This window comes from Pseudomonas sp. TZ252 (assembly GCF_056110345.1).
The window spans coordinates 3,846,333-3,901,782 of record NZ_CM148566.1; the positions used below are offsets into that span (position 1 = coordinate 3,846,333).

At 66.6% G+C, this 55,450-nt stretch carries 53 protein-coding genes (2 of these 53 only partly in view); 35 read left to right on the top strand and 18 right to left on the bottom strand.

The window, feature by feature from the left end:
• Nucleotides 1-53, top strand: partial view of an O-acetyl-ADP-ribose deacetylase gene (locus ACYAF3_RS17805; protein WP_105579088.1) — the 3' end only. 469 nt of this gene lie to the left of the window's left edge; 53 of the gene's 522 nt are visible here — the last part of the coding sequence; its start codon lies off the left edge, out of view; its stop codon occupies nucleotides 51-53.
• Nucleotides 54-128: 75 nt separating this feature from the next.
• Here ACYAF3_RS17805 and lptF read toward each other — a convergent pair whose 3' ends face one another.
• The 3 genes from lptF to ACYAF3_RS17820 all read right to left on the bottom strand — a co-directional run bounded on the left by lptF (nucleotide 129) and on the right by ACYAF3_RS17820 (nucleotide 3,987).
• On the bottom strand, nucleotides 129-914 hold the full coding sequence (gene lptF, locus ACYAF3_RS17810; protein ID WP_003092499.1) for a lipotoxin F family OmpA-related lipoprotein LptF: 786 nt from the start codon (nucleotides 912-914) through the stop codon (nucleotides 129-131).
• Between the two features lie 48 nt (nucleotides 915-962).
• Nucleotides 963-1,367, bottom strand: coding sequence for a DUF4398 domain-containing protein (locus ACYAF3_RS17815; RefSeq protein ID WP_003092495.1), 405 nt, complete (start codon nucleotides 1,365-1,367; stop codon nucleotides 963-965).
• A 379-nt stretch (nucleotides 1,368-1,746) separates the two neighbouring features.
• Nucleotides 1,747-3,987 (bottom strand): heavy metal translocating P-type ATPase, encoded by a 2,241-nt coding sequence (locus tag ACYAF3_RS17820; protein WP_023100861.1) that lies wholly within the window; start codon nucleotides 3,985-3,987, stop codon nucleotides 1,747-1,749.
• Nucleotides 3,988-4,100: 113 nt separating this feature from the next.
• On the opposite strand from ACYAF3_RS17820, the gene cadR reads away from it, so the two are divergent.
• Entirely contained in the window at nucleotides 4,101-4,571 is a 471-nt protein-coding gene (gene cadR / locus ACYAF3_RS17825) for a Cd(II)/Pb(II)-responsive transcriptional regulator (RefSeq protein ID WP_003103716.1), read from the top strand.
• A gap of 8 nt (nucleotides 4,572-4,579) precedes the next feature.
• On the opposite strand, the gene ACYAF3_RS17830 is transcribed toward cadR, so the two are convergent.
• Complete coding sequence (locus ACYAF3_RS17830) at nucleotides 4,580-4,924, bottom strand: hypothetical protein (RefSeq protein ID WP_003092488.1); 345 nt, start codon at nucleotides 4,922-4,924, stop codon at nucleotides 4,580-4,582.
• Nucleotides 4,925-5,130: 206 nt separating this feature from the next.
• On the opposite strand from ACYAF3_RS17830, the gene ppc reads away from it, so the two are divergent.
• From ppc to ACYAF3_RS17875, 9 genes are all read left to right on the top strand, one after another.
• Complete coding sequence (gene ppc, locus ACYAF3_RS17835; RefSeq protein ID WP_016263164.1) at nucleotides 5,131-7,767, top strand: phosphoenolpyruvate carboxylase; 2,637 nt, start codon at nucleotides 5,131-5,133, stop codon at nucleotides 7,765-7,767.
• Between the two features lie 160 nt (nucleotides 7,768-7,927).
• The gene (gene adk, locus ACYAF3_RS17840; RefSeq protein ID WP_003092485.1) at nucleotides 7,928-8,575 is read left to right on the top strand and encodes an adenylate kinase; all 648 of its coding nucleotides are present in this window, start codon (nucleotides 7,928-7,930) and stop codon (nucleotides 8,573-8,575) included.
• A gap of 103 nt (nucleotides 8,576-8,678) precedes the next feature.
• A complete protein-coding gene (gene tsaB, locus ACYAF3_RS17845) occupies nucleotides 8,679-9,359 on the top strand; it encodes a tRNA (adenosine(37)-N6)-threonylcarbamoyltransferase complex dimerization subunit type 1 TsaB (protein ID WP_003092483.1) in 681 nt (226 codons plus the stop codon).
• A 73-nt stretch (nucleotides 9,360-9,432) separates the two neighbouring features.
• A complete protein-coding gene (locus ACYAF3_RS17850; protein WP_003098661.1) occupies nucleotides 9,433-9,780 on the top strand; it encodes a hypothetical protein in 348 nt (115 codons plus the stop codon).
• Between the two features lie 18 nt (nucleotides 9,781-9,798).
• Nucleotides 9,799-10,665 carry a DUF72 domain-containing protein gene (locus ACYAF3_RS17855; RefSeq protein WP_003098658.1) on the top strand — a complete coding sequence of 289 codons (867 nt, stop codon included), beginning with the start codon at nucleotides 9,799-9,801 and terminating at the stop codon, nucleotides 10,663-10,665.
• 72 nt (nucleotides 10,666-10,737) lie between these two features.
• Nucleotides 10,738-11,562, top strand: a complete 825-nt coding sequence (locus ACYAF3_RS17860; protein WP_003098657.1) for an isocitrate lyase/PEP mutase family protein — start codon at nucleotides 10,738-10,740, stop codon at nucleotides 11,560-11,562.
• 4 nt (nucleotides 11,563-11,566) lie between these two features.
• Entirely contained in the window at nucleotides 11,567-12,262 is a 696-nt protein-coding gene (locus ACYAF3_RS17865) for an extensin-like domain-containing protein (protein WP_033936812.1), read from the top strand.
• 55 nt (nucleotides 12,263-12,317) lie between these two features.
• The gene (locus ACYAF3_RS17870; RefSeq protein WP_105579089.1) at nucleotides 12,318-13,103 is read left to right on the top strand and encodes a class I SAM-dependent methyltransferase; all 786 of its coding nucleotides are present in this window, start codon (nucleotides 12,318-12,320) and stop codon (nucleotides 13,101-13,103) included.
• 28 nt (nucleotides 13,104-13,131) lie between these two features.
• The gene (locus tag ACYAF3_RS17875; RefSeq protein ID WP_003113854.1) at nucleotides 13,132-14,409 is read left to right on the top strand and encodes a cytochrome P450; all 1,278 of its coding nucleotides are present in this window, start codon (nucleotides 13,132-13,134) and stop codon (nucleotides 14,407-14,409) included.
• A gap of 6 nt (nucleotides 14,410-14,415) precedes the next feature.
• Here the strand turns inward: ACYAF3_RS17875 and mexL are convergent, their stop codons facing one another.
• Entirely contained in the window at nucleotides 14,416-15,054 is a 639-nt protein-coding gene (gene mexL, locus ACYAF3_RS17880) for an efflux system transcriptional repressor MexL (protein WP_003098648.1), read from the bottom strand.
• 95 nt (nucleotides 15,055-15,149) lie between these two features.
• Here mexL and mexJ point away from each other — a divergent pair, with 95 nt between their 5' ends.
• Nucleotides 15,150-16,253: a multidrug efflux RND transporter periplasmic adaptor subunit MexJ gene (gene mexJ / locus ACYAF3_RS17885; protein WP_003098646.1), complete on the top strand. Its 1,104-nt coding sequence runs from the start codon at nucleotides 15,150-15,152 to the stop codon at nucleotides 16,251-16,253.
• A gap of 4 nt (nucleotides 16,254-16,257) precedes the next feature.
• Nucleotides 16,258-19,335, top strand: a complete 3,078-nt coding sequence (gene mexK / locus ACYAF3_RS17890; protein ID WP_105579090.1) for a multidrug efflux RND transporter permease subunit MexK — start codon at nucleotides 16,258-16,260, stop codon at nucleotides 19,333-19,335.
• Between the two features lie 40 nt (nucleotides 19,336-19,375).
• Here mexK and ACYAF3_RS17895 read toward each other — a convergent pair whose 3' ends face one another.
• The 3 genes from ACYAF3_RS17895 to plsB form a co-directional block, all read right to left on the bottom strand.
• Nucleotides 19,376-20,056 (bottom strand): DUF4197 domain-containing protein, encoded by a 681-nt coding sequence (locus tag ACYAF3_RS17895; protein WP_105579091.1) that lies wholly within the window; start codon nucleotides 20,054-20,056, stop codon nucleotides 19,376-19,378.
• Between the two features lie 136 nt (nucleotides 20,057-20,192).
• Entirely contained in the window at nucleotides 20,193-20,591 is a 399-nt protein-coding gene (locus ACYAF3_RS17900; protein WP_003119337.1) for a YbaY family lipoprotein, read from the bottom strand.
• 142 nt (nucleotides 20,592-20,733) lie between these two features.
• Nucleotides 20,734-23,238 (bottom strand): glycerol-3-phosphate 1-O-acyltransferase PlsB, encoded by a 2,505-nt coding sequence (gene plsB / locus ACYAF3_RS17905; RefSeq protein ID WP_105579092.1) that lies wholly within the window; start codon nucleotides 23,236-23,238, stop codon nucleotides 20,734-20,736.
• A gap of 283 nt (nucleotides 23,239-23,521) precedes the next feature.
• Here plsB and ACYAF3_RS17910 point away from each other — a divergent pair, with 283 nt between their 5' ends.
• Genes ACYAF3_RS17910 through ACYAF3_RS17925 form a run of 4 tightly spaced genes read left to right on the top strand, consistent with a single transcriptional unit; the run spans nucleotide 23,522 to nucleotide 28,018 of the window.
• A complete protein-coding gene (locus ACYAF3_RS17910) occupies nucleotides 23,522-24,445 on the top strand; it encodes an ABC transporter ATP-binding protein (RefSeq protein WP_003122138.1) in 924 nt (307 codons plus the stop codon).
• Entirely contained in the window at nucleotides 24,442-25,176 is a 735-nt protein-coding gene (locus ACYAF3_RS17915; RefSeq protein WP_003092451.1) for an ABC transporter permease, read from the top strand. The genes ACYAF3_RS17910 and ACYAF3_RS17915 overlap by 4 nt, the downstream gene beginning before the upstream one ends.
• A 10-nt stretch (nucleotides 25,177-25,186) precedes the next feature.
• Nucleotides 25,187-27,034: a GldG family protein gene (locus ACYAF3_RS17920; RefSeq protein WP_003119340.1), complete on the top strand. Its 1,848-nt coding sequence runs from the start codon at nucleotides 25,187-25,189 to the stop codon at nucleotides 27,032-27,034.
• 3 nt (nucleotides 27,035-27,037) lie between these two features.
• Nucleotides 27,038-28,018 carry a DUF4340 domain-containing protein gene (locus ACYAF3_RS17925; RefSeq protein ID WP_017148393.1) on the top strand — a complete coding sequence of 327 codons (981 nt, stop codon included), beginning with the start codon at nucleotides 27,038-27,040 and terminating at the stop codon, nucleotides 28,016-28,018.
• Nucleotides 28,019-28,024: 6 nt separating this feature from the next.
• Here the strand turns inward: ACYAF3_RS17925 and ACYAF3_RS17930 are convergent, their stop codons facing one another.
• From ACYAF3_RS17930 to ACYAF3_RS17950, 5 genes are all read right to left on the bottom strand, one after another.
• A complete protein-coding gene (locus ACYAF3_RS17930; protein ID WP_003092439.1) occupies nucleotides 28,025-28,447 on the bottom strand; it encodes a SufE family protein in 423 nt (140 codons plus the stop codon).
• Nucleotides 28,444-29,649 (bottom strand): cysteine desulfurase, encoded by a 1,206-nt coding sequence (locus tag ACYAF3_RS17935; RefSeq protein WP_003098634.1) that lies wholly within the window; start codon nucleotides 29,647-29,649, stop codon nucleotides 28,444-28,446. Before ACYAF3_RS17935 ends, ACYAF3_RS17930 begins: the two co-directional genes overlap by 4 nt.
• A gap of 94 nt (nucleotides 29,650-29,743) precedes the next feature.
• The gene (dapD, locus tag ACYAF3_RS17940) at nucleotides 29,744-30,778 is read right to left on the bottom strand and encodes a 2,3,4,5-tetrahydropyridine-2,6-dicarboxylate N-succinyltransferase (protein WP_003092431.1); all 1,035 of its coding nucleotides are present in this window, start codon (nucleotides 30,776-30,778) and stop codon (nucleotides 29,744-29,746) included.
• A gap of 29 nt (nucleotides 30,779-30,807) precedes the next feature.
• The gene (locus ACYAF3_RS17945) at nucleotides 30,808-31,431 is read right to left on the bottom strand and encodes a LysE family translocator (RefSeq protein ID WP_003098622.1); all 624 of its coding nucleotides are present in this window, start codon (nucleotides 31,429-31,431) and stop codon (nucleotides 30,808-30,810) included.
• 12 nt (nucleotides 31,432-31,443) lie between these two features.
• The gene (locus tag ACYAF3_RS17950; RefSeq protein WP_003098619.1) at nucleotides 31,444-31,791 is read right to left on the bottom strand and encodes an ArsC family reductase; all 348 of its coding nucleotides are present in this window, start codon (nucleotides 31,789-31,791) and stop codon (nucleotides 31,444-31,446) included.
• Between the two features lie 302 nt (nucleotides 31,792-32,093).
• Between ACYAF3_RS17950 and ACYAF3_RS17955 the strand changes: the two genes are divergently transcribed.
• Nucleotides 32,094-32,447 carry a YkgJ family cysteine cluster protein gene (locus ACYAF3_RS17955; protein WP_003098616.1) on the top strand — a complete coding sequence of 118 codons (354 nt, stop codon included), beginning with the start codon at nucleotides 32,094-32,096 and terminating at the stop codon, nucleotides 32,445-32,447.
• 14 nt (nucleotides 32,448-32,461) lie between these two features.
• Here the strand turns inward: ACYAF3_RS17955 and ACYAF3_RS17960 are convergent, their stop codons facing one another.
• Entirely contained in the window at nucleotides 32,462-32,755 is a 294-nt protein-coding gene (locus tag ACYAF3_RS17960; RefSeq protein ID WP_003098613.1) for a hypothetical protein, read from the bottom strand.
• A gap of 321 nt (nucleotides 32,756-33,076) precedes the next feature.
• Nucleotides 33,077-33,436: a hypothetical protein gene (locus ACYAF3_RS17965; RefSeq protein ID WP_003092416.1), complete on the bottom strand. Its 360-nt coding sequence runs from the start codon at nucleotides 33,434-33,436 to the stop codon at nucleotides 33,077-33,079.
• A gap of 237 nt (nucleotides 33,437-33,673) precedes the next feature.
• Between ACYAF3_RS17965 and ACYAF3_RS17970 the strand changes: the two genes are divergently transcribed.
• Entirely contained in the window at nucleotides 33,674-35,419 is a 1,746-nt protein-coding gene (locus ACYAF3_RS17970) for a Na+/H+ antiporter (protein ID WP_003119343.1), read from the top strand.
• 50 nt (nucleotides 35,420-35,469) lie between these two features.
• Here the strand turns inward: ACYAF3_RS17970 and dapC are convergent, their stop codons facing one another.
• The 3 genes from dapC to map form a co-directional block, all read right to left on the bottom strand.
• Nucleotides 35,470-36,678 carry a succinyldiaminopimelate transaminase gene (gene dapC, locus ACYAF3_RS17975; protein ID WP_003122142.1) on the bottom strand — a complete coding sequence of 403 codons (1,209 nt, stop codon included), beginning with the start codon at nucleotides 36,676-36,678 and terminating at the stop codon, nucleotides 35,470-35,472.
• A 17-nt stretch (nucleotides 36,679-36,695) separates the two neighbouring features.
• Nucleotides 36,696-39,398 (bottom strand): [protein-PII] uridylyltransferase, encoded by a 2,703-nt coding sequence (locus ACYAF3_RS17980; protein WP_003113862.1) that lies wholly within the window; start codon nucleotides 39,396-39,398, stop codon nucleotides 36,696-36,698.
• Nucleotides 39,399-39,564: 166 nt separating this feature from the next.
• Nucleotides 39,565-40,350 (bottom strand): type I methionyl aminopeptidase, encoded by a 786-nt coding sequence (map, locus tag ACYAF3_RS17985; RefSeq protein WP_003092395.1) that lies wholly within the window; start codon nucleotides 40,348-40,350, stop codon nucleotides 39,565-39,567.
• A 264-nt stretch (nucleotides 40,351-40,614) separates the two neighbouring features.
• Between map and rpsB the strand changes: the two genes are divergently transcribed.
• The 16 genes from rpsB to ACYAF3_RS18065 form a co-directional block, all read left to right on the top strand.
• Nucleotides 40,615-41,355, top strand: coding sequence for a 30S ribosomal protein S2 (gene rpsB / locus ACYAF3_RS17990; protein WP_003092394.1), 741 nt, complete (start codon nucleotides 40,615-40,617; stop codon nucleotides 41,353-41,355).
• A gap of 130 nt (nucleotides 41,356-41,485) precedes the next feature.
• Nucleotides 41,486-42,355 (top strand): translation elongation factor Ts, encoded by an 870-nt coding sequence (gene tsf / locus ACYAF3_RS17995; RefSeq protein WP_003092393.1) that lies wholly within the window; start codon nucleotides 41,486-41,488, stop codon nucleotides 42,353-42,355.
• A 198-nt stretch (nucleotides 42,356-42,553) separates the two neighbouring features.
• Entirely contained in the window at nucleotides 42,554-43,291 is a 738-nt protein-coding gene (gene pyrH / locus ACYAF3_RS18000) for a UMP kinase (protein ID WP_003092391.1), read from the top strand.
• 2 nt (nucleotides 43,292-43,293) lie between these two features.
• On the top strand, nucleotides 43,294-43,851 hold the full coding sequence (frr, locus tag ACYAF3_RS18005) for a ribosome recycling factor (protein WP_003092390.1): 558 nt from the start codon (nucleotides 43,294-43,296) through the stop codon (nucleotides 43,849-43,851).
• Nucleotides 43,852-43,866: 15 nt separating this feature from the next.
• Nucleotides 43,867-44,622, top strand: coding sequence for a polyprenyl diphosphate synthase (gene uppS / locus ACYAF3_RS18010; protein ID WP_003129937.1), 756 nt, complete (start codon nucleotides 43,867-43,869; stop codon nucleotides 44,620-44,622).
• Entirely contained in the window at nucleotides 44,616-45,431 is an 816-nt protein-coding gene (cdsA, locus tag ACYAF3_RS18015) for a phosphatidate cytidylyltransferase (protein ID WP_003092388.1), read from the top strand. The genes uppS and cdsA overlap by 7 nt, the downstream gene beginning before the upstream one ends.
• Nucleotides 45,428-46,618, top strand: a complete 1,191-nt coding sequence (gene ispC, locus ACYAF3_RS18020; protein ID WP_003113864.1) for a 1-deoxy-D-xylulose-5-phosphate reductoisomerase — start codon at nucleotides 45,428-45,430, stop codon at nucleotides 46,616-46,618. Before cdsA ends, ispC begins: the two co-directional genes overlap by 4 nt.
• A gap of 25 nt (nucleotides 46,619-46,643) precedes the next feature.
• Complete coding sequence (gene rseP, locus ACYAF3_RS18025) at nucleotides 46,644-47,996, top strand: sigma E protease regulator RseP (protein ID WP_031755775.1); 1,353 nt, start codon at nucleotides 46,644-46,646, stop codon at nucleotides 47,994-47,996.
• A 71-nt stretch (nucleotides 47,997-48,067) separates the two neighbouring features.
• The gene (gene bamA, locus ACYAF3_RS18030; protein ID WP_003098590.1) at nucleotides 48,068-50,452 is read left to right on the top strand and encodes an outer membrane protein assembly factor BamA; all 2,385 of its coding nucleotides are present in this window, start codon (nucleotides 48,068-48,070) and stop codon (nucleotides 50,450-50,452) included.
• Nucleotides 50,453-50,502: 50 nt separating this feature from the next.
• A complete protein-coding gene (locus tag ACYAF3_RS18035; protein WP_003098586.1) occupies nucleotides 50,503-51,009 on the top strand; it encodes an OmpH/Skp family outer membrane protein in 507 nt (168 codons plus the stop codon).
• Nucleotides 51,009-52,070 carry a UDP-3-O-(3-hydroxymyristoyl)glucosamine N-acyltransferase gene (gene lpxD / locus ACYAF3_RS18040; protein ID WP_003098585.1) on the top strand — a complete coding sequence of 354 codons (1,062 nt, stop codon included), beginning with the start codon at nucleotides 51,009-51,011 and terminating at the stop codon, nucleotides 52,068-52,070. Before ACYAF3_RS18035 ends, lpxD begins: the two co-directional genes overlap by 1 nt.
• 45 nt (nucleotides 52,071-52,115) lie before the next feature.
• The gene (gene fabZ / locus ACYAF3_RS18045) at nucleotides 52,116-52,556 is read left to right on the top strand and encodes a 3-hydroxyacyl-ACP dehydratase FabZ (protein ID WP_003092375.1); all 441 of its coding nucleotides are present in this window, start codon (nucleotides 52,116-52,118) and stop codon (nucleotides 52,554-52,556) included.
• Nucleotides 52,553-53,329: an acyl-ACP--UDP-N-acetylglucosamine O-acyltransferase gene (lpxA, locus tag ACYAF3_RS18050; protein ID WP_003092373.1), complete on the top strand. Its 777-nt coding sequence runs from the start codon at nucleotides 52,553-52,555 to the stop codon at nucleotides 53,327-53,329. The genes fabZ and lpxA overlap by 4 nt, the downstream gene beginning before the upstream one ends.
• Before the next feature lie 3 nt (nucleotides 53,330-53,332).
• The gene (gene lpxB, locus ACYAF3_RS18055) at nucleotides 53,333-54,469 is read left to right on the top strand and encodes a lipid-A-disaccharide synthase (RefSeq protein WP_023081544.1); all 1,137 of its coding nucleotides are present in this window, start codon (nucleotides 53,333-53,335) and stop codon (nucleotides 54,467-54,469) included.
• Complete coding sequence (gene rnhB, locus ACYAF3_RS18060; RefSeq protein ID WP_003098580.1) at nucleotides 54,469-55,074, top strand: ribonuclease HII; 606 nt, start codon at nucleotides 54,469-54,471, stop codon at nucleotides 55,072-55,074. The genes lpxB and rnhB overlap by 1 nt, the downstream gene beginning before the upstream one ends.
• 216 nt (nucleotides 55,075-55,290) lie before the next feature.
• On the top strand, nucleotides 55,291-55,450 hold the 5' portion of the coding sequence (locus ACYAF3_RS18065) for an alanine/glycine:cation symporter family protein (RefSeq protein WP_003092370.1). Its footprint extends 1,256 nt past the window's final position; the window shows 160 of its 1,416 coding nt (coding positions 1-160); the start codon lies at nucleotides 55,291-55,293; its stop codon lies beyond the right edge, outside the window.

Consider the following 55,450-nt stretch of genomic DNA (forward strand, 5'->3'; position numbering starts at 1 on the left):
CGATGGCCGAGCGCTACCAGCGCTTGCTCGGCGAGCGGCCTGTGGCCCGCTGATACCTGGAAAGCTCAAGCCCCGCCCATGAAAAAGCCCCGCCGGATGGCGGGGCTTTTGGGCTTCCGTAGGGCTTATCAGCCGCTGACGGAGGAGCGTGGCGCGACCGGCTTGGCGTCGTTGGAAATGGTGACTTCCACCCGACGGTTCATGGCACGGCCGGAGCTGGTGCCGTTGCTGGCCACCGGATATTCCTTGCCGTAGCCACGGGTGGCTACGCGTTCCGGGCTGATGCCGCGGCTGAGCAGGGCCATGCGCACCGAGTCGGCACGACGCTCGGACAGGCGCTGGTTGTAGTTGGCGGAACCGGTGCTATCGGTGTAGCCCTCTACGATCACCTGGCGCTCCGGGTTCTGCTGGAGGAACTCGGCCAGTTGCTGGATGTTGCGCATGGCGCCGGGCTTCAGGTCGGACTTGTCGAGATCGAACAGAACGTCGCCGAAGGTCACCATGGTGCCGCGCGAGGTCTGCTTGGCATTCAGTTGGCTACGCAGCTTGTCCAGTTGCGCGGTGCGCGCGTCGAGGCGGGCCTGGGCGCGCTGGGCGGAGGCATTTTGCAACTGCGCCTCGGCATTGCGCAGGACGATGGTCTGCTTGGCCAGTTCGATGCGCTGGTTGGTCAGGTAGGCCAGTTGGTCCACGTCGCGCTGGTCTTCGCCATCCTGGTAGGCCTTGTCGGCCTTGGCCAGCCAGTCGCCGGCGTCCTTGGTTTCCAGGGCCGCGACCTTGGTCGCGTCGGGCTGCGACTGCAGCGCGGAGAAGTTGCTGCGGGCCTGTTCCAGGTTGGCGTTCGGCGGCGTGGAGCAGGCGGCCAGCGCCAGGGCCAGCAGGGATACGGCGGGGAGGGCAATGTACTTACGCATAGGGGTCATCCTTAATCACGAATCGACGAAAGAAGGGCGGAATCCGGCTTAGTGCTGCGTATCGCGCATGCCTTCCTCACGCAGTTCCATGACGCCCTGCTGGGCATCCTTCACGGCTTTCTGCGCCTTGGCGGCCTGGGTCTTGCGCTCGGCGACCCGGGCGTCCCACTCGGCCTGCTGCGCCAGGCGCTTGGCCTGGTCGTATTCCTTGTCGTTCATGGCGATGCGCGCCTGGCTCAGCTTGTCCTGAGCGGACTTCATCTCGACCGGGGCATATTCCGGGCCGCCGGCGCTCACCGCGTTATTCACCGCGGATTCGGTCACGGCGAACTGCTCGGTCGGCGGGTTGCCGGCGCAGCCGGCCAGGACCAGGCTGCTGCCTACGGCCAGCAGGGCCAGCTTGAGGCCACGCAGGGAACCGGTGTGTTGCTTGCTCATCGCTTTTTGCTCCATGGGAAATTTCCTCTGACAGGGATGCTGATTCCTTGGCTTTCATCTCTGGCCATTACCGTGGGCGCGTTTCCGGCCCTCCGGTCTTTTCTTCCTGCTCACTGAGCAAGCCTCTGCCAGGCCTCTGTTTCAGGGGCTTGGCGATTGGCCATGTACTTTTAGTGACTCCCCCGCTGGTTCAGGGGTTCAAAAAAAAATCTGAAATTTTCTGACTGAACAGTCGGCTTCCGGCGTGGTCGCAGAACGCCACCTCTGCTCACTAAAGCCCGTCCTACAGGGCTCTAGTCCACGAAACGCACAACTGCCGCAGCGCTCCAGGACGGAACACTCGGGCAGAAAAAAGCCCCACCTGAGTGGGGCTGGAGGAGGCCAGTGGGGCCTTTTAGAAACGCTTGCGCAACAGTCGCAGACCGTTGAACACCACCAGCAGGCTGGCGCCCATGTCGGCGAATACCGCCATCCACAGGGTGCCTTCGCCTGCCAGGGTAAGGGCGAGGAACACCGCCTTGATGCCCAGGGCCAGGGTGATGTTCTGGACCAGGATCGCGTGGGTGGTGCGCGACAGCCGGACGAATTGCGGCAACTTGCGCAGGTCGTCGTCCATCAGCGCGACGCCGGCGGTCTCGATGGCCGTGTCGGTGCCCGCCGCGCCCATGGCGAAGCCGATGTCGGCGCGGGCCAGGGCCGGCGCGTCGTTGATCCCGTCGCCGACCATGCCGACCCGCGAGCCGTCGGCCTGGCGCGCTTCCACTTCACGCAGCTTGTCCTCCGGCAGGAGGTTGCCGCGAGCTGCGTCGATGCCTACCTGGGCAGCGATGGCGGCTGCGGTGTGCGGGTTGTCGCCGGTGAGCATCAGGGTCTTCACGTCCAGCGCGTGCAGCTCGCGGATCGCCTCGCGGCTGCTGTCCTTGACCCCGTCGGCGACGGCGAAGAGGGCCCGCACGCGCTGCGGATCGCACAGCGCGATGACCGTCTTGCCCTGGCGTTCCAGGGCGTCCAGGCGCTCTTCCAGGGCCGGCGAGCAGAGGCCCAGTTCCTCCACCAGGCGATGGTTGCCGAGGTGGTAGAGGACGCCGTCGATGCGTCCGCTGACGCCTCGTCCCGGCAAGGCGGCGAGGTCCTCGACCACGCCCAGGGCAAGGCCGTCCTCTTCCGCTGCGTTGGCCACGGCGCGCGATACCGGGTGGTCGGAACGCGCGGCCAGGCTGGCGGCGAGCAGGCGCGCATCCGTCCCGTCAGCCTCCGCGATCGGCAGGTAGTCGGTCTGTTGCGGTTTGCCATGGGTGATGGTGCCGGTCTTGTCGAGGGCGACCCAGGACAGCTTGCGCCCGAGTTCGAGGAACACCCCGCCCTTGATCAGGATGCCCAGGCGCGCCGCGGCGGAAAGGCCGCTGACGATGGTCACCGGGGTGGAGATCACCAGCGCGCAGGGACAGGCGATCACCAGCAGCACCAGGGCGCGGTAGATCCAGTCCAGCCAGGCGCCGCCGAACAGCAGCGGCGGCAGCACCGCGGTGGCGAGGGCGATGAGGAATACCACCGGGGTGTAGACGCGGGCGAAACTGTCGACGAAACGCTGGGTCGGTGCGCGGGAACCCTGGGCTTCCTCCACGGCGTGGATGATCCGGGCCAGGGTGCTGTCGTCGGCGCGGCGGGTGACGCGGTACTCCAGCGCGCCCTCGCCGTTGATGCTGCCGGCGAACACCGGCTCGCCGACCTCCTTCTCCACCGGCAGGCTTTCGCCGGTGATCGGCGCCTGGTTGACGCTGGAGCGGCCGCTGGTCACCTCGCCGTCGAGTGCGATGCGTTCGCCGGGCTTCACGCGCACGGTGGCTTCCAGTTCCACTTGCTTGGCCGGCAGTTCCTTCCATTCGCCGCCGACCAGCACGGTGGCCTGTTCCGGAGCCAGTTGCAGCAGGCCGCGGATGGCGTTGCGCGCGCGATCCAGGGACTTCGCCTCGATCAACTCGGCGATGGCGAACAGCACGCTGACCATCGCCGCTTCCGGCCACTGGCCGATGAGCACGGCGCCGGTCACGGCGATACTCATCAGGGCGTTGATGTTCAGGTTACGGTTCTTCAGTGCGATCCAGCCCTTGCGGTAGGTCGGCAGGCCGGCGCCGAGGATGGCCAGCAGGGCGAGGCCGGCGACCACCCAGTCCGGCGCCAGGCCGAACCATTCGACGATCTCCGAGGCCAGCGCCATCGCGCCGGCCAGGGCCAGCGGCCACCAGGGCTTCGCCGGCGCTTGCGAGGGGCCGTCGGTATTTTCGCCGGCATCCAGCGGCACCGCCTGCATGCCGAGGCCGGCGATCAGCTTCTGCAGCGGCTCGACGCTGTCGAAGCGATGCTGGACGCGCAGCAGGCGCTGCATCAGGTTGAATTCCAGCGACTCCACTGCCGGCTGGCGACCGAGGGCGTCGCGGATCAGGCGTTCCTCGGTCGGGCAGTCCATCGCTTCGATGCGCAGGTCGCTCCAGCGCAACTCGGCGTTGCCGGCCAGGGTTCCGATGGCGGCCACCGCCGGGCGAGGCGCGTGGCGGTGCCCATGATCATGTCCGTGACCGTGACCGTGACCGTGACCGTGACCGTGACAGCAAGTGTCGGCGTGTTCGTGGCTCATGGAAACAATTCCCGTTTGACGTGTTGGGTGCGATTGCACACCCTGTAGCAACTACAGAGTCAAGCGGTACTGCCAATTCGGGTAGCCGCGTCGGCGATTGGAGGAGGGTTGGCATGAAGATCGGTGAGCTGGCGAAGAGAACCGGTTGCCCGGTGGAGACCATCCGCTACTACGAGCGCGAAGGCCTGTTGCCCGAGCCCGCGCGTAGCGAAGGCAACTATCGGCAATACACCCTGGCGCATGTCGAGCGCCTGTCGTTCATCCGTCACTGCCGCTCGCTGGACATGACCCAGGAGGAAATCCGTACCCTGCTGGCGTTGCGCGACCGTCCCGAGGCGGATTGCGGCACCGCCAACCGGTTGATCGACGAGCACCTGCATCACGTCGAGGTGCGCATCGCCGAACTCCAGGCATTGCGCGAGCAACTGCGGGATCTCGGCTCACGCTGTACGGTCGCCGGCAACAGCCAGGCCTGCGGCATCCTCCGCGAACTGGAGCAGCCCGCGCCGCTGTCGCCAATCGCCGAGGAATGCGCCGAGGCCGGGCACATGCACGTCCCCGGCGTGCACCGCCGGCATGGCTGAAGCCGCGCTCAGTGACTGGAGGTGTCCTGTTGCGCGACCAGTTCGTGCAGGTACTTGCGCGAGAGCGACAGGAAGCGTGGGGTAGGGCCGACATCCTCATAGAGCGGATCGCCCTGTTCGTCGGTGGCCACCACCTGACTCCCCTTCACGTAGGGAAAGCTCGCCTCCAGTTCTTCCAGGGCGGCGCCGACCAGCTCGCCCAGTAGTTCCTCGACGCTGCGCCGCGGATACATCTCGTGCAGCGCGGCGAGGCGCGCGGCGCTTTCGACGTCCAGCGGGATGCTGTAGTGGTTGCGGGCCATGCGGCCCTTGGCGGTGTGTTCCCAATGGCGGACAAGCTCACGGATCTTCATGCTGACCTCTTCAGCCCGGTCGTGGCGGGCGTGCTGGGGGGCCCTCGTGGGGCCGTGCCTCGGTGCGGGCACTTCCTTCAGACTAGACCCGATCGGCGCCGGCAGCCTCGCTTCCGGCCCGGCGGCGCCGTACTGGCACCCTGCGGGCTTGTAAGCGCGGGGGCGCCTGAGCCAAGCTGGTTTCCCACCCGCAGTGGAGACAGGTCATGCCGGAAATCGATGCGCGCCTGCGCGAGGACGTCCACCAACTGGGCGAATTGCTCGGCGACACCATCCGCGAGCAGTACGGCCCGCGGTTCCTCGACAAGATCGAGCTGATCCGCAAGGGCGCCAAGGCTGCCCGCCGCGGTTCCGCGGAGGGCGCCCAGCAGCTCACCGCCACCCTCGACGGGCTCGAGGAAGACGAACTGCTGCCGGTGGCGCGGGCCTTCAACCAGTTCCTCAACCTGGCCAATATCGCCGAGCAATACCACCGTATCCGCCGGCGCCGGCCGAACGAGCCGGAACCCTTCGAGAACCTGGTGCTGGAAGAGCTGCTGGGGCGTCTCAAGGACGCCGGGCATGCCCCCGGGCAACTGGCTCGCCAGCTCGCCGGGCTGGAGATCGAACTGGTGCTGACCGCCCATCCCACCGAGGTGGCGCGGCGCACGCTGATCCAGAAATACGATGCGATCACCGCGCAGCTGGCGGCCAAGGACCATGCCGACCTGCTGCCGGAGGAGCGCAGTCGCATCCAGCAGCGCCTGCAGCGGCTGGTGGCCGAGGCCTGGCATACCGACGAGATCCGCAAGGTCCGGCCGACCCCGGTGGACGAGGCGAAATGGGGCTTCGCGGTGATCGAACATTCTCTCTGGCAGGCCTTGCCGAACGTCCTTCGGCACGTCGACGAGGTACTCCTGCGCAGCACCGGCGAACGCCTGCCGTTGACCGCCGCGCCGCTGCGCTTCGCGTCCTGGATGGGGGGCGACCGCGACGGCAATCCCAACGTCACCGCCAGCGTGACCCGCGAGGTCCTGCTGCTGGCGCGCTGGATGGCCGCCGACCTGTACCTGCGCGATATCGACCGACTGGCCGCCGAGCTGTCCATGCAGCAGGCCTCGCCGCAGCTGCTGGCGCGGGTCGGCGATAGCGCCGAGCCCTATCGCGCCCTGCTCAAGCAATTGCGCGAGCGCCTGCGCGTGACCCGCAACTGGACCCACCAGGCCCTGGCCGGCGAGGTGCCGGCCGCGGAGGGCGTCCTGGAGCACAACCGCGACCTGGTCGAGCCGCTGCAACTGTGCCACGAGTCGCTGCACGCCTGCGGCATGGGCGTGATCGCCGATGGCGCGTTGCTCGACTGCCTGCGCCGCGCCGCCACCTTCGGCCTGTTCCTGGTACGCCTGGACGTGCGCCAGGACTCGGCCCGCCATGCCGCCGCGCTGAGCGAGATCACCGAGTACCTGGAGCTGGGCAGCTACGACGAGTGGGACGAGAAGACCCGCCTGGAATTCCTTCTCGAGGAACTGAACAGCCGCCGCCCCCTGCTGCCGGCGCACTACCAGCCTTCGGCGGATACCGCCGAGGTGCTCGCCACCTGCCGGGCGATCGCCGCCGCACCACCGGCGTCGCTGGGGTCCTACGTGATCTCGATGGCCGGCCAGCCGTCCGACGTGCTGGCGGTGCAACTGCTGCTAAAGGAAAGCGGCGTCGACTGGCCGATGCGCGTGGTGCCGCTGTTCGAGACCCTCGACGACCTGGACAACGCCGGCCCCTGCATGGAGCGCCTGCTGACGCTGCCGGGCTACCGTTCGCGGCTCTCCGGGGTGCAGGAAGTGATGATCGGCTACTCCGATTCGGCCAAGGACGCCGGTACCCTCACGGCGGCCTGGGCGCAGTACCGGGCGCAGGAGAAACTGGTGGAGATCTGCCGCCAGCACGAGGTCGAGTTGCTGCTCTTCCACGGCCGCGGCGGTACCGTCGGTCGCGGCGGCGGGCCGGCCCACGCGGCGATCCTGTCGCAGCCGCCGGGTTCGGTGGCCGGGCGCTTCCGGGTCACCGAACAGGGCGAGATGATCCGCTTCAAGTTCGGTCTGCCGGACATCGCCGAACAGAACCTCAATCTCTACCTCGCCGCAGTGCTGGAAGCGACCCTGATGCCGCCGCCGGCTCCGGAGCCGGCCTGGCGCGCGCAGATGGACCGCCTGGCGAAGGACGCGCTGCTGGCCTACCGCAGGGTGGTGCGCGACGATCCGCAGTTCGTCGAGTATTTCCGCCTGGCCACGCCCGAGCAGGAACTGGGCCGTCTGCCGCTGGGCAGCCGCCCGGCCAAGCGCCGCGAAGGCGGGGTGGAGAGCCTGCGGGCGATTCCCTGGATCTTCGCCTGGACCCAGACGCGCCTGATGCTGCCGGCATGGCTTGGCTGGGAGACCGCCTTGCTGAACGCCATCGAGCGTGGCGAGGGCGCGCTGCTCGGGCAGATGCGCGAGCGATGGCCGTTCTTCACCACCCGCATCGACATGCTGGAAATGGTCCTGGCCAAGGCCGACGCGGATATCGCGCGGCTCTACGACGAACGTCTAGTGCCGCTCGAGCTGCGTCCGCTGGGGCGTCGTTTACGCGACCTATTGTCGCAGGCGGTGCGCGTGGTACTGGGACTGACCGGGCAGTCGCTGCTGCTCGCCCACGCCAGCGAGACCCGCGAGTCGATCAGCGTGCGCAACAGCTATCTAGACCCGCTGCACCTGCTCCAGGCTGAGCTTCTGGCCCGTTCGCGGCGCTGCCAGGGCGACGCCTGCGGCGGCCTGGAGCAGGCGCTGCTGGTGACGGTCGCGGGGGTCGCCGCCGGACTGCGCAACACCGGATGAGGGAAGGCGGGGGGCAACTTTCGGTGTCTTGTGCGGTGGGGGGGCGCTGTGTATCTTGGACAGCCTTTTCGGCGCCATACAGTGCCGTTTCCTGCAAATACGAGATTGGCCCCACGAGGCGGATCCAGACTTTCGCTTACCAATTCTAAGGAGCATATCGATGCGTGTGATTCTGCTCGGGGCACCCGGTGCCGGCAAAGGCACCCAGGCACGGTTCATCACCGAGAAGTTCGGCATTCCGCAGATCTCCACTGGCGACATGCTGCGCGCCGCAGTCAAGGCCGGCAGCCCGCTCGGCCAGCAGGTGAAAGGCGTGATGGACAGCGGCGGCCTGGTATCCGACGACATCATCATCGCCCTGATCAAGGAACGCATCACCGAGGCCGATTGCGCCAAGGGCTTCCTGTTCGACGGCTTCCCGCGGACCATCCCGCAGGCCGAAGCGCTGAAGGACGCCGGTGTGACCATCGACCACGTGGTCGAGATCGCCGTCGACGACGAGGAGATCGTGTCGCGTATCGCCGGTCGTCGCGTGCATCCGGCCTCCGGCCGCGTGTACCACACCGAGCACAACCCGCCGAAGGTCGCCGGCAAGGACGACGTTACCGGCGAAGAGCTGATCCAGCGCGAGGACGACAAGGAAGAGACCGTGCGTCACCGCCTGTCGGTCTATCATTCGCAGACCAAGCCGCTGGTCGACTTCTACCAGAAGCTGTCGGCCGCCGAAGGCACCCCGAAATACCACAGCATCGCCGGCGTCGGCTCGGTCGAGCAGATCACCGCGAAAGTGCTTTCGGCCCTGAGCTGATCCGCAGCGCTGTAGCACCGACGGCCCGCTTGCGGGCCGTCGGCGTTTCCGGGGCGGCGAAGGCTGGTACAATCGGCGTCTTTTTCACCACGCGGAACCGTCGATGTCCACTCTGTTGGCCCTGGATACCTCCACCGAAGCCTGCTCCGTCGCCCTGCTCCACGAGGGGCGGGCGCTCAGTCACTACGAGGTGATCCCGCGCCTGCACGCCCAGCGCCTGCTGCCGATGGTCCGCGACCTGCTCGACGAGGCCGGCGTCGCCCTGTCCGCGGTGGACGCCATCGCCTTCGGGCGCGGTCCGGGCGCCTTCACCGGCGTGCGCATCGCCATCGGCGTGGTCCAGGGCCTGGCCTTCGCCCTGCAGCGCCCGGTACTGGCGGTCTCCGACCTGGCGATCCTGGCCCAGCGGGCCTACCGCGAGCAGGGTGCGGAGCGGGTCGCCGCGGCCATCGACGCGCGGATGGACGAGGTCTACTGGGGTTGCTACCAGTTGCAACAGGGCGAGATGCGCCTGGCCGGCAGCGAAGCGGTACTGCCGCCCGAGCGGGTCGCCGTACCGTGGGACGCCGCTGCCGCGGACTGGTTCGGCGCCGGCACCGGCTGGGGCTACGTCGAGCGCATGCCGCAGCGCCCGGCCGCGCTGGACGCGAGCCTGCTGCCGCATGCCGAGGACTTGCTCAGCCTGGCCGGCTTCGCCTGGGCGCGCGGCGAAGGCGTGGAGGCGGAACAGGCGCTGCCGGTGTACCTGCGCGACAACGTGGCGACGCCGAAAAAAGCGCCCTGAAAATGCCGCGCAGCGGTAATTGCCAAGCCTTTCGGGGCTGGCTAGAGTGTGGAGACTTCCCCGGGTTTTGATCATGCGTATCGACGGACTTTCTTCCTCTTCGTTGCCGCTGGAGCGCAGCGCCCGACCGGGCTCCGCGGTCACGCCGTATCGCGACGTGCAGCGCGAGGTCGAGGCGCGGCGCGAGCAGCCGGCGCCGGTTTCCGGCAGCCAGGGCTTCGAGCAGGCGCCGCAGGCGCGCAAGGTCCAGGCCAGTTCGGCGGGCGGCGACAGCCTGCCGGTCAGCGCCCGCGACCTGCTGGCGTTCCAGCGCCCGGTAAGCAGCCATGCGGCGATGGCCCTGGCCAGCTACAACTCCACCGCCAGCCTCAACATCGACGCCGGCGCCGAGGATGTCCTCGGCCTCGACCTCTACGCCTGAGCGGTTCCCTGCGCTCCCGTGGTTTCCCTTCCTTATTTCCTCGGTTGTCCATCCTGGAACGAGGCGGCCTGGCGCGGCAGCTTCTATCCGCGCGAATTGCGTTCCGCCGACTACCTCGGACACTACGGCGGCATCTTCAACGCGGTCGAGGGCAATACCACCTTCTATGCCCGGCCTTCGGCGGAAACCGTGCGGCGCTGGGCCGAGACGATGCCGGCGGGGTTCCGCTTCTGTGCCAAGTTTCCCCGCGATATCAGTCACGAAGGCGACCTGCGCGAACGGCTCGAGGCCGCCGGCGACTTCCTCGAACTGCTGGCGCCGCTTGGCGAAAGGGTCAGCCCGCTGTGGCTGCAACTGTCGGCGGCGTTCACCCCGCAGCGCCTGGGCGAACTGCTGTATTTCCTCGATGAGCTGAGTCCGCGACGGATTGCCGTGGAAGTACGCCACCCGGCGTTCTTCGACAAAGGCGAGGACGAGCGCCTGCTCAACCGCCACCTGCGCGAGCGTGGCGTGGAGCGCATCTGCCTGGATTCGCGGGCGCTGTTCAGTTGCCGTTCGGACGATCCGGCGGTGCTCCACGCCCAGTCGAAGAAGCCGCGCCTGCCGATCCGTCCGGCGGCCTTCAGCGATACGCCACAGGTGCGTTTCATCGGCGGTCCCGACCTGCCGGCCAACGAGGTGTTCCTTTTGCCCTGGGTCGACAAGGTGGCCGACTGGATCGAGGCCGGCCTGACTCCATACGTATTCCTGCATACCCCCGACAATCACCTGGCGGCCCAGCAGGCCCAGCGTTTCCATGCGCTGCTGGGCCAGCGCCTGCCAGGCTTGCCGGCGCTACCCGAGCCGATCCCAGCCCCGGAAGTGGAGCAACTGGGCCTGCTCTGAGCGCGGCGCTCGACGCTCCACCGGCCTGCGCCTAGGCTAGGGAGTCCTTTCCCCGCCACGGAGCCCGCCGCCATGACCAGCCAACGCCAACGCGCCGAACGTTTCCGCGACCTGCACCAGGGGCCCGGCATGCTGGTCCTGCCCAATCCCTGGGATGCCGGTTCGGCGAAGATGCTCGCCAGCCTCGGCTTCGACGCCCTTGCCACCACCAGCGCAGGCCTGGCGTTCTCCCTGGGCCGGCGCGACGCGGAAGGCGCGGTGAGCCGGACCGAGGCGCTGGAAAACGCCCGGGCGATCGTCGCCGCCACCGATCTGCCGGTCGCCGCCGACCTGGAAAACGGCTACGGCGATGCTCCGCAAGACTGCGCCACGACCATCCGCCTGGCCGCCGAGGCCGGTCTGGTCGGTGGTTCCATCGAGGATGCCAGCGGGCGCGCCGGACAGCCCATCTATGAGTTCTCCGCCGCGCTGGAGCGGGTCGCTGCCGCGGTCGAGGCGGCCCGTGCGTTGCCATTTCCGTTCACCCTCTGCGCCCGCGCGGAGAACTTCCTGCATGGTCGCGAGGATCTCGACGACACCCTGCGGCGTCTGCGCGCCTACGCCGATGCCGGCGCCGATGTGCTCTACGCGCCCGGTTTGAACCGCCGCGAACAGATCGTCGCGGTGCTCGAAGCGGTGGCGCCGAAGCCGATCAACGTGCTGGTCGGTTCGCCGCGCCTGGAGCTGTCGCTGGACGAGCTGGAAGCCCTCGGCGTCAAGCGCGTGAGCCTGGGCTCGAATCTTGCCCGGGTCGCCTTCGGCGCTTTCCATCAGGCGGCGCAGGCGCTGGCGCGGCGCGACCTGGAAGCGACCCGTGCGGCGATGCCTTTCGACCGTATCAACGACCTGTTCCGCTGAACCCGTGCGCCGCCTGGCCTGGTTGCTGCCATTACTGCTGCTGGCGGGGGCCATCGGCGCCCTGCGCTACCAGTGGCTCGATCTGCCGGCGCGCTGGAATCCCTGGCTGCCGCTGGACGTGCGCGAACCGCCGAACCTGCTGACCCGCTACAAGCTATGGCGGCTGGCCGACGACCGGAGCCTCTGCGACGCCGCCCTGGCCACCTCGCAACTGCGCTACCAGCGGGTAGCCGACGACCCGCCATCGGCTACCTGCCCGTTGAGCAACAGCCTGCGCGTGCGTGGGGCGGCGCTGGAGTTGAGCAGCAGCTTTCTCGCCAGTTGCTCGCTGGCGGTGAGCTATGCGTTGTTCGAGCGGCACGTGCTGCAACCGGCAGCCCTGGACATCTATGGCCAGCCGCTGGCGCGGGTCGAGCATGTCGGCAGCTTCGCCTGCCGCAACGTCTACAACCGCGAGGACGGTCGGCGCAGCCAGCATGCCTCGGCCAATGCCCTGGACATCAGCGGCTTCCGCCTGGCCGACGGGAGGCGGATCCGCCTGGCCACGGACTGGGCCGGCGAGAGCGCCGACGGGCGCTTCCTGCGCCGCGTGCGGGATGGCGCCTGCGCCAGTTTCAATGCGGTGCTGGGGCCCGACTACAACGCCGCCCACCGGGATCACTTCCACCTCGACATGGGCCTATGGAAGGTCTGCCGGTGAGCGCGCGCGGGCCAACTCTGGCAAAATCCGCGCTTTCCCCGACGATTGCCCGACCATGACCGATTCCGCCGCTCCTCGCCTGCATGTCCAAGCCCTGTCCGCCGGTTGCGCCGAGGCTGCGCGGCGCTGGGCGGAGCGGCTCGGCCTGCCGCTGGCGGCGGACGACGAGGCGGAGTTCGCCGTGCAGGTCGGCGAGCAGGGCTTGCAGGTCTTGCAACTGGGGGCGGACTCCCCCGGTCCGGTGCGGGTCGATTTCGTCGAGGGCGCCAGCGCCCACCGGCGCAAGTTCGGCGGCGGCAGCGGACAGATGATCGCCAAGGCGGTCGGCGTCCAGCCAGGCATCCGTCCGCGGGTCCTGGACGCCACGGCCGGCTTGGGCCGGGATGGGTTCGTCCTCGCCAGCCTGGGCTGCGAGGTGACCCTGGTCGAGCGCCAGCCGCTGATCGCCGCCCTGCTCGAGGATGGCCTGGAGCGCGCCCGGCGCGATCCCGACGTGGCGCCGATCGCCGCGCGGATGCGTCTGCTCGGCGGCAACTCGGCGGACCTGATGCGCGTCTGGGACGGCGAGGCGCCGCAGGTGGTCTACCTCGACCCGATGTTTCCCCATCGCGACAAGAGCGCATTGGTGAAGAAGGAAATGCGTCTGTTCCGGCCGCTGGTGGGCGACGATCTCGACGCCCCGGCGCTGTTGCAGGCGGCCCTGGCCCTGGCCAGCCACCGGGTGGTGGTGAAGCGCCCGCGCAAGGCGCCGATCATCGAAGGGCCCAAGCCCGGCTATAGCCTGGAAGGCAAGTCCAGCCGCTACGACATCTATCCGAAGAAGGCCCTGGGCAAGGGCTGAGTGTCGACACCGCAGGGAGGCGGCGAGCATGCAGCAGACCATCGATTGTCCGATTCGCCGGCGCCTGGCGCACCTGCCCTGGGCCAACGACGGGCGTGCCGGTGTCCGCCACTGGCTGGAGATGCAGCGCGATCCGCTGGCCTGGTTGCAGAAGATGCACGTCGCGCAGCCGGACCTCGCGGTTGCCCGCATGGGCCCGCAGCGCCTCTGGTGCCTGTTCCATCCGCAGGCGGTGCAGGAATTGATGGTCGATCGCCGCGATGACCTGCAACGCTGGCAGCCGGCGCTGTGCATGCTGAAACAGTGGAACGGGCGCAGCTTCATGATGCGTGAGGGCGCCCCCGCCCAGGCCCGGCGCAAGGAGGTACGGCCGCACCTGGCGCCGCCGCCGGCCAGCGAGGTTCGCCGCCTGGCCGCGGAGTGGGGCGAGCGGGTGGAGGAGGGGCGAGAATACGACCTCGACCTGGAAATGGCTGCGTTCAGCGTCACCCTCAGCGGTCACGCGCTGTTCGACGTCGACCTGCAACCGTCGGCCTATCGGATCGCCAAGGCGGTGCGCCTGCTGTCGCGGGTGGCATTGCTGGAAATGAGCACCGGCCTGCCGCTGGGCCACTGGTTTCCGAGCAAACTGTGTCCGCGCAAGCGCTGGGCGCTGGGCCAGTTGCGCGAGGCGGTGGGCGAGGTGGCGGAGCGCTCGCCGCGGCCGCTGGCGGACCTACGCGATGAACTCTGCACCCTGCTCATGGCGTCCCACCAGTCCACCGGCGTGACCCTGACCTGGAGCCTGTTGCTGCTGGCCCAGCGTCCCGAGTTGCTCGCGCGGCTACGCGCCGAGCTGGCGGGAGTGAATTGGACGGCGATCCGCTCGGTCGCCGACCTGCGCGATTGCGCGCTGCTCAGGGCGGTCCTGCAGGAGTGCCTGCGCCTGTACCCGCCGGCCTACGGCCTGGCGCCGCGGCAGGTGACGGCGGACATCGAGGTGTTCGGCCAGCGGCTGAAGCGCGGCGACGTGACCATGGTCTCGAGCTGGATCACCCAGCGCGATCCCCGTTGGTTCGAGGCGCCGCTGGAGTTCCGTCCCGAGCGCTTCCTCGAACCGGCGCGCTGGCCGCGTGGCGCCTACTTCCCCTTCGGCCTCGGTGACCGCGCCTGCCCCGGCACCGCGATGGCGATGATCGATCTGGCGGCGGCGCTGGCCTACTGGGTCGAGCACTGGGACATCATGCACGACGGCGACCTGGCGCCGCGCGGCTGGTTTTCACTGCGTCCGCAGCGAGCGCGGGTGCGTTTCCGCCGTCGCGCCTGAGCCGCGTCAGCCGCCCGCGGCGAAGGCGCGCAGGAACAGCGCCACCACCTCTTCCACGTGCCGCTCGCCTTCGGCCTCGTCCAGCGGTTCGGCGCAGCCGATCAACAGACGGTAATTGGCGCAGCCCTTGACCAGCATGAAGAAGTGTTCGGCGGCGTGGCGCGCGTCCGGGAACGCCAGCTTGCCGCTGCGGCGGGCCTGCTCGAGGAGGCGTTCCATCTCGTCGATCACCTGCTTCGGCCCGGCCTCGAAGAACAGCTCGGAAAGCTTGGGGTTCTGCCCGGCCTGCGCGGCCATCAGGCGGGTCAGGGCGATCGCCTCGTGGCTGTTGATCAGCCGGTGGAAGCCGCGGGCGATATTCAGCAGGACCTTTTCCAGCGGCGCGCCTTCGGCCAGCTGGAAGTACAGGGCGGGAAGCTGCTCGGCGCACTTGGCCTTCACCGCTTCGCTGAACAGGGTTTCCTTGTCGGTGAAGTGGCTGTAGACGGTGAGCTTGGAAACGCCGGCTTCCGAGGCGATGGCTTCCATGCTGCTGCCGTCGTAGCCGTTGCAGAGGAACAGGCGCTTGGCCGCCTCGAGAATGGCTTCCCGTTTGGCCGGGTCCTTGGGCCGGCCGGGACCGACGGAGGAGGTGGGTTCTGACATGCGCTTATACAATTGAAATACTGGACTGATGGGTTCTGTATTTTTACTATACCGCCCAGTATAAGAACTCGAACGCAGTTTGCGGAAGGTGTCACATGTACCGCCATATCCCGCTCGTCGCCCTGTCCCTGCTTTCCTCCCTGTTCCTCGCCGCCTGCGGCAACGGCACGCCGCCGCCAGCCGCGGCGCGTCCGGCGATCGTCGTCCAGCCCCAGCCGGCGGGGGAGGTGAGCCAGGCCTTTCCCGGCGAGATCCGCGCCCGCCACGAGCCTGAGCTGGCCTTCCGCATCGGCGGCAAGGTCATCCGCCGGCTGGTGGAAGTCGGCGAGCGGGTGAAGAAGGACCAGCCCCTGGCCGAACTCGATCCCCAGGACGTGCGCCTGCAACTGGAGGCGGCGCGGGCCCAGGTCAGTGCCGCCGAGGCCAATTTGCAGACCGTGCGCGCCGAGTACCGGCGCTACCGCACCTTGCTCGACCGCAACCTGGTCAGCCATTCCCAGTTCGAGAACATCCAGAACAGCTACCGCGCCGGCGAGGCGCGGTTGAAGCAGATCCGCGCCGAATTCAACGTCGCCGACAACCAGGCCGGCTACGCCGTGCTGCGCTCGCCCCAGGATGGCGTGATCGCCAGCCGGCGCGTCGAGGTGGGCCAGGTGGTGGCGGCCGGGCAGACGGTCTTCAGCCTGGCCGCCGACGGCGAGCGCGAGGTGCTGATCGGCCTGCCGGAACACAGCTTCGAACGTTTCCGCATCGGCCAGCCGGTGTCGGTCGAACTCTGGTCGCAACGCGACAGACGCTTTGCCGGGCATATCCGCGAACTCTCGCCCGCGGCCGATCCGCAATCGCGTACCTTCGCCGCCCGGGTGGCCTTCGACGACCGCGCGACTCCGGCCGAACTGGGCCAGAGCGCGCGGGTCTACGTCGCCGCCGCCGAGGCGGTGCCGTTATCGGTTCCCTTGTCGGCGCTGACCGCAGAGGCCGGTCAGGCGTTCGTCTGGGTGGTCGAACCGGGCAGCTCGACCCTGCGCCGGCAGGCGGTGCGCACCGGTCCCTATGCCGAGGACCGGGTGCCGGTGCTCGAAGGCCTGAAGGCTGGCGACTGGGTGGTGGCCACCGGGGTCCAGGTGCTTCGCGAAGGGCAGCAGGTGCGTCCGATCGACCGGGCCAACCGCACGGTGAAACTGGCGGCCAAGGAGTAGTCGCATGTCCTTCAACCTTTCCGCCTGGGCGTTGCAGAATCGCCAGATCGTCCTGTACCTGATGCTCCTGCTTGGCGCGGTTGGCGCGCTGTCCTACAGCAAGCTGGGGCAGAGCGAAGACCCGCCGTTCACCTTCAAGGCCATGGTGGTGCAGACCAACTGGCCGGGTGCCAGCGCCGAAGAGGTGGCCCGGCAGGTCACCGAGCGTATCGAGAAGAAGCTGATGGAAACCGGCGACTACGATCGCATCGTGTCCTTCTCCCGCCCCGGCGTCTCGCAGGTGACCTTCATGGCCCGCGAGGACATCCATTCCAGCGAGATCCCCGAACTCTGGTACCAGATCCGCAAGAAGATCAGCGACATTCGCGCCACCTTGCCGCAAAGCATCCAGGGCCCGTTCTTCAACGACGAGTTCGGCACCACCTACGGCAATATCTATGCGCTCACCGGCAAGGGCTTCGACTATGCGGTGATGAAGGACTATGCCGACCGCCTGCAACTGCAATTGCAGCGGATCAGGAACGTCGGCAAGGTCGAACTGATCGGCCTGCAGGACGAGAAGATCTGGATCGACCTGTCCAACACCAAGCTGGCCACCCTCGGCCTGCCCCTGGCGGCGGTGCAGAAGGCGCTGGAGGAACAGAACGCGGTGGCCTCCTCCGGGTTCTTCGAGACCGCCAGCGACCGCGTGCAATTGCGCGTTTCCGGGCGTTTCGATTCGGTGGAGGAGATCCGCGACTTCCCCATCCGCGTCGGCGACCGCACTTTCCGCATCGGCGACGTGGCCGAGGTTCGCCGCGGCTTCAACGATCCGCCGGCGCCGCGCATGCGCTTCATGGGCGAGGACGCCATCGGCCTGGCGGTAGCGATGAAGCCGGGCGGCGACATCCTGGTGCTGGGCAAGGCCCTGGAAACCGAGTTCGCCCGCCTGCAGCAGTCGCTGCCGGCCGGACTGGAACTGCGCAAGGTGTCCGACCAGCCGGCGGCGGTACGTACCGGGGTCGGCGAGTTCATCCGGGTGCTGGCCGAGGCGCTGGTGATCGTCCTGCTGGTGAGCTTCTTCTCCCTCGGCCTGCGCACCGGCCTGGTGGTGGCGCTGTCGATCCCGCTGGTGCTGGCGATGACCTTCGCCGCCATGCATTACTTCGGCATCGGCCTGCACAAGATCTCCCTCGGCGCCCTGGTGCTGGCGCTGGGATTGCTGGTGGACGACGCGATCATCGCGGTGGAGATGATGGCGGTGAAGATGGAGCAGGGCTACGACCGTCTCAAGGCGGCCGCCTTCGCCTGGACCAGTACCGCCTTCCCGATGCTCACCGGCACCCTGATCACCGCCGCCGGCTTCCTGCCGATCGCCACCGCGCAGTCCGGCACCGGCGAATACACCCGCTCGCTGTTCCAGGTGGTGACCATCGCCCTGGTGGTCTCCTGGTTCGCCGCGGTGGTCTTCGTTCCCTACCTGGGGGCCAAGCTGCTGCCGGACCTGGCCAGGTTGCACGCGCAGAAGCACGGCGGCAGCGCCGATGGCTACGATCCCTATGCTACGGCCTTCTACCAGCGCTTCCGGCGTCTGGTGGAGTGGTGCGTGCGCTACCGCAAGACGGTGATCGTCCTGACCCTCGCCGCCTTCGTCGGCGCGCTGCTGCTGTTCCGCCTGGTGCCGCAGCAGTTCTTCCCGCCCTCGGCGCGCCTGGAGCTGCTGCTGGACATCAAGCTGGCGGAGGGCGCCTCACTGCGCTCTACCGGCGAGGAAGTCCAGCGCCTGGAAAAAATGCTGCAGGGCCATGACGGCATCGACAACTACGTGGCCTACGTCGGCACCGGCTCGCCCCGCTTCTACCTGCCGCTGGACCAGCAATTGCCGGCGGCCAGCTTCGCCCAGGTGGTGGTGCTGGCCAAGGACCTGGAGAGCCGCGAGGCGCTGCGCAAGTGGCTGATCGAGCGGATGAACGAGGACTTCCCGCACCTGCGCAGCCGCATCAGTCGCCTGGAGAACGGGCCGCCGGTGGGCTATCCGGTGCAGTTCCGGGTTTCCGGCGAGGACATCCCGCAGGTTCGCGAACTGGCGCGCAAGGTCGCCGACAGGATGCGCGAGAACCCGCACGTGGTGAATGTGCACCTGGATTGGGAAGAGCCGAGCAAGGTGGTGTACCTGAGCATCGACCAGGAGCGCGCCCGTGCCCTGGGGGTGAGCACCGCCAGCCTGTCGCAGTTCCTGCAGAGCGCGCTGACCGGTTCGCATGTGAGCTTCTTCCGCGAAGACAACGAGCTGATCGAGATCCTCCTGCGCGGCACCGAGCAGGAGCGTCGCGACCTGTCGTTGCTGCCGAGCCTGGCGGTGCCGACCGAGAATGGCCGGAGCGTGGCGCTGTCGCAGATCGCCACGCTCGAATACGGTTTCGAAGAGGGGATCATCTGGCACCGCAACCGCCTGCCGACGGTCACCGTGCGCGCCGATATCTACGACGATTCGCTGCCGGCGACCCTGGTCGCGCAGATCGCCCCGACCCTGGAACCGATCCGCGCCGAGCTGCCGGACGGCTACCTGCTGGAGGTGGGCGGAACGGTGGAGGACGCGGCGAAGGGCCAGAGTTCGGTGAACGCCGGCGTGCCGCTGTTCATCGTGGTGGTGTTGAGCCTGCTGATGGTGCAGTTGCGCAGCTTCTCGCGGATGGCGATGGTATTCCTCACCGCACCGCTGGGCCTGATCGGCGTGACCCTGTTCCTGCTGCTGTTCCGCCAGCCGTTCGGCTTCGTGGCGATGCTCGGGACCATCGCCCTGGCCGGCATGATCATGCGCAACTCGGTGATCCTGGTGGACCAGATCGAACAGGACATCAGCCATGGACTGGATCGCTGGCACGCCATCATCGAGGCTACCGTGCGGCGTTTCCGGCCCATCGTGCTGACCGCGCTGGCGGCGGTGCTGGCGATGATCCCGCTGTCGCGCAGCGTGTTCTTCGGGCCGATGGCGGTGGCGATCATGGGCGGGCTGATCGTCGCCACCGTGCTCACCCTGCTGTTCCTGCCGGCGCTCTATGCCGCCTGGTTCCGCGTGAAGAAGGACGAGGCGCGGGCCTGACGGGAGAAGGGGACGGGGCGATCGCGCCCCGTCCGTCGACTCACCTGGCCGCGCCGAAGACCTTCTTGGCCAGGCTGGTGGCGGCCGCCGCCGGGTTCTGGCGGATGCTCTTCTCCTGCTTGGCGATCATCTCGAAGAGCCCGTCGAGGGCCTGTTCGGTGACATAGCCCTCGACGTTGGCGCTCTTCGCATCGGCCACCCCAAGGGTCGCCGCCTGGCTGGCGAAGGCGTTGTACTGCTTGACCAGGCCGACCTCGTCGGTGGCCTGCTTGACGATCGGCAGGAACTTCGCGCGCAGCTGTTCGCGGCTGGACTTGTCCAGGTATTCGGTGGCGGCGTCGTCACCGCCCTTGAGGATGCCCTTGGCGTCGGCCACGGTCATCTTCTTCACCGCCTCCACCAGCAGGCCCTGGGCCTGCGGCACGGCAGCCTCGGCGGCGCGGTTCATGCTCGCCTCGAGCTGGTCGACCTGGGCGCCCATGCCGAACTGCTTCATCAGCTTCGCCGCCTTGCCCAGCTTGCCGGGCAGTTCGATGCGCACGTCCGGGTTGTTGTTGAAGCCGCCCGGCTGGCCAAGCTGGCGGACGGCGATCTGCGCGCCCTGGGTCAGGGCGTCCTTCAGGCCGCTGGAGGCGTCGTTCTGCGACAGGTCGGCGAGGGACAGGGCGAGGGCGTTGGCCGAGAGCAGCAGGCCGGCGCAGAGGGCAGTGAGTCGGAACATGACAGCGTCCTTGATGTGGAACGTACGGGGTATCCGGCCGCTCGTCGTGAGGTGGATCGGCAACCGGTAGCGAATAGGAGGTGGAGTGTACTGGAGGGAACCGCCGATTCGCACCGGCGGCTTGCCGCGGTGTGCTTCAGCGCGCCGATTCGACCTGCACGCGATAGGGCTGCGGGTCGCTGCCGTCGAGTTTCACCGAGTGGCGGGTGGTGTTGATGAACAGCAAGCGGCCGTTCAGCTCGATGCGCGCGCTCACCGCGTAGCTGTGGCCCGGCTTGACCTGCTTCGGGTCGTACTCCAGGTGGAACGCCAGCGGCACCTGGCTGGTGATCTCGCGGGTCTGGCTGGCCAACTGCACCGAAGGGGCGTCGGCCAGGGACACGTCTTCCAGGCTCACGCTCAGGCGCGCCGAGGGCGGCAGGGCGATACGCTCGCGGTAGAAGACCTCACCATCGAAGCTGGCGTTCGAAGTCGATTGCTGGGTACCGCAGCCGGCGAGGATGCTGGCGGCGAGCAGCAATGGCAGTTTTTTCATGGGAGCCTCCTTTCAGACGGAACAAAAAACGAGCGGGCCTCTGACCCGGGAAACCAGCATAGGTTGCCGGGCCGGAACAGGGAAAGGTCGCAGGATATTTCAGCGGAGCGGCGCCCGCCCCTCGCAGGGCGGGCGCCGGGTCTCAGTTGGCGGCTGCGTCGTTGCTTTCGGCGGCGGCTTCCTCGGCGGGACGCTCCAGCGCCACCTGGCGGATCGACAGGCGGATCTCCGCCGGCAGCACGCGCTTGGCGGCGCCTTCGGCCAGTTCGCCGAGCAGTTCGTGGTAGCTCAGTTTGCCGGCCTCGTCCTTGCGCAGCACACGCAGGTCGAGAAGGGTCTGGATGAAGTGGCGGAACAGGCTCTTGTCGAAGAACTCCGGGGCGTTCAGGCCATGCAGGATCGACAGGCGCTGGGCCATCACGGTGCAGAGGTTCTCCAGTTCCTCGGCGGTCAGGGCGTTCTGCCCGGCGTTGAGCAGCAGGGCGATGGCCATGTAGAAGCGCTGCAGGGTCTGGGTCACCGAACGAGCGAGGAGGATCAGCAGCACGTATTGCCGCGAGCTTGGCGCCGGGCGGATGAAGGTGTCGTTCTCCTGGCGCAGCAGGTCCTGTTCCACCAGGGCCGCCAGCCACTGGTCGATCACCGCGTCGAGTTCGTCCAGGCTCCAGCGGATGAACAGTTCCGCCTGCAGGTAGGGATAGAGCGCGCGGGCGAAGCGCAGCAACTGTTCGCGGCTGATCCGCGAGTTGCTCTGGAAGAAGCTGGCGATCAGCGCCGGCAGGGCGAAGACGTGGAGGACGTTGTTGCGGTAGTAGGTCGCCAGCACCGCGTTCTGTTCGTCGAGATAGAGGATGCGGCCCAGCGCGTCCTTCTGCTCGGCCAGCAGGTTCATGCTCTTCACGTATTCGATCAGGGCCTGGCCGTCGCCGTCCGGCAGGGTCGCGCTGGGCGAGTAGGGCACCTTGCGCAGCAGCGCCAGGTAGAGGTCGAGGATTCGCGCCAGGGCGCTTTCGTCGAGGGCCTGGCGGCTGGTGGAGAGCAGTGCCAGGGCGACCAGGTTGACCGGGTTGATCGCCGCCGCGTCGTTGAGGTGGCGGGCGACGACCTTGGCCAGCAGGTTGGTGGTCTGCGGCAGCCAGTCGGGGCGGTATTCCGGGCCGAGGTCCTGGTCCTGCCAGTCGGGCTGGTGGCGGTCGAGGAACTGGTCGAGATGGATCGGCTCGCCGAAGTTCACCCAGACCTGGCCGAAACGCTGTTTCAGGGCGCCGACCACCTTGAACAGGTCGAAGATCGACTCCTTCTTCTTGGTCGCGCCGCGCAGTTCGCCGAGGTAGGTGCGGCCTTCCAGCACGCGTTCGTAGCCGATGTAGACCGGTACGAAGACGATCGGCCGGCGCGAGTCTCGGAGGAAGCTGCGCAGGGTGATGGCGAGCATGCCGGTGCGTGGGTGGAGCATGCGCCCGGTGCGCGAACGGCCACCCTCGACGAAGTACTCGGTGGAGAAGCCGCGGGAGAACAGGGTGTGCAGGTACTCGTTGAACACCGCGGTGTAGAGCTGGTTGCCCTTGAAGCTGCGGCGCATGAAGAAGGCTCCGCCGCGGCGCAGGATCGAGCCGATCACCGGCATGTTCAGGTTGATCCCGGCGGCGATGTGCGGCGGGGTCAGGCCGTTGCGGAACAGCAGGTAGGAGAGCAGCAGGTAGTCGATGTGGCTGCGGTGGCAGGGCACGTAGACGATCTCGTTGCCCTGGGCCACGTCCTGCACCCGCTCGATGTGGTTGACCTTGACCCCTTCGTACAGCTTGTTCCAGAACCAGCTGAGAATGACTTCGAGGAAGCGGATCACCGGATAGGAGAAGTCCGAGGCGATTTCATTGGCGTAGCGCAGCGCGATGCCTTCGGCCTTCTCCTGGGATATCCGTTCGCTCTCGCATTCCTCGTTGATCGCCTGGCGTACCAGCGGCGCGCGCAGCAGGCCCTTGACCAGGTTGCGGCGGTGCGACAGGTCGGGACCGATTACCGCGGTCTTCAGGTTGCGGAAGTGCACCCGGAGGATACGGTTGACCATGCGCAGCGTGCGTTCGTGGCCCTTGCCCTGTTCCACCAGCTCGCGCAGGTGGATCGGCGCGGAGAACTGCACGCGGGTCTTGCGTCCGAGAATCAGGATGCGCGCCAGCTTGCGCAGGCGCCCGGTGACCGCCCAGTTGTCGGCGAACAGCAGCTTCCAGGGGCTCGATTCGCTGTCCGGCGATTGTCCCCAGAACACGCTGACCGGAATGATCTGCGCGTCGTCGAGACCGTTCTGGCCGACCGCGGCGAGCATGCGCACCAGGGTCGGCGAGGCGCCGCGCTTGTCCTGGCGGCCCAGCCAGTCGGGTTCGGGCGTCAGGTAGAAGAACGCCGCCGGCTCGATGGCGTCGCCTACCGCTACCGGCATCACCGGACGTGGCAGCCCGGCCTTGCGGCATTCGGTATCCACTACCGCGAGATCGCTGACCGAAGGCTGTTGCAGCACGTAGAGCACCGGCTTGCTGCGGTCGATCTTCAGGGTGAAGGCCGATTGGTTGATGGTTTCCGAGCGTACCCAGAGGTACAGCAGGCGGCGCAGGGCGCCAAAACCAAAGCGGCGAAAAGGGTAGCGGGGCATACGGTGTCTACTGGCAGTTGATCGGGACCCGGCGTGACGGGCGCGGCTAGTTTGCCGCAATCCCCGGAGGGCCGCAAAAGAACGCAACGCGTCCTACGGCGAACGGCGGCGAACAGGTTGCGAATGTAGAACCTTCGGCAAGCGTTCGGGTTCTGTCACGTTTTGCCAAGGTTCTCCCGATGCCCCGTATTGCCAGGCGGCGGGGCGCTTCGGCTATAGTCCCTGCGCGTTTTTCGCGGCCCTGGCCGGACATGGCGGCGGCCGCCGGAACAGGTAGGGGACCATGATCGAAACAAGAAACCTCGGCAAACGCTTCGGCTCGCGGGTGGCGGTGGACGACCTGTCCTTCCAGGTGGAGACGGGGGAGGTACTGGGCTTCCTCGGTCCGAACGGCGCCGGCAAGTCCACCACCATGAAGATGCTCACCGGCTTCCTGGCGCCCAGCGCCGGCACCGCGAGCATCTTCGGCTTCGACATCCGCAACCGCACGCTGCAGGCGCAGCGGCTGATCGGCTACCTCCCGGAAGGTTCGCCCTGCTACGCGGAAATGACCGTGCAGGGCTTCCTCGATTTCATCGCCGAGATCCGTGGCTACCGTGGTGCCGGCAAGCGCGAGCGGGTCGCCCGGGCACTGGGGCTGCTGGAACTGGACGAGGTGCGCCGGCAGACCATCGAAACCCTCTCCAAGGGCTTCCGCCGGCGTGTCGGCCTGGCCCAGGCGATCCTCCACGAACCGCGGGCGCTGGTGCTCGACGAGCCCACCGACGGGCTCGATCCGAACCAGAAGCACCAGGTCCGCGAACTGATCCGCGGCCTCGCGCAGGAGCGCATCGTGATCATCTCCACCCATATCCTCGAGGAAGTCTCGGCGCTGTGCAGCCGCGCCCTGGTGATCGGCGGCGGGCGGCTGCTGGCGGACAGCACGCCGCTGGAGCTGGCCAGCCGCTCGCGCTACCACCAGGCGGTGACGCTCTACAGCGACGAGCCCCTGGATGCCGTGGCGCTGGCGGTGCTGCCGGGCGTGGCGGGCATCGAGGAGAACCCCGCCGAAGGCAGCCTGACCGTCCTGGCGCAGCCGGGCGCGGTGATCTTTCCCCAGGTCAGCGGGCTGGTCGCCGAGCGCGGCTGGCGGATCCGCGAACTGGACGTGGAGCGCGGCCGGCTCGACGAGGTATTCCGCAACCTGACCCGGGGGACGGAGGCATGAAGCAACTGCCGGTGATCTTCAAGCGCGAGCTGGCGAGTTATTTCGCCACGCCGCTGGCCTATGTGTTCATCGTGATCTTCCTGGTCCTGGCGGGCGTGTTCACCTTCTACCTGGGCAACTTCTACGAACGCAACCAGGCCGACCTGGCCTCCTTCTTCGCCTTCCATCCCTGGCTCTACCTGTTCCTGGTTCCCGCGCTGGCCATGCGCCTGTGGGCGGAGGAGCGCAAGTCCGGCTCGATCGAGCTGCTGATGACCCTGCCGCTGACCCGCTTCGAAGCCGTGGCCGGCAAGTTCCTGGCCGCCTGGGCGTTCGCCGGAATCGCGCTGCTGCTGACCTTCCCCATGGTGCTCACGGTGAACTACCTGGGCGAGCCGGACAACGGTGCGATTCTCGCCGGCTATCTGGGCAGTTGGCTGCTGGCCGGCGGCTACCTGGCCATCGGTTCGTGCATGTCGGCCCTGGCGAAGAACCAGGTGATCGCTTTCATCCTCGCCGTGGCCGCCTGCTTCCTGTTCATGCTCAGCGGCTTTCCGCTGGTGCTCGATGCGTTCAGCCAGTGGGCGCCGCAGTGGTTGCTCGATGCGGTGGCCTCGCTGAGCCTGCTGACCCGCTTCGATGCCGTCAGCAAGGGCGTCATCGACCTGCGCGACCTGCTGTATTTCGTCAGCCTGATCGTCGCCTGGCTGGCCGCCACGGCGGTGGCGGTCGACCTGAAGAAAGCCGAATGAGGGGGAGTCGATGAAACGCGTGTTGTCCTCTGGCGCCGGGCTGTTGCTGATCGCGCTGGCGTTCCTGGCCTTCAACATGGTCTCCGGCCTGCTGTTCAGCGGCGCGCGGCTCGACCTGACCGAGCAGAAGCTCTACACCATCAGCCCCGGCACCAAGCGGATCCTGGCCGGCCTCGACGAGCCGATCAACCTGTACTTCTTCTATTCGGATAGCGGTGCCCGGGAACTGGTGCCGCTGCGCAACTACGCCAGGCGCGTCGAGGAACTGCTGCGCGCCTACGAGCGCGAGGCGAACGGCAGGATTCGCCTGCAGGTGATCGATCCCGAGCCGTTCTCCGAGAACGAGGACAAGGCCACCGAGTTCGGCCTGCAAGGAATTCCCCTGCAGCAGGGCGGCGACAACCTGTACTTCGGCCTGGCCGGCAGCAACGCCCTGGACGGAGTCCAGGTCATACCCTTCTTCCCGCTCGATCAGGAGGAGTTCCTCGAATACGACATCAGCCGCCTGGTGCAGACCCTGGCACAGCCGCAGCGGCCGGTGGTCGGCCTGATGTCGTCGCTGCCGCTCAATGGCGGCTTCGACATGGCCAGCCGGCAGCCGACCTCGCCGTGGATGGTCATGGAGGAAATCCGCCAGCAATTCGACCTGCGCAGCCTCAAGAGCGATGCCACGGAAATCCCGCCGGAGGTCTCGGTGCTGCTGCTGGTGCATCCCAAGCAGTTACCCGAGCAGACGCTATACGCCATCGACCAGTTCGTCCTGCGCGGGGGCAAGCTGCTGGCGTTCGTCGACCCCTTCAGCGAGGCCGACAGCGGCAGCGATTTCGCCGCTACGCTGGATGGCGACAAGTCGTCCGACCTCGCGCCGCTGTTCGAGGCCTGGGGGCTGCGCCTGCTGCCGGGCAAGGTGCTCGGCGACGGCGCCTATGCGATGTCCATCAGTCTTGGCCGGGACCAGCGTCCGGCCCGGCATCCGGCCTGGCTCAGCTTGCCGCGCGAGGCGCTGGACCAGGACGACATCGCCACTGCCGGCCTGGAAAGCCTGACCCTGGCGACGCCCGGCATCCTCGAAAGGCTCCCCGGAGCGAGCACCAGCTTCACGCCTTTGCTGCAAAGCTCGGCCCAGGCGATGCCGTTCGATGCCTCGCGCTTCGGCCTGCTGCGCGACCCCGGCGATCTGATGCGCGAGCTGCGCCCGAGCGGCCGGCGGCATACTCTCGCCGCCCGTATCCAGGGGCCGGCGAAGAGTGCCTTCGCGGAGGGCATCGAGGGGCATCGCGAAGGCCTGAAGGAGGCGCGCAACATCAATGTCATCGTCGTGGCCGATACCGACCTGCTCAGCGATCGCATGTGGGTCCAGGTGCAGGACTTCTTCGGCCAGCGCGTGCCGCAGCCCTGGGCCGACAACGGCGCGCTGGTGGTCAACGCGCTGGACAACCTGTCGGGCACCGACGCGCTGATCAGCGTGCGCTCCCGCGGCCGGTTCAGCCGGCCGTTCGTGGTGGTCGAGCGCCTGCAGCGCGAGGCCGAGACGAGCTTCCGGCAAAAGGAGGACCAGCTCAAGCAGCGCCTCGCCGATACCGAGCAGCAACTCGCCGCCCTCCAGCAGGGCGCCGCCCCGGAGAAGGCCGTCGAACTGACGCCCGAACAGCAGGCCACGGTGCGCCAGTACATGCAGGAGAAGCTGCGCATCCGCAAGGAGCTGCGCGAGGTGCAGTACCAGTTGAACGCCGATATCGACGCACTGGGCCGCACCCTGAAGCTGGTCAATATCGCCCTGGTTCCCTCGTTGCTCACGGTCGGCGTGCTGCTCGGCTGGCTCTGGCGGCGCCGGCGCATGGCCCGGGGAGGGCATTGACGCATGCGGCGCAATACGCTGATCGTCCTGCTGGCGCTGGTGGCGGCGCTGGCCGGAACCTTCGCCTGGCTGCAGCGCGAGCGCGCAACCGAGGTACCTGCCTTGCCGGCGGCAGAGCGCTGGCTGCCGGAACTGGACAGCGCGACGCTGAGTGGCCTGCACATGCAGTTTGCCGACGGTTCGCCGGATATCCGGGTCGAGCGGCGTGCGGGCGCGTGGGTCCTGCCGGCCAAGGCCGACTATCCGGCCGACCGGCTACGCTTGTCGGCGCTGCTCGAGGCGTTGGCAGAGGCGCGCAAGCTCGAGGCGAAGAGCGCCAACCCGAAGAACCACGCGCTGCTTGGCCTGGCGGAGCGTGGCGAGGGGCAGGCGCTACGCCTGAGCCTGCATTGGCAGTCCGGCGAGCCTCTGGTGCTGCTGGTGGGCAAGGATGCGCAGCATGGCGGTAGCTTCGTACGACGATTGGGCGACCCGCAGGCCTGGCTGATCGACAAGCGCCTGCCGTTGCCGAACAACGAGCTGGAGTGGCTCGACCGGCGGATCGCCACGCTGCCCTTCGCCCGGGTGCGCGAACTGCAACTGCGCTATCCGAAGGGCGAACGCCTGGATCTCTATCGCGACGACGCCGGGCAGCCGAACCTGCAGGTTCGGCAATTGCCCACAGGGCGCAAGCTGGCCTATGAGGCAGCGGCCAACGGCGCGGCGACGCTGTTCGCCGACCTGCGTTTCGCCGATGTAGCGCCGCTGGCGCAGGTGGGATTCAGGCAGGCGCCATTGCTCCTGGCGTTCAGCCTGCGGACGTTTTCCGGCGCGCGCCTGGATGGCGATATTCGGCGCCAGGGCGAGCAATACTGGTTGTTGCCGAAGAGCGTCGAGGGCTTCGCCGAGGGCGAGGTCGCCGCCCATCCTGACTGGGCCTATCGGATCGAAGAGGACCGCTACCGCGCCCTGGCCCGGCACCTGCCGGAACTGCTGGCGCGCTGAGCGGGCTCAGCCGGCGGTCTGGCCGGCCAGTTCGCGCATGCGTTGCAGCACGGCGTTCAGGCCGTTGCTGCGCGAGGGCGACAGTTGGCGGGAAAGACCCAGGCAGGTGAACCAGTCGTTGAGGTCCAGGCGCGCCAGTTCGCGGGTCTCGATGCCGTCGACCCGTGCCAGCAGCACCGCCAGCAGGCCGCGGATCAGGCGCGCGTCGCTGTCGGCACGGAAGCGCCAGTGGCCGTCGCGCTGCTCGCCGAGCAGCCAGACCAGGCTTTCGCAACCGTGCACGCGATGCTCTTCCTGGCGTTCGTGTTCCGCGAGCGGCGCCAGGCGCTCGCCCCATTGCAGCAGCAGACGCGCACGCTGTTCCCAACTGGCGGTGTGACCGAAGGCGTCCAGTGCCTCCTGGGCCTGTTCGGGGAGAACCGGGTTCATCGCAGCAACTCCAGTGAGCGGTCGAGGGCCAGGAAGAAGCGCTCCAGGTCGTCGGCATCGTTGTACAAGCCCAGCGAGACACGCAGGGCGCCGGGTACCTCGAGGCGTTGCAGCAGCGGCATCGCGCAATGGTGGCCGGCGCGCACCGCGATGCCCTGTTCGCCGAGCAGGTGGGCGAGATCTGCGACGTGCACGCCGTCGACGCAGAAGCTGGCCAGCGCCGCCTGCGGTTCGCCGAGCAGGCTGACGCCGTCGCGCGCCAGCAGGCCGGCGAGCAGGCGGGCGTGGAGGGCGCCTTCGTGGGCGGCGACTTCGGCTTCGTCCAGGGTGGCCAGCCAGTCGATGGTCGCGCCCAGGCCGATCGCCGCGGAAACCGCCGGGGTGCCCGCCTCGAAGCCGAGCGGAGCGGCATGGAAGCTGGCTTCGTGGAAGCCGGTGTGGCGTACCATCTCGCCGCCGAACTGCCAGTGCGCCAGTTGCTCCAGGGCCTGTGGGCGACCCCAGAGCACGCCGATGCCGTCGGGGCCGTAGAGCTTGTGGCCGGAGAATGCGTAGAAGTCGCAGCCCAGGCCCGGCAGGTCGTGGCGTCCGTGGACGCTGCCCTGGGCGCCGTCGACCAGGGTCCAGGCACCGCGCTCGCGGGCCAGCTGGATCAACTCCACCACCGGTTGCCAGGTGCCGAGAACGTTGGACAACTGGCTGATCGCCAGCAGGCGGGTACGCTCGCCGATGATATGGCGGGCCTGCTCCAGGTCGATCACCCCGCGCTCGTCCAGCGGCAACACGCGCAGGACCAGGCCGCGGCGCAGGGCCAACTGCTGCCAGGGAAGCAGGTTGGCATGGTGTTCCAGGGCACTGACCAGCAGTTCGTCGCCAGGCCGGAAATGCCGCTCCAGGCCATAGGCCACCAGGTTGATCGCCTCTGTGGTGCCGCGGGTGAACAGTACCTCGGCCGGGTTGCCGGCGTGCAGCCAGTGGGCGACGCGGCTGCGCGCGGCCTCGAAGGCCCGGGTGGCGCGCTCGCCGGGGACATGTTGGGCGCGGTGGACGTTGGCGGCGCCGCCGAGGTAGTAGCCGTTCAGGGCGTCGAGTACGGCCTGTGGCTTCTGGGCGGTGGCGGCGCTGTCGAGGTAGGTCAGGCCTTCCGCGGCGAAGGCGGAAAAGGCCGGAAAGTCGGCGCGCCAGGGAGACGGCAGGGACATGGCGGACACTGTGCGAGGACGGTTACAGGGGAAAGGGTAGCGCACCCGGCGGCGCTGGCGAGCACCGTCGGGCGAGCGGGGAGGCGAGCTGGGCTCAGTTGTGCGCGTGCAGCGCTTCGTTCAGCTCGATGGCGGTCTTGTTGGTCTTGCACTCCACCGCACCGTTCTGCGAGTTGCGGCGGAACAGCAGGTCGGGCTGACCGGCCAGGTCGCGGGCCTTGACCACTTTCACCAGGGCGTTCTGCTCGTCGAGCAGGGCGACCTTGGTGCCGGCGGTGATGTACAGGCCGGCCTCGACGATGTTGCGATCGCCCAGCGGGATGCCGATGCCGGCGTTGGCGCCGATCAGGCAGCCTTCGCCGACGCTGATGACGATGTTGCCGCCACCGGAAAGGGTGCCCATGGTCGAGCAGCCGCCGCCCAGGTCCGACCCCTTGCCGACGAACACGCCGGCGGATACGCGGCCTTCGATCATGCCCGGGCCTTCGGTGCCGGCGTTGAAGTTGACGAAACCTTCGTGCATCACCGTGGTGCCTTCACCGATGTAGGCGCCCAGGCGCACGCGGGCGGTGTCGGCGATGCGTACGCCGGCCGGGACCACGTAGTCGGTCATCTTCGGGAACTTGTCGACGGAGAAGACTTCCAGCAGCTTGCCCTTCAGTCGCGCTTCCAGTTGCAGTTCGGCCAGTTCGGCCAGGTCCACCGCGCCGATGTTGGTCCAGGCCACGTTCGGCAGGAGCGGGAAGATGCCGCTCAGGTTCACAGCGTGCGGCTTGACCAGGCGGTGGGAGAGCAGGTGCAGCTTGAGGTAGGCCTCCGGGGTGGAGGACGGCGCGGCGTCTTCCGCCAACAGGGTGGCGACCAGCGGCTTCTGGCTTTCCGCCAGGCGCGAGAGCAGGGCCGACTGAGCGGCGTCGATACCCTTCAGGGCGTCGGCCAACTGGTAGGCCTGCTGCGAAGTGAAGGTCAGCGCCTGGTTGCCGGCTGCGTAGCCAAGGATCGGTGCGACGGCGGCGACGATTTCGCTCGAAGGCTTGAGCAGCGGCAGCGCGTAGAACACTTCCAGCCAGGCTTCCTGGCGGTTCTGGGTGCCGACGCCGAAGGCCAGGCTGAACAGGGATTGCGACATGTGGGTTTCCTCGAAACGGAGTGGAACGGTCAGGCCGGACGGCGGCTGAGCAGCAGGCCCAGTCCCGCGCTGCCGAGCAGCGCGGCGCAACCGCGGTTGAACAGACGCCGGGCCCGCTGGCCGGCGAGCAGCCGGCCGAGGTGGAGCCCGGCATAGGAATAAAGAGCGATGGCCAGCCATTCGAGCAGCAGGAATGCCGCGCCGAGCTGGGCGAACTGGGCGCCCAGCGGTTGGCCGGGATCGACGAACTGCGGCAGGAAGGCGGTGAAGATCAGGATCGCCTTCGGGTTGCCCGCCGCCACCAGGAACTCCTGGCGCCCCAGGCGCCAGAGGCTGGGGCGCGCCGGGCTGGCTTCGTTCGCCAGTGGCTGCGCATCGGTCCGCCACAATTGCACCGCAAGCCACAACAGGTAGGCAGCGCCGAGCAGCTTGATCGCCAGGAACAGCCAGGCCGAAGTGTGCAGCACCAGCGCCAGCCCGGAGGCGGCCAGGGCGAGCATGCCGGCGAATGCCAGCAGGCGCCCGCCGCCGGCCAGCGAGGCGGTGGCGAAACCGTGCCGGGCGGCGTTGTTCAGCGACAGCAGGTTGTTCGGCCCCGGCGCCAGGTTGAGGGCGAAGCAGGCGGGTACGAACAGGGCCCAGGCGACACTCATGCGGCCTCCCGCTCAGGCCAGGGCGGCGGCGTAGGCGTCGGGCTTGAAGCCGACCAGCGTCCTGCCGCCCAGCTCCAGCACCGGGCGCTTGATCATCGACGGCTGGGCCAGCATCAGCTCGATCGCCTTGGCTTCGTCGAGATCGGCCTTCTGCGCTTCGTCGAGCTTGCGGAAGGTGGTGCCGGCGCGGTTGAGGACGGTTTGCCAGCCGTGCTCCGCGCACCAGCGCCGCAGGTGTTCGCGGTCGATGCCGACGGCCTTGTAGTCGTGGAAGTCGTAGGCGACCTTGTGCTCGTCGAGCCAGGTCCGAGCCTTCTTCATGGTGTCGCAGGCTTTGATGCCGTAGAGAACGTAGGTCATTGCTTCTCCCGAGGCCCGGGTCTTCCCGGGCCCTGCCGATAGGTCGCCGAAAGGTGATCGCCGGATTATGCCACGTCGTTCCGCCCCTGTGCGGTCTCGGGGCTACCGCGCTCGGGAGCGGCGTGACGGCAGATAGCCGTGGACGGGCGGGCGGACAGGGAGCCGGGCTGTTTCCCTGGCCGGGAACGGAGAGAGCGCAGGTTGAACAGGTCGATTCGGCTCGCTGGAGAGCATCCTTACCGGTACTTTCGGAATGCTCCGGTCCGCGCTGTACAATCCTTCCCCCGCCGAGGAGATTTCCCATGAGTTGCATCGGTCGCCAGATAGACCAATTACGCCTGCAGATACCGGGCTTCGCCTGCAAGCCCGGCTGCCACGATTGCTGCGGGCCGGTTACCGCCTCGTCGGAAGAGATGGCCCGCCTGCCGGTGAAGAGCGAGGCCGAACACGACGCCGCCCTGGCCGAGTGGAACTGCGTCCATCTCGGACCGAACGGCTGCGAGGCCTATGAGGAACGTCCGCTGATCTGCCGGCTGTTCGGCACCACGCCGAACCTGCCCTGCCCGGAGGGGCGGGGGCCCGAAGTGCCGGTGGCGGAGCAGGTGGAGCGACAGGTGCATGCGCTGATCGCCAGCACTCGCCAGGTGCTGGTGTAGCGGCCTGCCCGCCGCTAGGTTTCCGCGGTCTCGGTGGCGCGGGACTGCAGGGCCGGTTCGAAGGCTGGTTCGGGCGGCGTTTCCTCTAGGGGCATCGGCTCGTCCGCAGAGAGTTTCTGGAGAACCGCGGCGATCCGCTCGATGCTCTCTTCGAGCTCGAGCACCCGGTTGACCATGTACAGGATCATCTCCGGCGAACTCAGGTGCGCCAGCCGCATGGTCGCCTGCAAGTCGTCGTGGCGGTTGTCCCGGTCGGCCATCAGTGTCTCAGCCAGGCTCTTCAGCAACAGCATCTCGGCGCGCCTCATGGGCCGCTGCTCCGCGATTCCGCGGTAGGGGAAAAAGCTCGTTCCATCTCGCGACCTACCCGAAACGACTACATCCAAAGGTGTAATTCTACATTGCCATCACTTCGATCGTCGGACAATAGTCGCGTTCCAGACGCCTTGCACAGGTGACGAACGGGACTCGAAGCGGCCTGGTCTGCATGGCCGGGTGATGGGCGAGTTCCTTGATGCGGGGCGGCGGCTGTTTGGCGCAGGACAAAAAAAGCCCCGCCGGGTAGGCGAGGCTCAGGGGGAGAACAGCGTGCGGGGGCTCGCTGTCCGGGATGAATCGTCGTGGTGCGCTTAGCCGCAGGGCTGCTGCGGACCGCCGGTCATGCTCTCGACGCTGTCCAGTACGGCATGGCCCTTGCCGACCTTCTGCACGTCGTCGACGTCGCGCATGATGCTGCCGCCGTCGCTCATCTGGTTGCGGGTCTTGATCAGGTTGGTGGTGATGTCCAGCAGGCTGCGACCGGTAGCGATCAGGTCATTGGTGGCGCTGGGGGTGCAAGGGGTGTTGGCGGAGGCGACCTGGGCCTGGCCGGGTTGCCCGGGCTGGGTGGTGCGGTAGCCCTGGGTCAGTGCGTTCTGCTGGAGGCAGCCGGAGGTGGCGGCGAACATCGAGGCGAGCAGCAGTGCGGAAGTAAGTCCCTTGCTTGTCATGGCGGCATTCCTTTGTCTGAGTGGGCGCTGCACCCCGTACTCCTTCGGGGCGTCGTCCTGGCCGACGCTACGGCGGGCCTGGACTGAAGGGGAGTGTAGGAGCGTCTCGCACCGCTATGAAATAGCTCGGATGTACTAGTGCGGGAACCTTGGCCGGGCGCCCCGGTCGTCGCCGCGGAGGGGGCGGACGCGCGGGGTAGAGCGGCGGGGCTAGGAAAGACCGTACGGATTGTGCGAATGTCGGATAGCTGCCTACCGATCGCGATGGTGCAATCGACGCAGTCGCATCGTCCAGGGACGAAGCCGGAGATCCCCGCCCTCATGCAAACCGTGTACACCGTTCTGACCCTGCTGCTGGTCGTCGGCGCCACCCGCCTGGCTGCCCAGTTGCTGCCCTTGCCGCTACCACTGATCCAGATCGCCGCCGGGGCCCTGCTGGCCTTGCCGTCCCTCGGACTGCACATTGCCCTCGACCCGGAGCTGTTCCTCTTCCTGTTCATTCCGCCGCTGCTGTTCGTCGACGGCTGGCGTATTCCCAAGCGGGAAGTCTGGCGGATGCGCTGGCCGATCCTGATGATGGCGTTCGGCCTGGTGTTCTTCACCGTGGTCGGCGCCGGCTATTTCATCCACCTGCTGATCCCGGAAATTCCCCTGGCGGCTTCCTTCGCCCTCGCCGCCGTGCTGTCGCCCACGGACGCCCTGGCGGTCTCGGCGATCACCCAGGGGCGGCTGCCCAAGCGCCTGATGCACCTGCTGGAGGGCGAGGCGCTGATGAACGATGCCTCTGGCCTGGTGGCATTCAAGTTCGCCATCGCCGCGGCGATGACCGGCGTGTTCTCGCTGGTGGACGCCAGCCTCAACTTCCTCCTGGTCGCGGTCGGCGGCCTGGCCATCGGGGTGTTCCTCAGCTGGTCGCTGGGCCGCATCCGCGCCTGGATGATCTCCCGTGGCTGGGACGACCCGGCGACCCACGTGGTACTGATGCTGTTGCTGCCGTTCGCCTCCTACATGGTGGCGGAACACCTGGGCGTCTCCGGGATTCTCTCGGCGGTAGCGGCCGGCATGATGCAGAGCTGGGTCGACCTGCTGCCGCGGCAGACTTCCACGCGCCTGCTCAACCGCAGCGTCTGGTCGATGCTGGAGTTCGCCTTCAACGGCGTGGTGTTCCTGCTGCTCGGCCTGCAGTTGCCGGACATCATGAAGTCGGTGGCCAACCACCACGGCGACCTGCTCTGGCGTTCCTCGCTGCTGCTGGCCTACGTGGCGGCGATCACCGCCGTGCTGATGCTGATCCGCTACGGCTGGGTCTATGGCTACTGGAAGCTGTCGCTGCGCATCGACCGCTGGCGCGGCAAGAGCCCGCCCGGGCTGAGCGGCATCTCCCTGCGCCGTCTCTCCGCCCTCAGTGCATTGAGCGGCGTGCGTGGTGCGGTGACCCTGGCGGCGGTGCTGTCGGTACCGATGAGCCTGATGGATGGCAGCGCCTTCCCGCAGCGCGACCTGATCATCTTCATCGCCACCAGCGTGATCCTGATTTCCCTGATCGGCGCGACCATCGGCCTGCCGCTGCTGCTGCGCGGGCTGCCGGCGAGCAACAATGGCGCCCACGAGCGCGAGCGGCGCGAGGCCTGGCGCAAGACCGCGGAGGCGGCGATCCGGGCCCTGGAGAGCGAGGAATTGCCGCAGGTGGAAGGCAACGATGCGGCGAATACTTCGCGGGTCGCCGAGGCGCGTGCGCAGATCATGGCCGAATACCGCCAGTCGCTGGATACCGCACCGACCACCGATGAGGCCCGCGACCAGGCCCAAGCCCTGGAGATCGCCGACAAGGCCTTGCGCCTGAAGGCGTTGCGCGCGCAGCGCCTGGAACTGTACCGGCAGCGGCGCAACAACGAGATCGACGACGAGACCCTGGGCGACATCCTGCGCGAGCTGGACCAGCAGGAAAGCTGGCTGACCAATCGCTTCGCCCGCTGGGTGTGAACGAAAAAGGGATCGCCGCGGCGATCCCTTTTCGTTTCTCCGCGCAGGCTTCAGCGCGCCCGCAGGTAGTCGCGGATGCGCTCGGCGGCTTCGACGCACTCGGCCAGTGGTGCCACCAGGGCCATGCGCACGCGGTTGGCGCCGGGGTTCTCGCCGTCCACCTCGCGCGACAGGTAGGAACCCGGCACCACCGTCACGTGCTGCTGCTCGAACAGTTCGCGGGTGAATACGGTGTCGTCCACCGGGGTACGTGCCCACAGGTAGAAACTGCCGTCCGGGCGCTGTACGTCGAGCACGCCGTCGAGGATCGCCAGCACGGCGTCGAATTTCTCGCGGTAGAGGCTGCGGTTGGCGCGCACATGGACCTCGTCGTTCCAGGCGGCGATGCTCGCCAACTGGGTCTGCACCGGCATGGCGCAGCCGTGGTAGGTGCGGTAGAGGAGGAATTTCTTCAGGATCTCCGCGTCGCCGGCGACGAAGCCCGAGCGCAGGCCGGGCAGGTTGGAGCGCTTGGACAGGCTGTGGAACACCACGCAGCGGCTGAAGTCCGTGCGGCCCAGCTCGGCGCAAGCGTTGAGCAGGCCGGGCGGCGGGGCGTTTTCGTCGAAGTAGAGTTCGCTGTAGCACTCGTCGGCGGCGATCACGAAGTCGTAGCGGTCGGCCAGGGCGATCAGCTTCTTCAGGGTCTCCAGCGGTACCAGGGCCCCGGTAGGGTTGCCCGGCGAGCAGAGGAAGAGAATCTGGCAGCGCTGCCAGGTCGCCTCGTCGACCGCGTCGAAATCGGGGTTGAAGCCGTTTTCCTCGCGGCAGGGCAGGTAGTGCGGCACGGCTCCGGCGAGCAGCGCCGCGCCTTCGTAGATCTGGTAGAACGGGTTCGGGCTGACCACCAGGCCGGGCGTCTCGCCGGGCTCGCTGCGGCGGACCACGGTCTGGGTGAAGGCGAACAGCGCCTCGCGGGTACCGTTCACCGGCAGTACGTGGCGCGCCGCATCCAGCCAGCCGGCCGGCACCGAGAAGCGCCGCTCGCACCAGCGCGCGATGGCTTCGCGCAGGGCTGGCAGGCCGAGGGTGGTCGGGTAGACCGCGAGCTGGTCCAGGTTCTCCGCCAGGGTTTCGGCGACGAAGCTCGGCGAGCGGTGCTTGGGCTCGCCGATGGACAGTGCGATCGGCTTCAGCGTCGCGGGCGGCCGGGCGCCGCCGAGCAGGGCGCGGAGCTTCTCGAAGGGGTAGGGTTGCAGGTTGTCGAGTGCGGTATTCATGGCGTTGGCAAGGCTTCTCAGAAGTTTATCCGGGTAGGCAGGGTGTCCCGTCCGTTGTCTTGTGACAGCTGCTCGACCAGGGCGGCCTGCAGGCGTTTGCACAGGTCGGGGTCGGCGAGCGGCTGGTTGCGCGCATCGGTGATGTAGAAGACGTCCTCCACGCGCTCGCCGAGGGTGGCGATCTTGGCGTTCTGCACCGACAGGTCGAAATCCAGGAAGATGCCGCCGATCCGCGCCAGCAGGCCGGGGCGGTCGGGGGCGATGACTTCGAGCACCGAGACCTGGCGCAGCGCGTCGGTGGAGATGGTCACCTGCGGGGCGAAGGCGAAGTGCTTGAGCTGGCGCGGCACCCGGCGCTGGATGATGGTTGGGTAGTCGTCGGGGTTCTTCAATGCGTCGATAAGCCCCTCGCGGATCTCGGCGATGCGCTCCGGGTTGTTGCCGATGGAGTCGCCGTCGGCGTCGAGCACGATATAGGTATCGAGGGTGAACTGGCTGGTGGAGGTGATGATCCGCGCGTCCTGGATGCTCAGGTTGAGCTGGTCCATGGCGGCCACGGTGACCGCGAAGAAATCGTGCTGGTCGGCGGCGTAGATGAAGATCTGCGAACCGCTCTCGAACTCGCGCTGGGTGGTTTCCTTGATCAGCACCAGCGGCGTGCCGTCGTCCGGGTGCTGGAGGATCGCCTCGGTGTGCCAGGCCACGTCGCCGGCGGTGTGGCGCAGGAAGTAGTCGTCGCCGAGCTGGCTCCATAACTGCTCGGCATCGTCCTGGTCGATGCCGTTGCGTACCAGTTGGTCGAGGGCCGCGGTCTGCGTCTGGCGGATCTGCTCCTCGCGGTCCACCGGGTTCTCCAGGCCGCGGCGCAGGGCGCGCTTGGTCTCGGTGTAGAGCTGCCGGAGCAGGCTGGCGCGCCAGGAGTTCCAGAGCGTCGGGTTGGTGGCGTTGATGTCGGCCACGGTGAGCACGTACAGGTAGTCGAGGTGGGTCTGGTCGCCGACCAGTTGGGCGAAATCGAAGATCACCTGCGGGTCGGAGAGGTCCTTGCGTTGCGCGGTGGTCGACATCACCAGGTGGTTCTGCACCAGCCAGGACACCAGTTGGGTGTCCCAGAGCGGCAACTGGTGGCTCTGGCAGAAGGCCTCGGCGTCCACCGCACCGAGTTCCGAGTGGTCGCCGCCACGGCCCTTGGCGATGTCGTGGTAGAGGCCAGCGATGTAGATCAGTTCCGGCTTGGGCAGACGATCGATGATCTTGCTCGCCAGCGGATATTTCTCGGCCATCTCCGGCCGATTCAGCTTGCGCAGGTGCTTGATCAGGTTGAGGGTGTGGGCGTCCACCGTATAGATATGGAACAGGTCGTGCTGCATCTGCCCGATGATATGGCCGAACTCCGGCAGGTAGCGACCGAGGATGCCGTAGCGGTTCATCCGCCGCAGGTTGCGGTGGATACCCTGGCTGCTCTTGAACAGCTCGATGAACAGGCTGGTGTTGCGGATGTCGTGGCGGAACTCGTCGTCGATCAGGTGTCGGCTGTCGCGCAGCAGGCGAATGGTGTCGGCGCGCACGCCCTTGATTTCCGGGTGCTGGGCCATCAGCACGAAGATTTCCAGGAGGGCGAACGGGGTGCGCTTGAAGACGTTCGGGTGCGTCACCTCGATGTAGCCATCGCGCAACTGGAAGCGACTGTTCAGCGGCTGGATCTGCACCGGCTGCTCGCAGGGCAGGATGACTTCCTCGAAGTGCTGGATGATCAGGTCGTTCAGCTCGGAGATCGCCATCACCACCCGGTAGTACTTCTGCATGAAGCGTTCGACCGCCAGCTTGACGTCGTTGTCTTCGTAGCCGAACAGACGGGCGATGCTGCGCTGGTGATCGAACAGCAGGCGATCCTCGGCGCGCCCGGCGAGCATGTGCAGGGCATAGCGGACCCGCCAGAGGAACTCCTGGCTGGAAGCCAGCATGCTGCACTCGCTTTCCACCAGGAAGCCTTCGCGCACCAGGGCGTGCAGGTTGAGGCTGCCGAACTGGCGGCGGGCCATCCAGAGGATGGTCTGGATGTCGCGCAGGCCGCCGGGGGAGCCCTTGACGTTGGGCTCGAGGTTGTACTCGGTGTCGTTGTACTTGGCGTGGCGGCGCTGCTGTTCGTGGCGTTTGGCCAGGAAGAACTCCTTGCTCGGCCACATGTGCGCGCTGCCGGTAACCTGCAGCATGCGCTGGCGCAGGCTGTCAGGGCCGCAGATGGTGCGGCACTCCATGAGGGTGGTGATCACCGTCAGGTCGGCGCGTGCTTCCTCCGCGCACTGCTGCACCGAGCGCACGCTCTGGCCGACTTCCAGGCCGATGTCCCAGAGCAGGGTGAGGAAGCCTTCGATCGGTTCGCGGAAGCTCTCCTGGTCCTCGCTGTCGAGGAGGATCAGCAGGTCGACGTCGGAGTAGGGGTGGAGTTCGCCGCGGCCGTAGCCGCCCACGGCGACCAGGGCGATGTCGGCGTCGTCTCCCCAGTCGAAGCGCTGCCAGGCCTGTTGCAGGATCTGGTCGACGCACCAGGCGCGATCTTCGATCAGGCGGCGGATGTCGCGGCCGCTGTTGAAACGGTTGTCGAGCACTTCGCGGAATTGCCGGATGGCCTTCTTGAAGGCGGCGATCGGGCTGGACTTCAAGGCCAGTTCCGCCTGGAACTGCCCGCGATCGAACAATTCGGGATCCACCTGCGGCATGCGGCCTTCCTTTATCTGCTAGCGGTTGGGTTCGATACGCGAGCGCCCCGTCTTGGTGCGTTTTTGCGCTGTATTGGTGCGCGCGCTGCGCCGAATCGGGGCGTCGGCCCCGCCGGAATGGGGCGGGGCGTCGAGGCGCACGGCTGGCAGCAAAAGCCGGGCCGGATCAGGCTGCCGAGGTGCGCGGGAAGGTTTCGTCGTTGCGCAGGGTGAGGATCTCGTAGCCATCGGCGGTGACCAGCACGGTGTGCTCCCATTGCGCGGACAGCTTGCGGTCCTTGGTGATCGCGGTCCAGCCGTCGCCGAGCAGGCGGGTCTCCGGGCGGCCCTGGTTGATCATCGGCTCGATGGTGAAGATCATGCCTTCCTTCAGCTCGATGCCGGTACCCGCACGACCGTAGTGGAGGACCTGCGGCTCCTCGTGGAACACCTTGCCGATGCCATGGCCGCAGTATTCGCGGACCACCGAGAAGCCGTTCTTTTCCGCGTGCTTCTGGATGATTTCGCCGATATCGCCCAGGTGCGCGCCCGGACGCACCACGGAAATGCCCTTGTACATGCATTCCTGGGTGATCTGGCAGAGGCGGTCGGCCCATTCCGGGGTCTTGCCGACCAGGAACATCTTGCTGGTGTCGCCGTGGTAGCCGTCCTTGATGACGGTGATGTCGACGTTGAGGATGTCGCCTTCCTTCAGCGGCTTCTCGTTGGGGATGCCATGGCAGACCACATGGTTGATCGAGGTGCAGATCGACTTGGGAAAGCCCTTGTAGTTCAGCGGGGCGGGAATCGCCTTCTGCTCGTTGACGATATAGTCGTGGCAGATGCGATCCAGCTCCTCGGTGGTCACGCCGGGCTTGATGTGTTCGCCGATCATTTCCAGCACTTCGGCGGCCAGGCGGCCGGCGATGCGCATCTTCTCGATATCGTCGGGCGTCTTGATGGTGACGGTCATGCGAATTCTCTTCGGGCGTGCAAGCACGCATGAATAATAAGGAATACGCGATTCTAGCAGACCTGACCGACCGATCTACTCCCGCCCGGCCATCCGCGGCGGGTTTCACTGCGTCCACGGTTATGGTATAAAGCGCCCCGCTCCGAGGCTGCGGCCTTTTCCGGAGCACAAACCCACACATGCATCGACACGATGGCCTGGGTGCCCGCAAGGGTTGGTCATTGGGATGCGTGGAGGCCTAACCCGACTTATCGAGGAACTATCATGTCCCAAGTCAACATGCGCGATATGCTGAAGGCCGGTGTGCACTTCGGCCACCAGACCCGTTACTGGAACCCGAAAATGGGCAAGTTCATTTTCGGCGCGCGCAACAAGATCCATATCATCAACCTCGAAAAGACCCTGCCGATGTTCAACGAGGCCCTGACCTTCGTTGAGCGCCTGGCCGCTGGCAAGAACAAGATCCTGTTCGTCGGCACCAAGCGTTCCGCCGGCAAGATCGTTCGCGAGGAAGCCGCTCGTTGCGGTATGCCGTACGTCGACCATCGCTGGCTGGGCGGCATGCTCACCAACTACAAGACCATCCGTCAGTCGATCAAGCGCCTGCGCGACCTGGAAACCCAGTCCCAGGACGGCACCTTCGACAAGCTGACCAAGAAAGAAGCCCTGATGCGCAGCCGTGACCTCGAGAAGCTCGAGCGCAGCCTGGGCGGCATCAAGGACATGGGCGGCCTGCCGGACGCTCTGTTCGTGATCGACGTCGACCACGAGCGCATCGCCATCACCGAAGCCAACAAGCTGGGCATCCCGGTCATCGGCGTTGTCGATACCAACAGCAGCCCGGAAGGCGTCGACTATGTAATTCCCGGTAACGATGATGCCATCCGCGCCGTGCAACTCTACCTGAACTCGATGGCCGAAGCGGTAATCCGCGGCAAGCAGGGCGCTGCCACCAGCGCCGACGAGTTCGTCGAGGAAGCGCCGGCCGAATCCGCCGAAGGCTGATTCCGGGACGTTCAGACGTCCGACGGTGCGCAGGAAGGGGGCTAGGCCCCCTTTTTGCCACCTTTGAGTTTCTGTCCGGCAGGCCGGGCACAAAGGTTTTTTGAGAGCTACCACTCAAGAGGATTTCGAAATGGCAGAAATTACTGCAGCCATGGTTAAAGAACTGCGCGAGCGTACCGGCTTGGGCATGATGGAGTGCAAGAAGGCGCTGACCGCCGCTGGCGGTGACATCGAGAAGGCCATCGACGACATGCGCGCTGCCGGTGCGATCAAGGCTGCCAAGAAGGCCGGCAACATTGCCGCCGAAGGCTCGATCGCCGTCAAGATCGCTGCCGACAACAAGGCCGCCGTGATCATCGAAGTCAACTCCCAGACCGACTTCCTGGCCCTCCAGGACGACTTCAAGGGCTTCGTCGCCGAGAGCCTGGAAAAGGCCTTCAACGAGAAGCTGACCGACGCCGCTCCGCTGGTCGAAGCACGTGAGGAAGCTCGTCTGGCCCTGGTCGCCAAGACCGGCGAGAACGTCAACATCCGCCGCCTGACCCGCGTCGAGGGCGACGTGGTCGGCGCCTACCTGCACGGCCACCGCATCGGTGTCGTGGTCAACCTGAAAGGCGGCAACCCGGAACTGGCCAAGGACATCGCCATGCATGTCGCCGCCAGCAACCCGCAGTTCCTGAGCGCTTCGGAAGTTTCCGAAGAAGCGATCGCGAAAGAGAAGGAAATCTTCCTGGCGCTGAACGCCGACAAGATCGCCGGCAAGCCGGAGAACATCGTCGAGAACATGGTCAAGGGCCGCATCAGCAAGTTCCTCGCCGAAGCGAGCCTGGTCGAGCAGCCTTTCGTGAAGAACCCGGAAGTGAAGGTCGGCGACCTGGCCAAGCAGGCCGGCGCCGAAATCGTTTCCTTCGTTCGTTACGAAGTGGGTGAAGGCATCGAGAAGGCCGAAGTGGACTTCGCTGCCGAAGTTGCCGCTCAAGTAGCCGCCACCAAGCAGTAACAAAGACGGTTTCGACTGTCGCCCCGGAAGAGGCTGCCCGCTGATGCGTGCGGCCTCTTCGTCAAATGGGGAAGCGTTCGGGGCAGCTTCCGCGTTGCCGGCCCGCTCGGCGGGCTTGCACGCAACGCAGGCGCAAAGTCGTCTCCGCACACGACGGCCCGGCCGTCACGTATTTTTATCGCCGCAGGAGAAAAGGTCATGGCTCAGCAACTGAGCGCTCGTCAACCTCGCTATAAACGCATTCTTCTAAAGTTGAGCGGCGAAGCCCTGATGGGCTCGGAGGAGTTCGGCATCGATCCCAAGGTGCTGGACCGCATGGCGCTGGAAATCGGCCAGTTGGTCGGGATCGGCGTGCAGGTCGGCCTGGTCATCGGCGGCGGCAACCTGTTCCGCGGCGCGGCCCTGTCCGCGGCCGGCATGGACCGGGTGACCGGCGACCACATGGGGATGCTGGCCACCGTGATGAACGGCCTGGCGATGCGCGATGCGCTGGAGCGCTCGAACATCCCCGCGCTGGTGATGTCGGCGATCTCCATGGTCGGTGTGACCGACCACTACGACCGCCGCAAGGCCATGCGCCACCTCGGCGGTGGCGAGGTGGTGATCTTCTCCGCCGGTACCGGCAACCCGTTCTTCACCACCGACTCGGCGGCTTGCCTGCGCGCCATCGAGATCGACGCCGACGTGGTCCTTAAGGCTACCAAGGTCGATGGCGTGTACACTGCCGACCCGTTCAAGGACCCGAATGCCGAGAAGTTCGAGCGCCTGACCTATGATGAAGTGCTCGACCGCAAGCTCGGCGTGATGGACCTGACCGCCATCTGCCTGTGCCGTGACCAGAACATGCCGCTGCGGGTGTTCAACATGAACAAGCCGGGCGCATTGCTGAATATTGTTGTTGGTGGTGCCGAAGGCACCCTGATCGAGGAGGGTTGAGAATGATCAACGAGATCAAGAAGGAAGCGCAGGAGCGCATGGGCAAGACCCTGGAAGCGCTGGGCCATGCCTTCGCGAAGATTCGCACCGGTCGCGCGCATCCGAGCATCCTGGATAGCGTGATGGTTTCCTATTACGGGGCCGATACGCCGCTGCGCCAGGTCGCCAACGTCACCGTGGAAGACTCCCGTACCCTGGCCCTGGCCGTGTTCGACAAGAGCATGATCCAGGCGGTCGAGAAGGCCATCATGACCTCCGACCTGGGGCTCAACCCGGCCACCGCCGGCACCACCATCCGCGTACCGATGCCGGCCCTGACCGAGGAGACCCGCAAGGGCTACACCAAGCAGGCGCGTGCCGAGGCCGAGCAGGCGCGGGTTTCCGTGCGCAACATCCGTCGCGATGCGCTGGCCCAGCTGAAGGACCTGCAGAAGGAAAAGGAAATCAGCGAGGACGAAGAGCGCCGCGCCGGCGACGACGTGCAGAAGCTGACCGACAAGTTCATCGGTGAGATCGAGAAGGCACTGGAAGCCAAAGAAGCGGACCTCATGGCTGTCTGAGGCCGGGCTGACGTCATGGAAAAGACCCGGAAGGATGTGTGCGTGCCACGCCACGTGGCCATTATCATGGACGGTAACAATCGCTGGGCGAAGAAGCGTCTTCTGCCCGGCGTCGCCGGCCACAAGGCCGGTGTCGATGCCGTCAGGGCGGTGATCGAGGTCTGCGCCGAGGCAGGGGTCGAGGTCCTCACCCTGTTCGCGTTCTCCAGCGAGAACTGGCAGCGTCCGGCGGACGAAGTCAGCGCGCTGATGGAGCTGTTTCTCGTGGCCCTGCGCCGCGAGGTGCGCAAGCTCGACGAGAACGGCATCCGCCTGCGCATCATCGGCGATCGCACGCGTTTCCATCCGGAGTTGCAGGCGGCCATGCGCGAAGCGGAAGCCGCCACTGCCAGCAATACCCGTTTCCTCCTCCAGGTCGCCGCCAACTACGGCGGCCAGTGGGACATCGTCCAGGCCGCACAGCGCCTGGCGCGCGAGGTCCAGGGCGGGCACCTGGCGGCGGACGATATCTCCGCCGAGCTGCTCCAGGGTTGCCTGGTGACCGGCGACCAGCCGCTGCCCGACCTGTGCATCCGCACCGGCGGCGAGCATCGCATCAGCAATTTCCTCCTCTGGCAGCTGGCCTATGCCGAGCTGTATTTCTCCGACCTGTTCTGGCCCGACTTCAAGCACGCGGCGATGCGGGCTGCCCTGGCGGATTTCTCCAAGCGCCAGCGCCGCTTCGGCAAGACCAGCGAGCAAGTCGAGGCCGAGGCCCGTCCGTCATGCTGAAACAACGGATCATCACGGCGCTGGTGCTCCTGCCCATCGCGCTGGGTGGTTTTTTCCTTCTCGAAGGGGCGTTCTTCGCCCTGTTCATCGGCGCGGTGGTGAGCCTGGGGGCCTGGGAATGGGCACGCCTGGCCGGCTATGAACAGCAGTTCGGCCGCGTTGCCTACGCGGCGACGGTCGCCGTACTGATGGTCGCTCTCTACCATCTGCCGCAGCTTGCCGGAGCCGTGCTGCTGCTGGCGTTGGTCTGGTGGACGCTGGCCACTGTGCTGGTGCTCACCTACCCGGAAAGCGTCGGCTACTGGGGCGGACGCTGGCGCCGCCTGGGCATGGGCCTGCTGATCCTGTTGCCGGCCTGGCAGGGGCTGGTCCTGCTCAAGCAGTGGCCGCTGGCCAATGGCCTGATCATCGCCGTGATGGTGCTGGTCTGGGGCGCGGATATCGGCGCCTACTTCTCCGGCAAGGCCTTCGGCAAGCGCAAGCTGGCGCCGCGGGTCAGCCCCGGCAAGAGCTGGGAAGGCGTTTACGGCGGCCTGGCGGCCAGCCTGGCGATCACCCTGGCGGTCGGCCTCTACCGCGGCTGGTCCCTCGGCGCGCTGCTCCTGGCCCTGCTCGGCGCGGCGCTGGTGGTGTTCGTCTCGATCGTCGGCGACCTCACCGAAAGCATGTTCAAGCGCCAGTCCGGAATTAAGGACAGCAGCAACCTGCTGCCCGGCCACGGTGGCGTGCTGGATCGCATCGACAGCCTGACGGCCGCCATCCCGGTATTCGCGGCCCTGCTCTGGGCCGCCGGTTGGGGTGCGCCATGAGTCGACCGCAGCGGATCAGCGTGCTCGGCGCGACCGGCTCGATCGGCCTGAGCACCCTGGACGTCGTCCAGCGTCATCCCGATCGTTACGAAGCCTTCGCCCTGACTGGCTTCAGCCGCCTGGCTGAACTCGAGGCGCTGTGCCTCAGGCACCGCCCCGTCTATGCGGTGGTGCCGGAGCAGGCCGCGGCGATCGCCTTGCAGGGCTCGCTCGCCGCGGCGGGTATCCGCACCCGGGTGCTGTTCGGCGAGCAGGCGTTGTGCGAAGTGGCCAGCGCGCCCGAAGTGGACATGGTAATGGCGGCCATCGTCGGCGCCGCCGGGCTGCCGTCGACCCTGGCGGCCGTCGAGGCCGGCAAGCGCGTACTGCTGGCCAACAAGGAAGCGCTGGTGATGTCCGGCGCGCTGTTCATGCAGGCGGTCAAGCGCAGCGGCGCGGTGCTCCTGCCGATCGACAGCGAGCACAACGCGATCTTCCAGTCGCTGCCGCGCAATTATGCCGATGGCCTGGAGCGGGTCGGCGTGCGCCGGATCCTCTTGACCGCCTCCGGCGGCCCGTTCCGCGAGACGCCGCTGGAGCAACTCGCTTCGGTGACGCCGGAGCAGGCTTGTGCGCACCCGAACTGGTCGATGGGGCGGAAGATTTCCGTCGATTCCGCCAGCATGATGAACAAGGGGCTCGAACTGATCGAGGCGTGCTGGCTGTTCGACGCCCAGCCGAGCCAGGTCGAGGTGGTGATCCACCCGCAGAGCGTGATCCACTCGATGGTGGACTACGTCGACGGCTCGGTGATCGCCCAGCTCGGCAATCCGGACATGCGCACGCCGATTTCCTATGCCATGGCCTGGCCGGAGCGAATCGATTCCGGCGTTTCGCCGCTGGACATGTTCGCCGTCGGTCGCCTGGATTTCCAGCGCCCCGACGAGCAGCGCTTCCCCTGCCTGCGCCTGGCGAGCCAGGCCGCGGAAACCGGCGGCAGCGCCCCGGCCATGCTGAATGCCGCGAACGAGGTGGCCGTGGCCGCATTTCTCGAGCGGCACATCCGCTTCAGCGACATCGCGGTTATCATCGAGGACGTGCTGAACCGCGAGGCGGTGACCGCAGTCGAATCGCTCGATCAGGTCCTGGCCGCCGATCGCCGCGCCCGTTCGGTCGCCGGGCAATGGTTGACCCGACACGCCGGCTAGTCTTCGGACGGCCTGGAGGTAGGAGATGAGTGCGCTTTACATGATCGTCGGTACCCTGGTGGCCCTGGGCGTGCTGGTGACGTTCCACGAATTCGGCCACTTCTGGGTCGCGCGACGCTGCGGGGTGAAGGTCCTGCGCTTCTCCGTCGGCTTCGGCACGCCGCTGGTGCGCTGGCACGACCGGCACGGCACCGAGTTCGTGGTGGCGGCCATTCCGCTGGGCGGCTACGTCAAGATGCTCGACGAGCGCGAGGCGGAAGTACCGGCCCATCTGCTCGAACAGTCCTTCAATCGCAAGACGGTCCGTCAGCGGATCGCCATCGTCGCGGCTGGTCCCATCGCCAATTTCCTACTGGCGATTCTGTTCTTCTGGGGCGTCGCCCTGCTCGGTAGCCAGCAGGTGCGCCCGGTCATCGGTTCCGTGGCGCCGGAGAGCCTGGCCGCCCAGGCCGGCCTGGAGGCCGGGCAGGAACTGCTGGCGGTGGACGGCGAGCCCGTCACCGGCTGGAGCGGGGTCAACCTGCAGCTGGTTCGCCGTCTCGGCGAGAGCGGTACGCTGGAAGTGCGGGTGCAGGAAAAGGGCTCGAATGTCGATTCCACCCACCAGGTGCGTCTGGATGGCTGGCTGAAGGGCGAGGACAATCCCGATCCCATCGCCTCGCTGGGCATCCGGCCCTGGCGGCCGGCCTTGCCGCCGGTGCTGGCCGAACTCGACCCCAAGGGGCCGGCGCAGGCCGCCGGGCTGAAGCTCGGCGACCGCTTGCAGAGCATCGATGGCATCGCCGTCGACGACTGGCAGCAGGTGGTGGACAGCGTCCGTGCCCGTCCCGGGCAGCGCGTCCAGCTCAAGGTGCTGCGCGACGGCGAAGTGCTGGATGTTGCCCTGGAGCTGGCGGTGCGCGGCGAGGGCAAGGCCCGGAGCGGCTACATGGGGGCGGGGGTCGCCGGTACCGAATGGCCGGCGGAAATGCTCCGCGAAGTGAGCTACGGACCGCTGGAGGCGGTGGGTCAGGCGCTTTCCCGAACCTGGACCATGAGCCTGCTAACGCTCGACTCCATAAAGAAAATGTTGCTCGGCGAGCTCTCGGTAAAAAACTTGAGCGGGCCGATAACCATTGCTAAAGTGGCGGGCGCTTCAGCCCAGTCTGGCGTGGGGGATTTTCTCAATTTCCTGGCCTATCTGAGCATTAGCTTGGGGGTTCTCAACCTGCTGCCGATCCCTGTCCTCGATGGCGGGCATCTGCTGTTCTATCTGGTTGAGTGGGTGCGCGGGCGCCCATTATCCGAACGGGTACAGGCTTGGGGGATGCAGATCGGCATCAGTCTGGTCGTTGGCGTGATGTTGCTCGCTCTGGTCAACGATCTGAGTCGTCTGTAGTCATGTTGAATTCGAATCTGCCGCCCTTTGCGGCAGATTCTCTATTTGTCAGTTGGAAAAAAAAGGACTCCATGAAACGCTTTCTGCTACCCGCGCTGCTGTCAGCGCTGATGATCGCCGAGGTTCACGCCGAGTCCTTCACTGTTTCCGATATCCGGGTCAATGGCCTGCAGCGCGTGTCCGCCGGTAGCGTGTTCGCCGCCCTGCCGCTGAACGTCGGCGAGACCATCGACGACCAGGCCCTGGTCCAGGCCACCCGCTCCCTGTTCAAGACCGGTTTCTTCCAGGACATCCAGCTCGGCCGCGATGGCAACGTGCTGGTAGTCACTGTAGTCGAGCGCCCGTCGATCTCCAGCATCGAGATCGAGGGCAACAAGGCGATTTCCAAGGAAGACCTGCTCAAGGGCCTGAAACAGTCCGGCCTGGCCGAGGGCGAGATCTTCCAGCGCGCCACCCTCGAAGGCGTGCGCAACGAGCTGCAACGCCAGTACGTGGCCCAGGGCCGCTACTCGGCCGAGATCAACGCGGAAGTGATCCCGCAGCCGCGCAACCGCGTCGCGCTGAAGATCAACATCAACGAAGGCACGGTCGCCGCGATTTCCCACATCAACGTGGTGGGCAACACCGTCTTCTCCGAAGAAGACCTGACCGACCTGTTCGAACTGAAGACCACCAACTGGCTGTCGTTCTTCAAGAACGACGACAAGTACGCCCGCGAAAAGCTCTCCGGCGACCTCGAGCGCCTGCGCTCCTATTACCTGGACCGCGGCTACATCAACATGGATATCGCCTCCACCCAGGTATCCATCACCCCGGACAAGAAGCACGTCTACATCACCGTCAACATCAACGAGGGTGAGAAGTACACCATCCGCGACGTGAAGCTGACCGGCGACCTGAAGGTGCCGGAAGAGGAAGTGAAGCGCCTGCTGCTGGTACAGAAGGGCCAGGTGTTCTCGCGCAAGGTGATGACCACCACCTCCGACCTGATCACCCGTCGCCTGGGCAACGAGGGCTACACCTTCGCCAACGTCAACGGCGTGCCGGAAGCCCATGACGACGACAAGACCGTCTCGGTGACCTTCGTCGTCGACCCGGGCAAGCGCGCCTACGTCAACCGCATCAACTTCCGCGGCAACACCAAGACCGAAGACGAAGTGCTGCGCCGCGAAATGCGCCAGATGGAAGGCGGCTGGGCCTCCACCTACCTGATCGACCAGTCCAAGGCCCGTCTGGAGCGCCTCGGCTACTTCAAGGAAGTCAACGTCGAGACCCCGGCGGTTCCCGGCACCGACGACCAGGTCGACGTCAACTACAGCGTCGAAGAGCAACCGTCCGGCTCGATCACCGCCAGCGTCGGCTTCGCCCAGAGCGCCGGCCTGATACTCGGCGGCTCGATCAGCCAGAACAACTTCCTGGGTACCGGCAACAAGGTCAGCATCGGCCTGACCCGCAGCGAATACCAGACCCGCTACAACTTCGGCTTCGTCGACCCCTACTGGACCGTCGACGGCGTCAGCCTCGGCTACAACGCCTTCTACCGGAAGACCGACTACGACGAACTCGACGTCGACGTCGCCAGCTACTCGGTGAACAGCCTGGGCGCCGGCATGAGCATCGGCTACCCGATCAGCGAGACCTCGCGCCTGACCTATGGCCTGAGCGTGCAGCGCGACCAGATCGACACCGGCCGCTACACCGTGGACGAGATCTACGACTTCCTCGACAAGGAAGGCGACAACTTCACCAACTTCAAGGCTTCCATCGGCTGGTCCGAATCGACCCTGAACAAGGGCGTGCTGGCCACCCGTGGTCACTCGCAGAGCCTGACCCTGGAAACCACCCTGCCGGGCAGCGACCTGTCGTTCTACAAGATCGACTACCGCGGGCAGGTCTTCGCCCCGCTGACCGACAACTACACCATGCGCTTCCACACCGAGCTGGGCTATGGCGACGGCTACGGATCCACCGAGCGCCTGCCGTTCTACGAGAACTACTACGCCGGCGGCTTCAACTCGGTGCGGGGCTTCAAGGACAGCACGCTGGGGCCTCGTAGTACCCCCTCTAGGGCTTACAAGGATGGGAAGATCATTCCTGGGCCTGATGAGCGTGGTCGCTACACCGACCCGGACCAGGATCCCGAAGCCTTCGGTGGTAACATCCTGATCACCGGCGGCGCCGAGCTGCTGTTCCCGCTGCCGTTCGTCAAGGACCAGCGCCAGTTGCGTACCGTGCTGTTCTGGGACGTGGGTAGCACCTTCGATACCGACTGCCCGACCAAGACCACCACCAACTGCGACGGCATCAAGACCGACAACCTCGCCAGTTCCGTGGGCGTCGGCCTGACCTGGATCACCGCGCTGGGCCCGCTGAGCTTCAGCCTGGCGACGCCGATCAAGAAGCCGGACAACGCGGAAACCCAGGTCTTCCAGTTCTCCCTGGGCCAGACCTTCTGATTTGTACGTAGTACCGAGTAACGAAACCATGCTTTGTGCAGGAGTGCATCGTGCGTAAGTTCACCCAGTTCGTCCTGATCACCGCAGCCATCATGGCGGCTCCTTCGGCGTTCGCTGAAATGAAGATCGCGGTGCTCAACTACCAGATGGCGCTGCTCGAGTCCGATGCCGCCAAGCAATACGCCGTGGATGCCGAGAAGAAGTTCGGCCCCCAGCTGAACAAGCTGAAGAACCTCGAGCGCGACGCCAAGGCGCTGCAGGACAAGCTGGTTTCCAACGGCAGCAAGATGTCCCAGGGCGACCGCGAGAAGGCCGAGCTGGACTTCAAGCAGAAGGCCCGTGACTTCCAGTTCCAGTCCAAGGAATTGAACGAGTCGAAGGCCGCCGCCGACCGCGACATGCTGAAGAAACTCAAGCCGAAGCTGGACCAGGCCGTCGAGGAGACCATCAAGAAAGGTGGTTACGACATGGTCATCGAACGTGGCGCCGTGGTCGACGTCAAGCCGCAATACGACATCACCCGCCAGGTGATCGAGCGGATGAACCAGCTGCGTTGATGATGAGTACCTTGTCCTACACCCTGGGCCAGCTGGCCGCGCATGTCGGCGCGGAAGTCCGTGGCGACGCGGACTTGCCGATCCAGGGCCTGGCGACCTTGCAGGAGGCCGGACCGGCTCAGCTGAGCTTCCTGGCCAACCCGCAGTATCGCAAGTACCTGCCCGAAAGCCGTGCCGGCGCCGTCCTGCTGACGGCTGCCGACGCCGACGGGTTCGCCGGTACCGCGCTGGTGGTGGCCAACCCCTACCTGGCCTATGCCAGCCTGTCGCACCTGTTCGATCGCAAACCGAAGGCGGCCGCCGGTATCCATCCTACCGCCATCGTCGCGGCGGACGCCGAGGTCGATCCGAGCGCCAGCGTCGGCGCCTATGCGGTGATCGAGAGTGGCGCCCGCATCGGCGCTGGCGTCAGCATCGGCGCGCACTGCGTGATCGGAGCCCGTAGCGTGATCGGCGAAGGCGGCTGGCTGGCGCCGCGAGTCACGCTCTACCACGACGTCACCATCGGCGCGCGGGTGAGTATCCAGTCGGGCGCGGTGATCGGCGGCGAAGGTTTCGGTTTCGCCAACGAGAAGGGCGTCTGGCAGAAGATCGCCCAGATCGGCGGGGTGACCATCGGTGACGACGTCGAGATCGGCGCGAACACCACCATCGACCGTGGAGCACTGTCCGATACGCTGATCGGCAACGGTGTGAAGCTGGACAACCAGATCATGATCGCGCACAACGTGCAGATCGGCGATCATACCGCCATGGCCGCTTGCGTCGGCATTTCCGGCAGCGCCAAGATCGGCAGGCATTGCATGCTCGCCGGCGGCGTTGGCCTGGTCGGCCATATCGAGATCTGCGACAACGTTTTCGTGACCGGCATGACCATGGTGACCCGCTCGATCACCGAGCCGGGATCGTATTCCTCCGGTACCGCCATGCAACCGGCGGCCGAATGGAAAAAAAGCGCCGCGCGCATTCGTCAACTGGACGACATGGCGCGTCGACTTCAGCAGCTGGAAAAACGCCTGGCTGCCGTGACCTCAAGCGGTGACGCTTCATCTGATGCGTAATTGACGTTTTTTGCGTCACCCTTTTCTGAACAGGCTCCCCCTAACATGATGGACATCAACGAGATTCGCGAATACCTGCCTCATCGCTATCCTTTCCTGCTGGTGGATCGGGTGGTAGAGCTGGACATCGAGGGCAAGCGCATTCGCGCCTACAAGAATGTCAGTATCAATGAGCCGTTCTTCAACGGACATTTCCCCGAGCACCCGATCATGCCGGGCGTGCTGATCATCGAGGCGATGGCCCAGGCGGCCGGTATCCTCGGTTTCAAGATGCTCGACGTGAAGCCCGCCGACGGCACCCTTTACTACTTCGTCGGTTCGGACAAGCTGCGCTTCCGCCAGCCGGTCCTGCCGGGCGACCAACTGCAACTGCACGCCAAGTTCATCAGCGTGAAGCGCAGCATCTGGAAATTCGACTGCCACGCTACCGTCGACGACAAGCCGGTATGCTCGGCTGAAATCATCTGTGCGGAACGCAAACTATGAGTTTGATCGATCCTCGCGCCATCATCGATCCGAGCGCCAGGCTGGCGGCTGACGTCCAGGTGGGCCCGTGGTCCATCGTCGGGGCGGAAGTGGAGATCGGTGAAGGGACGGTGATCGGTCCGCACGTGGTGCTCAAGGGCCCCACGAAGATCGGCAAGCACAACCGCATCTACCAGTTTTCCAGCGTCGGCGAGGATACTCCCGACCTGAAATACAAGGGCGAGCCGACGCGCCTGGTGATCGGTGACCACAACGTGATCCGCGAAGGCGTGACCATCCATCGCGGAACCGTCCAGGATCGCGCGGAAACCACCATTGGCGACCACAACCTGATCATGGCCTATGCGCACATCGGCCATGACAGCGTGATCGGCAACCATTGCATCCTGGTGAACAACACGGCGCTGGCCGGGCATGTCCACGTGGACGACTGGGCGATCCTGTCCGGCTACACCCTGGTGCACCAGTACTGCCGGATCGGCGCGCACAGCTTTTCCGGCATGGGCAGCGCCATCGGCAAGGACGTCCCGGCCTACGTGACGGTCTTCGGCAACCCGGCCGAAGCCCGCAGCATGAACTTCGAAGGCATGCGTCGGCGCGGCTTCAGCAGCGAGGCCATCCATGCCCTGCGGCGTGCCTACAAGGTGGTCTATCGCCAGGGACATACCGTCGAGGAAGCCCTGGCCGAGCTGGCCGAAAGCGCTGCCCAGTTCCCCGAGGTCGCGGTGTTCCGTGATTCCATCCAGAGCGCAACCCGCGGCATCACCCGCTGAGCCATGGCTGACGGATTACGCGTAGCCCTGGTCGCCGGCGAGGCCTCCGGCGACATCCTCGGGTCCGGACTGATGCAGGCGCTGCGGGCGCGGCACCCGGATATCGAGTTCATCGGCGTCGGTGGGCCGCGCATGGAGGCCGAAGGGCTGTCCAGCTATTTCCCCATGGAGCGCCTGTCGGTGATGGGCCTGGTCGAAGTGCTGGGCAGGCTGCCGGAGTTGTTGCGACGGCGCAAGCGCCTGATCCGCACGCTCATCGAGGCCCGGCCGGATGTGATGATCGGCATCGACGCTCCCGACTTCACCCTCGGCGTCGAACACAAGCTGCGCCAGGCTGGCCTGCGCACCGTGCATTACGTCAGCCCTTCGGTATGGGCCTGGCGGCAGAAGCGGGTGCTGAAGATTCGCGAAGCCTGCGATCTGATGCTGGCATTGTTCCCCTTCGAAGCACGTTTCTACGAAGAGCATGGGGTGCCTGTGCGTTTCGTCGGCCACCCCCTGGCCAACACCATTCCCCTGGAGGCGGATCGCGCTGCGGCCCGCGCGCGGCTCGGATTGCCGGCGGACGGACAGGTGCTGGCGCTGATGCCGGGCAGTCGCGGCGGCGAGGTCGGCAAGCTCGGCGCCTTGTTCCTCGACACCGCCCAGCGTCTGCTCGTCGAACGGCCGGGCTTGCGTTTCGTGCTGCCCTGCGCCAGCGCTGCACGGCGCGAACAGATCGAGCAGATGCTCCAGGGCCGCGAGCCTCTGCCGCTGACGCTGCTCGACGGTGCGTCCCATGAAGCGCTTGCCGCCTGCGATGCGGTGCTGATCGCCTCCGGTACCGCGACCCTCGAGGCGCTGCTCTACAAGCGGCCCATGGTGGTGGCTTATCGGGTCGCCGGGCTGACGTACCGGATTCTCAAGCGCCTGGTGAAAAGCCCGTACATCTCCCTGCCGAACCTGTTGGCCGGACGCCTGTTGGTGCCGGAGCTGATCCAGGACGCCGCGACTCCGCAAGCGCTGGCCGCAACCCTCTTGCCGCTGCTGGACGACGGCTCGCAGCAGGTGGAATTCTTCGATGCCATCCATCGGGCCTTGCGCCAGGATGCCTCGGCACAGGCGGCGGAAGCCGTCCTGCAACTGGTGGAGCGCCGCTGATGCAACTGGGGCTGGATTTCAATCTGGTGGAGGATCTGGTCGCGGGCGTCGACGAGGTCGGTCGCGGTCCGTTGTGCGGCCCGGTGGTCACCGCCGCGGTGATTCTCGACCCGAGCCGCCCGATCCTCGGCCTGAACGACTCGAAGAAGCTCAGCGAAGCCCGCCGCGAGGCGCTGTTCGAAGAGATCCGCGAGAAGGCCCTGGCCTGGTGCATCGCCCGCGCCGAGGTCGAGGAGATCGACCGGCTGAACATTCTGCATGCCACCATGCTCGCCATGCAGCGCGCGGTCGAAGGCCTCAGCGTGACTCCGCGGCTGGCCCTGATCGACGGCAATCGTTGTCCGAAACTGGCGGTGCCCTGCGCGCCGGTGGTCAAGGGCGACAGCCAGGTGCCGGCGATCGCTGCGGCGTCGATCCTGGCCAAGGTCAGTCGCGACCGGGAAATGGTCGAGCTGGACCGGGTCTATCCGGGCTATGGCATGGCCGGGCACAAGGGATATCCGACCGCGGTCCATCTCGAGGCGCTTTCCCGCCTCGGCCCGACGCCGATCCATCGACGCTCGTTTGCGCCGGTTCGCGAATTGCTGGACGTCTCTGTTCAATAATTGAACGGATGTCGCGTGACTGACCGTATCTGTCGCCTGGTGACAAGCGGCGAGCGACGTCAATAGCGGAAAGTCCTGCCCCTTCCTGCCAAGTGCCATTCACAGCGAAATTTCCTTCGGCTCGCACGTCATTCCGTGTGTGTCCGAAACACGCGGCCTTCTACCCGGGAGGTCGGCTGACAACAATCCGCCACAAGCGGAACAGGGGAGTTATCCATGCAAGAATTCGCCACTCAGGTCGTCGACCTGCTCAACGGCCTTATCTGGGGCAAGATCCTCATCTGGCTGCTGGTCGGTTGCGGCCTGTACTTCACCGTGCGCCTGGGGCTGATCCAGTTCCGCCACTTCGGTCATACCTTCAGCGTGCTCAAGGGCA

Bases quoted from the DNA above. Each gene is read 5' to 3' on its own strand.
- lptF (WP_003092499.1), bottom strand. From the start codon at position 914: ATGCGTAAGTACATTGCCCTCCCCGCCGTATCCCTGCTGGCCCTGGCG.
- ACYAF3_RS17815 (WP_003092495.1), bottom strand. From the start codon at position 1,367: ATGGAGCAAAAAGCGATGAGCAAGCAACACACCGGTTCCCTGCGTGGC.
- ACYAF3_RS17820 (WP_023100861.1), bottom strand. From the start codon at position 3,987: ATGAGCCACGAACACGCCGACACTTGCTGTCACGGTCACGGTCACGGT.
- cadR (WP_003103716.1), top strand. From the start codon at position 4,101: ATGAAGATCGGTGAGCTGGCGAAGAGAACCGGTTGCCCGGTGGAGACC.
- ACYAF3_RS17830 (WP_003092488.1), bottom strand. From the start codon at position 4,924: ATGAAGATCCGTGAGCTTGTCCGCCATTGGGAACACACCGCCAAGGGC.
- ppc (WP_016263164.1), top strand. From the start codon at position 5,131: ATGCCGGAAATCGATGCGCGCCTGCGCGAGGACGTCCACCAACTGGGC.
- adk (WP_003092485.1), top strand. From the start codon at position 7,928: ATGCGTGTGATTCTGCTCGGGGCACCCGGTGCCGGCAAAGGCACCCAG.
- tsaB (WP_003092483.1), top strand. From the start codon at position 8,679: ATGTCCACTCTGTTGGCCCTGGATACCTCCACCGAAGCCTGCTCCGTC.
- ACYAF3_RS17850 (WP_003098661.1), top strand. From the start codon at position 9,433: ATGCGTATCGACGGACTTTCTTCCTCTTCGTTGCCGCTGGAGCGCAGC.
- ACYAF3_RS17860 (WP_003098657.1), top strand. From the start codon at position 10,738: ATGACCAGCCAACGCCAACGCGCCGAACGTTTCCGCGACCTGCACCAG.
- ACYAF3_RS17870 (WP_105579089.1), top strand. From the start codon at position 12,318: ATGACCGATTCCGCCGCTCCTCGCCTGCATGTCCAAGCCCTGTCCGCC.
- ACYAF3_RS17875 (WP_003113854.1), top strand. From the start codon at position 13,132: ATGCAGCAGACCATCGATTGTCCGATTCGCCGGCGCCTGGCGCACCTG.
- mexL (WP_003098648.1), bottom strand. From the start codon at position 15,054: ATGTCAGAACCCACCTCCTCCGTCGGTCCCGGCCGGCCCAAGGACCCG.
- mexJ (WP_003098646.1), top strand. From the start codon at position 15,150: ATGTACCGCCATATCCCGCTCGTCGCCCTGTCCCTGCTTTCCTCCCTG.
- mexK (WP_105579090.1), top strand. From the start codon at position 16,258: ATGTCCTTCAACCTTTCCGCCTGGGCGTTGCAGAATCGCCAGATCGTC.
- ACYAF3_RS17895 (WP_105579091.1), bottom strand. From the start codon at position 20,056: ATGTTCCGACTCACTGCCCTCTGCGCCGGCCTGCTGCTCTCGGCCAAC.
- ACYAF3_RS17900 (WP_003119337.1), bottom strand. From the start codon at position 20,591: ATGAAAAAACTGCCATTGCTGCTCGCCGCCAGCATCCTCGCCGGCTGC.
- plsB (WP_105579092.1), bottom strand. From the start codon at position 23,238: ATGCCCCGCTACCCTTTTCGCCGCTTTGGTTTTGGCGCCCTGCGCCGC.
- ACYAF3_RS17910 (WP_003122138.1), top strand. From the start codon at position 23,522: ATGATCGAAACAAGAAACCTCGGCAAACGCTTCGGCTCGCGGGTGGCG.
- ACYAF3_RS17915 (WP_003092451.1), top strand. From the start codon at position 24,442: ATGAAGCAACTGCCGGTGATCTTCAAGCGCGAGCTGGCGAGTTATTTC.
- ACYAF3_RS17920 (WP_003119340.1), top strand. From the start codon at position 25,187: ATGAAACGCGTGTTGTCCTCTGGCGCCGGGCTGTTGCTGATCGCGCTG.
- ACYAF3_RS17925 (WP_017148393.1), top strand. From the start codon at position 27,038: ATGCGGCGCAATACGCTGATCGTCCTGCTGGCGCTGGTGGCGGCGCTG.
- ACYAF3_RS17930 (WP_003092439.1), bottom strand. From the start codon at position 28,447: ATGAACCCGGTTCTCCCCGAACAGGCCCAGGAGGCACTGGACGCCTTC.
- ACYAF3_RS17935 (WP_003098634.1), bottom strand. From the start codon at position 29,649: ATGTCCCTGCCGTCTCCCTGGCGCGCCGACTTTCCGGCCTTTTCCGCC.
- dapD (WP_003092431.1), bottom strand. From the start codon at position 30,778: ATGTCGCAATCCCTGTTCAGCCTGGCCTTCGGCGTCGGCACCCAGAAC.
- ACYAF3_RS17945 (WP_003098622.1), bottom strand. From the start codon at position 31,431: ATGAGTGTCGCCTGGGCCCTGTTCGTACCCGCCTGCTTCGCCCTCAAC.
- ACYAF3_RS17950 (WP_003098619.1), bottom strand. From the start codon at position 31,791: ATGACCTACGTTCTCTACGGCATCAAAGCCTGCGACACCATGAAGAAG.
- ACYAF3_RS17955 (WP_003098616.1), top strand. From the start codon at position 32,094: ATGAGTTGCATCGGTCGCCAGATAGACCAATTACGCCTGCAGATACCG.
- ACYAF3_RS17960 (WP_003098613.1), bottom strand. From the start codon at position 32,755: ATGAGGCGCGCCGAGATGCTGTTGCTGAAGAGCCTGGCTGAGACACTG.
- ACYAF3_RS17965 (WP_003092416.1), bottom strand. From the start codon at position 33,436: ATGACAAGCAAGGGACTTACTTCCGCACTGCTGCTCGCCTCGATGTTC.
- ACYAF3_RS17970 (WP_003119343.1), top strand. From the start codon at position 33,674: ATGTCGGATAGCTGCCTACCGATCGCGATGGTGCAATCGACGCAGTCG.
- dapC (WP_003122142.1), bottom strand. From the start codon at position 36,678: ATGAATACCGCACTCGACAACCTGCAACCCTACCCCTTCGAGAAGCTC.
- ACYAF3_RS17980 (WP_003113862.1), bottom strand. From the start codon at position 39,398: ATGCCGCAGGTGGATCCCGAATTGTTCGATCGCGGGCAGTTCCAGGCG.
- map (WP_003092395.1), bottom strand. From the start codon at position 40,350: ATGACCGTCACCATCAAGACGCCCGACGATATCGAGAAGATGCGCATC.
- rpsB (WP_003092394.1), top strand. From the start codon at position 40,615: ATGTCCCAAGTCAACATGCGCGATATGCTGAAGGCCGGTGTGCACTTC.
- tsf (WP_003092393.1), top strand. From the start codon at position 41,486: ATGGCAGAAATTACTGCAGCCATGGTTAAAGAACTGCGCGAGCGTACC.
- pyrH (WP_003092391.1), top strand. From the start codon at position 42,554: ATGGCTCAGCAACTGAGCGCTCGTCAACCTCGCTATAAACGCATTCTT.
- frr (WP_003092390.1), top strand. From the start codon at position 43,294: ATGATCAACGAGATCAAGAAGGAAGCGCAGGAGCGCATGGGCAAGACC.
- uppS (WP_003129937.1), top strand. From the start codon at position 43,867: ATGGAAAAGACCCGGAAGGATGTGTGCGTGCCACGCCACGTGGCCATT.
- cdsA (WP_003092388.1), top strand. From the start codon at position 44,616: ATGCTGAAACAACGGATCATCACGGCGCTGGTGCTCCTGCCCATCGCG.
- ispC (WP_003113864.1), top strand. From the start codon at position 45,428: ATGAGTCGACCGCAGCGGATCAGCGTGCTCGGCGCGACCGGCTCGATC.
- rseP (WP_031755775.1), top strand. From the start codon at position 46,644: ATGAGTGCGCTTTACATGATCGTCGGTACCCTGGTGGCCCTGGGCGTG.
- bamA (WP_003098590.1), top strand. From the start codon at position 48,068: ATGAAACGCTTTCTGCTACCCGCGCTGCTGTCAGCGCTGATGATCGCC.
- lpxD (WP_003098585.1), top strand. From the start codon at position 51,009: ATGATGAGTACCTTGTCCTACACCCTGGGCCAGCTGGCCGCGCATGTC.
- fabZ (WP_003092375.1), top strand. From the start codon at position 52,116: ATGATGGACATCAACGAGATTCGCGAATACCTGCCTCATCGCTATCCT.
- lpxA (WP_003092373.1), top strand. From the start codon at position 52,553: ATGAGTTTGATCGATCCTCGCGCCATCATCGATCCGAGCGCCAGGCTG.
- lpxB (WP_023081544.1), top strand. From the start codon at position 53,333: ATGGCTGACGGATTACGCGTAGCCCTGGTCGCCGGCGAGGCCTCCGGC.
- rnhB (WP_003098580.1), top strand. From the start codon at position 54,469: ATGCAACTGGGGCTGGATTTCAATCTGGTGGAGGATCTGGTCGCGGGC.